Origin of the sequence: Streptomyces sp. NPDC059166, assembly GCF_042755185.1 — a bacterium.
Lineage (GTDB): Bacteria > Actinomycetota > Actinomycetes > Streptomycetales > Streptomycetaceae > Streptomyces.
The window spans coordinates 2,146-59,076 of the sequence record NZ_JBHZCI010000022.1 but is presented as its reverse complement, the minus strand read 5'-3'; the positions used below and the strand labels follow the sequence as shown (position 1 = coordinate 59,076).

Below are 56,931 nucleotides of genomic sequence, written 5' to 3'. Positions count from 1 at the left end.
CCGGGGCCGTCGGTGTTCCACCGATCGGCCCCGACCTGGAAGTATCCCGACATCCACACATATCGGTAACCCGCTCGGCCCGGTACTCGCCGGGGCCGGAGCAGGGGCCCGCGTCCCGTCCGCCCTCAACAAGTGCGAAGATGGGTTCTCGGCAGGACAGGGCCCCCACCACAGGGCCGAATAACGCAAGCGGCCGAACACCAGCCGACCGGCCGGTCACACCCCAGCGACGGGGCCCGGCGTACGGCGCACATGCATGGAGGACGTGACGTGGCGAACGACGCCAGCACCGTTTTCGACCTAGTGATCCTCGGCGGTGGCAGTGGCGGTTACGCCGCGGCCCTGCGCGGAGCTCAGCTGGGCCTGGACGTCGCACTGATCGAGAAGGGCAAGGTCGGCGGCACCTGCCTGCACAACGGCTGCATCCCCACGAAGGCGCTGCTGCACGCCGGCGAGATCGCCGACCAGGCCCGCGAGGCCGAGCAGTTCGGCGTGAAGGCCACCTTCGAGGGCATCGACATGGCGGCCGTCCACAAGTACAAGGACGACGTGATCTCGGGCCTCTACAAGGGTCTGCAGGGTCTCGTCGCCTCGCGCAAGGTGCACTACATCGAGGGTGAGGGCCGTCTCTCGTCGCCCACCTCGGTGGACGTGAACGGCCAGCGCGTCCAGGGCCGCCACGTGCTGCTCGCGACCGGCTCCGTGCCGAAGTCGCTGCCCGGCCTGGAGATCGACGGCAACCGCATCATCTCGTCGGACCACGCGCTGAAGCTGGACCGTGTGCCGAAGTCGGCGATCGTCCTCGGCGGCGGCGTCATCGGTGTCGAGTTCGCCTCGGCGTGGAAGTCCTTCGGCACCGACGTCACGATCGTCGAGGGCCTGAAGCACCTGGTCCCGGTCGAGGACGAGAACAGCTCCAAGCTTCTTGAGCGCGCGTTCCGCAAGCGCGGCATCAAGTTCAACCTCGGCACCTTCTTCGACAAGGCCGAGTACACGCAGGACGGCGTCAAGGTCACCCTCGCCGACGGCAAGACCTTCGAGGCGGAGGTGCTGCTGGTCGCGATCGGCCGCGGCCCGGTCTCGCAGGGTCTGGGCTACGAGGAGGCGGGTGTCGCGATGGACCGCGGCTACGTCCTCGTCGACGAGTACATGCAGACCAACGTCCCGACGGTCTCGGCCGTCGGTGACCTCGTGCCGACCCTCCAGCTCGCCCACGTCGGCTTCGCCGAGGGCATCCTGGTCGCCGAGCGCCTCGCGGGCCTCAAGACCGTGCCGGTCGACTACGACGGCGTGCCGAAGGTGACGTACTGCCACCCCGAGGTCGCCTCCGTCGGCATCACCGAGGCCAAGGCCAAGGAGATCTACGGCGCGGACAAGGTCGTGGCCCTCAAGTACAACCTCGCGGGCAACGGCAAGAGCAAGATCCTGAAGACCGCGGGCGAGATCAAGCTCGTCCAGGTCAAGGACGGTGCCGTGGTCGGCGTCCACATGGTCGGTGACCGTATGGGCGAGCAGGTCGGCGAAGCCCAGCTGATCTACAACTGGGAGGCGCTGCCGGCCGAGGTCGCGCAGCTCATCCACGCCCACCCGACGCAGAACGAGGCGATGGGCGAAGCCCACCTGGCCCTGGCGGGCAAGCCTCTCCACTCCCACGACTGATCCAGTCCCGGGGACGACCGACCACTTCCGCACTTTCGTAAGGAGCAACCGAAACCATGTCGGTTTCCGTAACCCTTCCGGCGCTCGGCGAGAGCGTCACCGAGGGCACCGTCACCCGCTGGCTGAAGGCCGAGGGCGAGCACGTCGAGGCCGATGAGCCGCTGCTCGAGGTCTCGACCGACAAGGTCGACACCGAGATCCCCGCGCCCGCCTCCGGCGTGCTCGCGTCCATCAAGGTCGCCGAGGACGAGACCGTCGAGGTCGGCGCCGAGCTGGCCGTCATCGACGACGGCTCGGGCGCACCTGCCGCCGAGGCCCCCGCCGCCGAGCCCGAGGCCGCCCCGGCCGAGGAGACCCCGGCACCCGCCGCCGAGGCCCCGGCCGCCGAGGCTCCCGCCGCCGCTCCGGCCGGTGGCGCGTCCGGCACGGACGTGACCCTCCCGGCGCTCGGTGAGAGCGTCACCGAGGGCACCGTCACCCGTTGGCTGAAGGAGGTCGGCGAGGAGGTCGCGGAGGACGAGCCCCTGCTCGAGGTCTCCACGGACAAGGTCGACACCGAGATCCCCGCCCCGGTCGCCGGCGTTCTGCTGGAGATCGTCGTGGGTGAGGACGAGACCGCCGAGGTCGGCGCCAAGCTGGCCGTCATCGGCGCACCGGGTGCCGCCCCCGCCGCGGCTCCGGCGCAGCCCGCCGCCCCCGCCCAGGAGGCTCCCAAGCAGGAAGCTCCCAAGCAGGAAGCTCCCAAGCAGGAGGCCCCCGCGGCTCCGGCCCCGGCCCCCGCGGCTCCGGCCGCTCCCGCCCCGGCGCCCGCCGCTCCGGCGCCCGCCGCTCCGGCTCAGGCTCCGGCCGCTCCGGCCGCGTCCGCCTCGGACGACGGCGCGTACGTCACGCCGCTGGTCCGTAAGCTCGCCGCCGAGAACGGCGTCGACCTGGGCTCGGTCAAGGGCACCGGTGTCGGTGGCCGCATCCGCAAGCAGGACGTCGTCGCCGCCGCGGAGGCCGCCAAGGCCGCGGCTGCCGCTCCGGCTCCGGCCGCCGCCGCTCCCGCGGCCAAGGCCGCGCCGAAGGTCGAGGCGTCCCCGCTGCGCGGTCAGACGGTCAAGATGACCCGCATGCGCAAGGTCATCGGCGACAACATGATGAAGGCGCTGCACTCGCAGGCCCAGCTGACCTCGGTCCTCGAGGTCGACATCACCAAGCTGATGAAGCTGCGCAACCAGGCGAAGGACTCCTTCGCCGCCCGTGAGGGCGTCAAGCTGTCCCCGATGCCGTTCTTCGTGAAGGCGGCGGCCCAGGCGCTGAAGGCCCACCCGGTCATCAACGCCCGGATCAACGAGGACGAGGGCACCATCACGTACTTCGACTCGGAGAACATCGGCATCGCCGTGGACGCCGAGAAGGGTCTGATGACCCCGGTCATCAAGGGTGCGGGCGACCTGAACATCGCCGGCATCGCGAAGAAGACCGCGGAGCTGGCCGGCAAGGCCCGCGGCGGCGGCCTCACCCCGGACGACATGTCGGGTGCCACCTTCACGGTCAGCAACACCGGTTCGCGCGGCGCGCTGTTCGACACGGTCATCGTGCCTCCGAACCAGGCCGCGATCCTGGGCATCGGCGCGACGGTCAAGCGCCCGGCGGTCATCGAGACCGCCGAGGGCACCGTCATCGGTATCCGCGACATGACCTACCTCTCGCTCTCCTACGACCACCGTCTGGTGGACGGCGCGGACGCCGCCCGTTACCTGACCACGGTCAAGGCGATCCTCGAGGCGGGCGAGTTCGAGGTCGAGCTCGGCCTCTGAGCCGGCCGGCTGTAACCAGCCTCACCAGCGGCGCCCCCGTCCGGAACTCCTCCGGGCGGGGGCGCCGCCGTATTGTCTAGTGCTGTGACCACCGGTCATCCCTGGCCGCCGTGTCGGCGCAAGGCACCGGTTCGCCGGTTCGCCCCCGAAGGAGCCCCCCATGACCCCGCCCGTCATCCACTCGCTGCGCGAACAGATCCGCGAGCACATCGTGGAAGGGATAGTCAGCGGGCGCTGGAAGCCGGGCGAACGGATCGTCGAGCGGCGTATCGCCACCGAACTCGAGGTCAGCCAGACACCCGTGCGCGAGGCGCTGCGGGAGCTGGAGACGCTGCGGCTGATCGAGTCCGCGCCGAACAAGGGGGTCCGGGTACGCAACCTCACCGCCGCCGACCTGGAGGAGAGCTACCCCGTGCGGGCCGGTCTGGAGCAGATCGCGGCGGAGCTGGCGGCTCCGGGGCTCGCCGAGGACTGTTCGGCCCTCACCCCTCACGTGGCCGCGCTGTACGAGGCCGACCGGCTGGCGGACGGCGAGGCGCAGGTGCGGCACACGGTGGCCTTCCACCGGGAGATGGTCAGGGCCGCCGGGAACGCCGTCCTGCTGCACACCTGGGAGGGGCTCGGGATCGAGGTCTTCACGGCGCTCTCGATCCGCTGGCTGGGCACCGTGCAGAAGTCGTACGCCGAGGAGCACGAAGCACTCATCGAGGCGTTCCAGCGACGGGACCCGCGGATCGCCGTGCTGGTGAAGGAACACGTCCTCGGGTGCGCCCCCCGGGCCTGACCCACCGGCGACGACCCACCCGCGACCGGTGCACATCTGCGTCCCTCCATGCCCACCCGTGCACCCCGGAGCCCGTTTCGCCCGTTTGATCCCGTCACTGCGTGCCCCGTTCTGCGGCACCGCATGCCACTTTTCTTCATATCGAGAAGTTTTGGCCTTCACCCTTTGATCGATCATCGATCGGCGACTTACAGTTCTGTTCGCGGGCCCACCGGCCCGATCGCCCTGTCCTGCCAGTCAGGGCCTTCTCCACCCCCCTCCACTCCGGAAGGCGGCGATCATGACCGACCCCGTAGCACAGCTTCCGAGCGAGCTCGACCAGCTCCCGGACCGCGACCCCGAGGAGACCGCCGAATGGGCGGCCTCCCTGGACGCCGTCACCAAGGCCGCGGGCCCGCACCGCGCCGCGTACCTGATGCGTCGTTCGCTCCAGCACGCTGAGGGCGCCGGCATCGCGCTGCCCAAGCTGCTGGAGAGCGACTACGTCAACACCATCCCCACCTCCGCCGAGCCCGCGTTCGACGGCGACCTGGAGATGGAATCGAAGATCACCGCGTGGAACCGCTGGAACGCGGCCGCGATGGTCACCCGAGGCGCCCGGTACGGCGTCGGCGGTCACATCGCCACGTTCGCCTCGGCGGCGTGGCTGTACGAGACCGGCTTCAACCACTTCTTCCGCGGCAAGGAAGGTGACGGCTCCGGCGACCAGCTCTACATCCAGGGCCACGCCTCGCCCGGCATCTACGCCCGCGCCTTCCTCGACGGCCGCCTCTCCGAGCAGCAGCTCGACAACTTCCGCCAGGAGTCCGGGGGCGACGGCCTGCCGTCCTACCCGCACCCGCGGCGGCTGCCCTGGCTGTGGGAGTTCCCCACCGTGTCGATGGGCCTCGGCCCGCTCTCGGCGATCTACCAGGCGCGCTTCAACCGCTATCTCACCAACCGCAAGATCAAGGACACGTCGAACTCGCACGTCTGGGCCTTCCTGGGCGACGGCGAGATGGACGAGCCCGAGTCGACGGCGGCCCTCGCCCTCGCGGCGCGTGAGCAGCTCGACAACCTGACCTTCGTCATCAACTGCAACCTGCAGCGCCTCGACGGCCCGGTCCGCGCCAACTTCCGCGTGGTCCAGGAGCTGGAGGGCGCCTTCCGCGGGGCGGGCTGGAACGTCATCAAGACGCTGTGGGGCAACGCCTGGGACGAGCTGTTCCAGCTGGACACCACCGGCGCGCTGATCCGCCGCCTCCGTGAGGTCCCGGACGCGCAGTTCCAGACGTACGCGACCCGCGACGTGGCCTACATCCGCGAGCACTTCTTCGGCTCCGAGCCCGCGCTCGTCGAGCTGGCGAAGCTGCTGAGCGACGCCAAGATCGCGGAGTGCTTCTACAGCTCCCGCGGCGGCCACGAGGCCCGCAAGGTCTACGCGGCCTACCGCGCGGCGCTGGAGCACAAGGGCGCGCCGACCGTGATCCTGGCCCAGACGGTCAAGGGCTACACGCTCGGCAAGGGCTTCGAGTCCAAGAACGCCAACCACCAGATGAAGAAGCTGTCGATCGACGAGTTCAAGGGCATGCGCGACCTGCTCGGCCTCCCGATCCCGGACAGCGCCTTCCAGGACGGGCTGGTGCCGTACGGCCACCCGGGCGCCGACTCCGCCGAGGTCCGCTACCTCCAGGAGCGCCGCGCCGCCCTCGGCGGTCCGGCCCCCGCCCGCCGGGTGCACGCCGCCGCCCTGCCCCAGCCCGAGGAGCGCGCGTTCAAGGCGCTGTACAAGGGCTCCGGCAAGCAGGAGATGGCGACCACCATGGCGTTCGTCCGCCTGGTGAAGGACCTGATGCGGGACAAGGAGACCGGCAGGCGCTGGGTCCCGATCGTCCCGGACGAGGCCCGTACCTTCGGTATGGAGTCGCTGTTCCCCTCCGCCGGCATCTACTCGCCGCTGGGCCAGACGTACGAGCCGGTCGACCGCGACCAGCTGATGTACTACAAGGAGGCCAAGGACGGCCAGATCCTCAACGAGGGGATCACCGAGGCCGGTGCCATGGCCGACTTCATCGCCGCCGCTTCGTCGTACGCGACGCACGGCGAGACGATGATCCCGTTCTACATCTTCTACTCGATGTTCGGCTGGCAGCGGACCGGCGACCAGATGTGGCAGCTCGCCGACCAGCTCGGCAAGGGCTTCATCGTGGGCGCCACGGCCGGCCGTACGACCCTGACGGGTGAGGGCCTCCAGCACGCGGACGGCCACTCGCACCTGATCGCGTCCACGAACCCGGCGTCGCTCAACTACGACCCGGCCTTCGCGTACGAGATCGCGGTGATCGTCAAGGACGGTCTGCGCCGGATGTACGGCCCCGACGCGGAGGACGTCTTCTACTACCTGACGGTCTACAACGAGCCCAAGCAGCAGCCCGCGATGCCCGAGGGCGTCGAGGAGGGCATCGTCAAGGGCCTGTACCGCTTCAAGGAGGGCACGCCCGCGTCCGCGGACGCGCCGCGTCTCCAGCTCATCGGTTCGGGTACGGCGATCCACTGGGCCCTGGAGGCCCAGGAGCTGCTCGCCGCCGACTGGGGTGTCACGGCCGACGTCTGGTCCGCCACCTCGTGGGGCGAGCTGCGCCGCGACGCGCTGGAGTGCGACGAGGCCCTGCTCCGCGGCGAGGAGCGCGTGCCGTACGTGACGCAGGCGCTCTCCGGCGCACCGGGCCCCGTCCTCGCGGTCAGCGACTGGATGCGCGCCGTGCCGGACCAGATCAGCCAGTGGGTCGAGCAGGACTGGTCCTCGCTGGGTACGGACGGCTTCGGCCTCTCCGACACTCGTGAGGGTGCCCGCCGCCACTTCGGCGTCGACGCGCAGTCGGTCGCGGTCGCCGCGCTGGCGCAGCTGGCCCGCCGTGGCGAGATCCCGGCCTCCAAGGTCAAGGAGGCCCGGGAGAAGTACGGGATGTGATCTACACGGAGGGGCGGGTACCGGGGTTCCCGGTACCCGCCCCTCCGTGTGCCCGGGCGGTCCGACAATGGGTGCATGCGTGCTGCCCGCCTCATCAAGATGGTGCTGCTCCTGCAGTCCCGGCCCTCCATGACCGGTGCCGAACTGGCCGCCGAGCTGGAGGTGTCGGAGCGCACCGTGACCCGGGACGCCCAGGCGCTCTCGGAGGCGGGCGTGCCCGTCCACGCCGGGCGCGGCCGGATCGGCGGCTACCGGCTGGTGGGCGGGTACCGGACACGCCTGACGGGGCTCGCGCGTGACGAGGCGGAGGCCCTCTTCCTGTCCGGGCTGCCCACCGCCCTGCGCGAGATGGGCCTCGACGACGCCGCGTCGGCGGCCCGTCTGAAGGTCTCGGCCGCCCTGCTGCCCTCGCTCAGGGACGCGGCGGACGGCACCGCGCGCCGTTTCCACCTGGACGCCCCCGGCTGGTTCCGGGATCCGGTCACCCCGGACCATCTGCCCGCTGTGGCGGAGGCGGTCAGGGGCGACCGGATGATGGTGGCCCGCTACCGCCGCCGGCCCTCCGACGAGGAGGTGGAGCGGGAGCTCGCCCCCTACGGGCTCGTGCTGAAGGCCGGGGTCTGGTACGTCTGTGCCCGTGCGGGTGACGACGTCCGGGTGTACCGGGCCGACCGCTTCACCTCGGTCACGGTGTCGGAGACCGGTTTCGTCAGGGACGCGGACTTCGACCTGGCCGGGTTCTGGGAGGAGCGTGCGGAGCGGTTCGCACGGTCGATCCTGCGCGCCGAGGTGACCGTACGGCTGTCACCGGCCGGTGCGCGGCGGCTCCCGCACGTCGTGGACCGGCCGGCGGCCGAGGAGGCGCTGGCCGCCGCCGAGGGTCCCGACGGGGCGGGGTGGCGCACGGTGGTCCTGCCGGTGGAGTCGCCCGAGGTGGCCTACGAGCAACTGCTCGTGCTGGGCGCGGAGGCCGAGGTCCTCTCCCCCGCATCCCTGCGCGAACGTTTTGCCGGGACAGCCGAACGGTTGCGCGATCTCTATCGGTGACAGGCCCTTGAATCCGCGCCGAAGGCTTCAATTCGGTGTCTGGGCGTGCGCCGCCCGCCGCCGGGGCAGATGCTGGACCCGTGATGGACGAGACGGAGTTCTGGGAGATCATCGACAGCACCCGCGAGGCCGCCGACGGCGACCCCGAGGAGCACGCCGATCTGCTCGTCGAACGGCTGGTGCGGCTCGATCCCGACTCGGTGCTGGACTACGCCAGGCACTTCGAGGCCCGCTACAACCGCGCCTACCGCTGGGACCTGTGGGGCGCCGCGGCCGTGCTGCTCGGCGGGGCGAGCGACGACGCCTTCGACTACTTCCGCTGCTGGCTGATCGCCCAGGGCCGGGAGGTCTTCGAGGGCGCGGTGCACGACCCGGACAGCCTGGCCGAGCTGCTGGACGGCTTCGACGAGGAACTGGACGGCGACGGCGAGGAGCTGGGGTACGCCGCCGACGAGGCGTACGAACAGCTCACCGGAGTGGTCTCCCCCGACCTCGGGGTGGATCCGCAGCCCTCGAAGCCGGAGGGCACCCCCTTCGGCCTGGAGGACGACGCGGCGCTCGCGGAGCGCTATCCGGCGCTGTGGGAGCGCTTCGGGCCCGTCTGAGGACCGCCTCCCCGGCGCGCGGTCAGAGGGAGAGCGAACGTCCCATCAGCACGTCGTCGACGTAGCGCCCGTGCAGGAAGAACTCCCCCGGCAGCACCCCCTCGACGACGAATCCCTCCGCCTCGTAGAGCGCCCTCGCCGGGCCGTTGTGGCCCAGTACGCGCAGGGTGAGACGGCTGGCCCCCTGGCGGCGGGCCTGCTCGGCGCAGGCGCGCAGCAGGGTTCGGCCGAGGCCGTGCCCCCTGGCCCAGCCGGCGACCGCGAGTCCCTGGATCTGGCGTACGTGGGCGTTGCAGGCGAGCGGGGTGGGCCGTCCCAGCCGGATGTAGCCGGCGAGGAGGGCTCCCTGATCGGTGACGGCCTCGGCGACCAGGTGGTCGCCGGGCGGCCGCCGGTCGCCGAAGAACGGCTCGTACGGTGGCGCCGGCCGCGGCTGGACGGAGTGCAGGGTCGACCAGGTGGCCCGGTCCAGCTCCCCCAGCCCGGTCTCGTCCCCGGGTACGGCGGTGCGGACGGGTCGGAGGGAGAGGATCTTCGGGGCATCCATGCGCGCCACTGTGCCACGCGGGTTCCCGCCCCGCGCCGGGTCCCGCTTGAGCCGTGGCTCATCGGGCAGGATGGCCGTCATGCTGCGCTCCCGTATCGCCGTGTCCGGATCGACCGGTCTCATCGGAGCGGCGCTCACGCGCTCGCTCCGGTCCGACGGGCACGAGGTGGTGCGCCTGGTCCGCCGCCCCGCCGCCTCCGGCGACGAGGTGGAGTGGGACCCGAAGCGCCAGTACGTCGACGCGGCGGGCCTGGCGGGCTGCGACGCGGTGGTCCACCTCGCGGGCGCCGGGGTCGGGGACCACCGGTGGACCGAGGCGTACAAGCGCGAGATCCGTGACAGCCGGGTGCTGGGCACGGCGGCCGTCGCGGAGGCGGTGGCCTCCCTGGACTCCCCGCCGAAGGTGCTGCTGTCCGGGTCGGCGATCGGCTTCTACGGAGACACCGGGGACCGCGCGGTCGACGAGAGCGCCTCTCCGGGCGACGGATTCCTGCCGTCCGTGTGCGTGGAGTGGGAGGAGGCGACCGCTCCGGCCGAGGAGGCGGGGATCCGCACGGTCCACGCCAGGACCGGTCTGGTCGTGTCCGCGGACGGAGGGGCCTGGGGCCGGCTGTTCCCGTTGTTCAGGGCGGGGCTCGGCGGACGCCTCGGGAACGGCAGGCAGTACTGGAGCTTCATCGCGCTGCACGACCACATCGCGGCGCTGCGGCACATCCTGGACACCGAGACGCTGTCCGGCGCGGTGAATCTGACGGGTCCCTCCCCCGTCACCAACGCCCAGGTCACCGCGGCGATGGGAAGGGTGCTGCGGCGCCCGACCCTGTTCACCGCCCCGGCCCCCGCCCTGAAGATCGCGCTCGGCGAGTTCTCCGGGGACGTCCTGGGCAGCCAGCGGGTCCTGCCCGCCCGGCTCCTCGAATCCGGCTTCTCCTTCGCCTTCCCGGGGATCGAGGACGCCGTCCGGGCCGCGCTGCGCTGACCGCCGCCGGGTCCTCCCCCCGCCGGCGACGGCGGGTCCCGTGCGACCCCGTGCATCCGTGCACGAGGTGCGCGCGACTGTCCCTGAATCGGCCATCCACCTAGCCTCGACCCGAACTCGGGCATTCCGGGGGCCTGTTGGGGGCAATAGCCCCCCAGCAGTCGCACCGACTCGGGGAGGGGCACGTGCTCAGGGCACACACATCGGACCACGCTGATGTGGTCATCATCGGGGCCGGGATCGCCGGCCTCTCGGCAGCCCACCGGCTGGTCAGCGCGGGAGTGGGCGTCAGCGTACTGGAGGCCGCCCCGCACGTGGGGGGCCGCATGGCCACCCGGGAGGTGGACGGGTTCCGTCTGGACCACCTGGGCCCCCTGCTCGGTTCCGCCTGTCCGGAGCTGGGCACCACCCCGGGGCTCGACGGCCTGGTCCTGCGGGACTTCGCTCCGGGTGCGCTCGTGCACAGCGGGGGCAGGCAGTACCTCGCCGGGGACGTACGGAGCGCACGCGGCGCACTCCGCGCAGTACGGTCGCGGTCGAGCGCCCCCCGTGCGCCTCTGGGCGGGGCGATCGAACAGGCGAGGCTGGGCGCCTGGCTGGCCAGGCTCGCCGCCACGGAGGAGTCCAGGATCCTGGCCCGTCCCGAACGGGCGGCCGTCGACGCCCTGTCGGCACGTGGACTGCCACCCCGGCTCGTAGGCGGCTTCCTGCGGCCGCTGCTGTCGGCGCTGCTCGGTGACCCGGAGCTGATCACATCGAGCCGTATCGCCGAACTGGCCCTACGGGAGTACGCGCGCGGGGCACTGTGCGTACCGTCGGGCGGTTCCTCGGCGCTGCCGGAGCTGCTCGCGGCCGCGCTGCCTCCGGGGACCGTGCGCACCGGGGTACATGTGACGGCCGCGGACATCACCTCCGTACGCACGAAGGAGCACGGCGAACTCGGCTGCCGGTCGCTCCTGGTGGCCACCGGGGCGGGCGCGGCGGCCGAACTGCTGCCGGGGCTGCGGGTGCCGCCCTTCCACCCCGTCACCGTGCTGCACCACACCGCTCCGGAGGCACCGGCCACGGGGCGCCGGCTGCTGCTGGACGCGGACCGTTCGGGGCCGGTGTCGCACTCGGCGGTGATGAGCGAGGTCGATCCGTCGCGCGCTCCGGAAGGCCGGGTTCTGGTCACCTCCACCGTGGCCGGTCCCCCGCCCCCGGACCTCGACCGCTCGGTCCGCGCCCACCTCGCCGAGCTGTACGGCGTGCCCACCGGCGACTGGGAGCTGCTGGCCTCCCACCACGACCCGGAGGCCGTGCCCGCGATGCCGCCGCCGCACGATCCGCGCCGGCCGGTACGTGTGCTGAGCGGGCTCTACGTGTGCGGCGACCACCGGGACACGAGCACCGTGCGGGGCGCCCTGCGCTCCGGCAGGCGCGCCGCGGCGGCGATCCTCGGCGATCTGGGGGTACGGGGAGGGGACGCGGGCGGGCCGGGACTGCCCGCGGCCGCCTGAGGACCGGCCCGGCCCGCCTCCTCAGCCCAGCGCGGCGACCTTGTCGCGGTACCCCCGCACGGCGGCCGCCTCGCGGTAGGGCTCCAGGCGGCGCTCGAAGTCGCTGACGTACTCGGTCGCGCGGACCGACCGCATCTCCGCCGCCTGCTGGGCCGCCTCGGCGCCCAGCAGGCAGGCCTGGTCCAGCTCGCCGAGCCCCAGCCGCGCCGTGGCGAGCACGACGCGGCAGAACAGCCGGCTGCGGGCGTACGCCGGCGCGCGCAGCTGGAGGGAACGCTCGGCGTGCTGGGCGGCCGCGCGGTACTGCCGCAGGTCGCGGTGGCAGTGGCCGAACTCGTCGGCCAGCTGGGCCTCGTCGAAGTAGCGCGCCCAGTACGGCACCTCGTCGCCGGGCCGCGAGCTCTCCAGGGCTCGCTCGGCCCGGGCGAGCGCGGCGACGCAGGATCTGGTCTCGCCGAGCACCCCGTGCCCCCGTGCCTCGACCGAGTGCAGCAGGGCCATGACGACGGGGGGCGCCGAGGAGCCGATGCCCTGCTGGGCTACGCGCGCCAGCTGGACCGCCTCCCTGCCGTGCCCGAGGTAGACGGCCTGCCGGCTCATCGTGATCAGGACGAAGGCGCCGTACGCCCGGTCCCCGGCCGCCTGGGCGAGCCGCAGCGCCTGGACGAAGTAGCGCTGGGCGAGCCCGTGCGCCGCGATGTCGTAGGAGGTCCAGCCCGCCAGCCGGGTCAGGTCGGCGGCCGCGGCGAACAGTCTGCGTCCCGTCGCCTCGCCGTAACTCCCGCGGAGCATCGGTTCGGCCTCGTGCTCCAGATACCTGACCAGGGCCTGCCGGGCGTGCCCGCCGCCGTAGGCGTTGTCGAGCGCGCGGAACAGCTCGCCCACCGAGCGCAGGGCGGCGACGTCACCGTTGCCCACCCGCTGCCCGGCCCCCCGGTCGGTCTGCCGCTGGCGCGGGACGCCCAGGGGCGGTGCGGCCGGCGCGGGCGGCCGGGTGGGGCCCGGGCCGCGGGTGGCTCCGCCCCGGACCGGTCCGGGGCTCCCGTGCCCGGCGGGGATCTGCAGGGTTCCGGCCGCACCGGGCTGCGGAGGCCCGTACTGGGCGCGGCCGCCGAGTACGTCGTTGACCGCGCGCGGGGCGGGCAGGCCGGCCGGCGCGTGGCCGCGGTCCTGCTGTTCGCCTCGCCCGTCCCACTCGTCGGGCCGTCCGATCAGCCAGTCCCTGCTGGGGACGACCAGTCCCGCCGGGGTGAAGGCGATCTTCCGCAGCTCCGTGTGACTGCCGGAGTCCTTGCGCCACAGACCGCTGACGATGTCGACGGCCTCGGCAGGTGTGGCCGCGAACTCCAGGCCGGCGTAGACGGGCGCGCAGGCGTCGAGTCCGAGGTCCTGCGCGGAGAGCCGTCGCCCGAGGCGCCGCGTGAAGACCTCGGCGATGAGCGCGGGGGTGGTGCCCCGGGGCTGCTGGCCGCGCAGCCAGCGGGTCACCGAGGTCTTGTCGTATCGCAGGTCGAGCCCGTGTTCGAGGCCGAGCTGATCCACCCGCCGAGCCAGGCCCGCGTGCGAGAACCCGGCCTCCGCGATGAGGGCAGCGAGCCGCCGGTTCGGGGTGCGCTGCGCAGGTCGTTCCGACATCAGCTGTAAGGTCTCCTGCCTTCGGCGCCGGGCGGGCAGCCCTCACGGGCTCCCCCCACGATGGGGAGCGGGCGAGCCCGTTATGGAACGGCGCGAATTTAACTGCCCCGACGGCGACCTCCGGCACCCTTCGCTCCACGTTCATCCGATCGTGTGAGGATTGCCGGATTGCTGACGTACACCCCTCCCCCGCAACCTGCCGGAAGCCGCGCTCCGCGGCGGTCGTACAGTGGATCGGGGCGCACAACAGTGCATGGTGCCGCGGCTCCGGGGACGACCCGACACCCCGCTGCCCTCCGGCACCACGAGTAGGGAGGCACCCGAGTGAGTGAGCTGCGATTCGTCCGTCTGGGATTCGGCGAGGAAGCGGTCGACTACCAGGAAGCCTGGCAGAAGCAGCGCGAGGTGCACGCCGCACGGTTCGAGGACACCGTCCCCGACACCTGCCTGCTGCTGGAGCACCCGCCGGTCTACACGGCGGGGCGGCGGACGCTGGACAGCGAACGCCCGCTGGACGGCACCCCGGTCATCGACGTCGACCGCGGCGGCAAGATCACCTGGCACGGCCCGGGGCAGCTCGTCGGTTACCCGATCCTGAAGCTCCCCCGCCCCGTCGACGTGGTCGCCCACGTCCGGCGCCTGGAGGACGCACTCATCCTGACCGCCGCGGAGTTCGGCGTGGAGGCCACCCGTGTCGAGGGCCGCAGCGGCGCCTGGGTGCTCGGCGACCCGGTCGAGGACCGGCCCGCCCTCGGAGGGCTCTCCCTGGACTTCGACCCGCGCCTGCACGACGAGGAGTTCGATCCACGGCTGAACGGCCCCGAGTACGCGCCGTCCAACGCGGGCCAGCGCCGCGAGGACCGCAAGCTCGCCGCGATCGGCATCCGGGTCGCCAAGGGCGTCACCATGCACGGCTTCTCGTTCAACGTGAACCCGGACAACACCTGGTTCGACCGGATCGTGCCGTGCGGCATCCGGGACGCGGGCGTGACCTCCCTCTCGAACGAACTGGGCCGCGAGGTCACGCTCGCCGAGGTCCTGCCCGTCGTCGAGAAGCACCTCAGGAGCGTCCTGGAGAGCGCACGGCCCGCCCCCCGGGTCATCGAGCGCGCCGAGCCCTCCGGGGCCCCGGCGCCCGCCTGAGGGCGCTTCCGAGGCCCGGAATAGGGCCCGGCGGCCACAGGTTGGCCATACGTAAGACCGTTCTAATCACGGGCGTACCCTGGTGTTCGCCGAAGAATCCAATGCAGCGAAAGCAAAGGGGTGCCGGAGTGTCCGGTGTCGCACCCGACGGGCGCAAGATGCTGCGCCTGGAGGTCCGAAACAGCCAGACCCCCATCGAGCGCAAGCCCGAGTGGATCAAAACCCGGGCGAAGATGGGCCCCGAGTACACGAAGATGCAGGCGCTCGTGAAGGGCGAGGGGCTGCACACCGTGTGCCAGGAGGCCGGGTGTCCGAACATCTACGAGTGCTGGGAGGACCGCGAGGCGACGTTCCTCATCGGCGGTGACCAGTGCACCCGGCGCTGCGACTTCTGCCAGATCGACACGGGCAAGCCGCAGGCGCTGGACCGCGACGAGCCCCGCCGCGTCGGCGAGTCCGTCGTCACCATGGACCTGAACTACGCCACGATCACCGGCGTCGCGCGCGACGACCTGGAGGACGGCGGAGCCTGGCTCTACGCGGAGACCGTGCGCCAGATCCACGCCCAGACCGCGGGCCGTGAGGGCGGGGCCACCAAGGTCGAGCTGCTCATCCCCGACTTCAACGCCGAGCCGGAGCAGCTGGCCGAGGTCTTCTCCTCGCGCCCGCAGGTGCTCGCGCACAACGTCGAGACGGTCCCGAGGATCTTCAAGCGGATCCGCCCCGGCTTCCGTTACGAGCGCTCCCTCGAGGTCATCACCCGGGCCCGCGAGGCCGGCCTGGTGACGAAGTCCAACCTGATCCTCGGCATGGGCGAGACCCGCGAGGAGGTCAGCGAGGCGCTCCAGGACCTCCACGACGCGGGTTGCGAGCTCATCACGATCACGCAGTACCTGCGCCCCTCCGCGCGGCACCACCCCGTCGAGCGCTGGGTGAAGCCGCACGAGTTCGTGGAGCTGAAGGACGAGGCCGACGCGATCGGCTACTCCGGTGTGATGTCGGGTCCGCTGGTGCGTTCCTCGTACCGCGCCGGGCGTCTCTTCCAGCAGGCGATGGAGCGCCGCGGCGCGACCGCGTCCACCGCCTCCGCGGTGTGAATCGGCGCACAAGGGACCACTGAACAGAAGTCGCCGCACCGACGCGGCCCGTACGCCCTCCGGCAGGTCCGGGGCCCGTATGGGCCGCGTCGGCGTGCGCGGCGCCGAAATCAGGGTTTCATTGGTGTTTGACCGACCGGTCATGCACTGGTAACACCGAGCAGTGACCCTAGGTACATACGCGGCGGCTCCCGCAGCCGCCGTCGTCATTGCTTCCCGCTACTCAGTGCGCGCCGGTCGCGCGCATCCGCTCCGAGGGGGAACACCCACGATGCACGCAGCACCGGTACGAGCCACCGCCATCCCGACCGTCGCCACCGCGCTCCGCGCGGTCGAGTCGCTGCTGATGTCCGGAGGCCAGCGCACCGCCCGCCAGAACGCCTGGACGGCCGTCCTCGAGGACCGCCGCAGGGCTCAGGACCGGGTCGAGGCCGAGCATGTGCTGAAGGCTGTGGCCGACCACCGTTCCTAGGTCACTCCGAGGCCACGTAAACTTCTGTACATGGCGAGGAAGGCAAACACTGAAGGCGCGGACAGCGCCGAGAACGCGGGGCGGCTCAAGCAGATCGCCCTGACCTACAAGATGACCAGGCGGTCGGACCCCAAGGTGGGTCTTGTCGTCGCGGGTGTGGGAATCATCACCTTCGGTGTCCTCCTCGCGATCGGTTTCCTGATCGGTCACCCGATCTACGCGGGCATCCTGGGCTTCGTGCTCGCCCTCCTCGCCATGGCGATCGTCTTCGGGCGCCGGGCCGAGCGGGCGGCCTTCGGGCAGATGGAAGGGCAGCCCGGCGCGGCCGCGGCGGTGCTGGACCGGGTGGGCCGCGGCTGGACCACGACCCCGGCCGTCGCCATGAACCGCAGCCAGGACGTCGTCCACCGAGCGGTGGGCAAGGCCGGCATCGTGCTGGTGGCCGAGGGCAACCCGAACCGGGTGAAGAGCCTGCTGGCCGCAGAGAAGAAGCGGATGGCGCGCATCGTCGTGGACGTGCCGGTGCACGACATCATCGTCGGTGACGGCGAGGGCCAGGTGCCGCTGAAGAAGGTGCGCACCACGATGCTGAAGCTTCCGCGGGTGCTGACCGGCCCCCAGGTGACCGCCGCCAACGACCGCCTCCGGGCGATGGGCGACCTGATGAGCAACATGCCGCTGCCGAAGGGCCCGATGCCCAAGGGCATGCGGATGCCGCGCGGCGGGAAGATGCGCTGACCTCGACACGTACATACGGCAGGGGCCCCCACGAGAGATCTCGTGGGGGCCCCTGCCGTATGTACGTGTGTGCCGCGGGACGGCCCGCGCCGGCCCGGCCGACCGGGAGTGCGGCCCGCGTGTGCCGCGGGGCCCCGACGGGCCTCAGGGGCTCCGCCGCCACCGGTCGGGAGCGATGCCCCGGGGCCGTGCGGCGCCCGGGTGGTCTCAGATACGGACCTGGACGGCGCGGGCCAGGCGGTCGTGGAGGCCGCGGCTGTCGCGGTCCCAGACGATGGCCGGGATCACCAGGACGAGGAGCACGCTGCGGAGCACGACCCGGACGGCGCCGAGCCGTCCGCCGTCCTCGGCGATGACCCGAAGGCCCAGGATCCGCTTGCCGGGGGTGGAACCCACGGTTCCGACGGTCAGCAGGCTCATGACGAGGAAGACGGCCAGGGCCCAGTTGCCCGCCGCCTGTTGGTCACCACCCGCGAGCAGCCCGTATGCGATCAGCATGCACAGGGCCCAGTCGATGAAGAGCGCCCCGAAGCGCCGGCCGAGCGGGGCGATCGACCCCGGGCCCTCCTTGGGCAGACCGAGGCGTTCGCCCCGGTGACCGAAGTCGGCGCCCATGTCCTCGGCGGCCGCGCGCGGCCCCGAGAGCCACGATCCGATTGCTTGCCTGTTGTCCACCCGTCCACGGTACTGCGCCCGCGTTTGCACCCGGCCGGGCGGGGCACGGAACACGTCGTTCAGGTGCCGCCCGCAACGGGGCTGGTTAACTTGTGCGAAACAAATGGGTCACGCTGGAGAAATCCCGTCTACCTAAGGTCGCATCCAGCGTGTGCCACCGCACTGGCCACACAGACGAGCTGCAACCCCGCCCTTTCCCGGGTCGGGAGTAGGAGGAGTTGGATGTTCCAGAACGCCGACGAAGTCCAGAAGTACATCGCCGACAACGACGTCAAGTTCGTCGACGTCCGGTTCTGCGACCTGCCGGGTGTGATGCAGCACTTCACGATCCCCGCGGCGTCCTTCGACCCGGCCGAGGAACTGGCATTCGACGGCTCGTCGATCCGCGGCTTCCAGGCCATCCACGAGTCGGACATGGCGCTCCGCGCCGACCTGTCGACGGCCCGGGTGGACCCGTTCCGCCGCGACAAGACCGTGAACATCAACTTCTTCATCCACGACCCGATCACCGGCGAGCAGTACAGCCGTGACCCGCGGAACGTGGCCAAGAAGGCCGAGGCGTACCTCGCCTCGACCGGCATCGCCGACACCGCGTACTTCGGCCCCGAGGCCGAGTTCTACGTCTTCGACAACGTCCGCTTCCAGACGTCGGCGAACGAGAGCTTCTACCACATCGACTCCGAGGCCGGCGCCTGGAACACCGGTGCGGTCGAGAACAACCGTGGTTACAAGGTCCGCTACAAGGGCGGCTACTTCCCGACGCCGCCGGTCGACCACTTCGCCGACCTGCGCGCCGAGATCTCCATGGAGCTGGACAAGAACGGCCTCCAGGTCGAGCGCCAGCACCACGAGGTCGGCACCGCCGGCCAGGCCGAGATCAACTACAAGTTCAACACGCTGCTCGCCGCGGCCGACGACCTGATGCTCTTCAAGTACATCGTGAAGAACGTCGCGTGGCGCAACGGCAAGACCGCGACCTTCATGCCGAAGCCGATCTTCGGTGACAACGGCTCGGGCATGCACGTCCACCAGTCGCTGTGGTCGGGCGGCTCGCCGCTCTTCTACGACGAGCAGGGCTACGCGGGCCTGTCGGACACCGCCCGCTACTACATCGGCGGCATCCTCAAGCACGCCCCGTCGCTGCTGGCGTTCACCAACCCGACGGTGAACTCCTACCACCGCCTGGTCCCCGGCTTCGAGGCCCCGGTCAACATGGTGTACTCGCAGCGCAACCGCTCCGCCGCGATGCGTATCCCGATCACCGGCTCGAACCCGAAGGCCAAGCGCGTCGAGTTCCGCGCGCCGGACCCGTCCTCCAACCCGTACCTGGCGTTCTCGGCCCTGCTGATGGCCGGCCTGGACGGTGTGAAGAACAAGATCGAGCCGCCGGAGCCGATCGACAAGGACCTCTACGAGCTGGCTCCCGAGGAGCACGCGAGCGTCCAGCAGGTCCCGACCTCGCTGCCCGCGGTCCTCGACGCCCTGGAGGCCGACCACGAGTACCTGCAGGCCGGCGGTGTCTTCACCCCCGACCTGATCGAGACGTGGATCGACTTCAAGCGCACCAACGAGATCGCCCCGATCCAGCTGCGCCCGCACCCGCACGAGTTCGAGCTGTACTTCGACCTCTAGGCCGCGGGGCCCGGTGACCCGGGCCGCCGTCCCGGAGCGGGAGGTGCCGGCGGAGACCCACTCGGGCTTCTCCGCCGGGACGCCCGGCCTCCGGGCGTGTGCGCGTCGGGCCCGGCCCGTATGCCGGAGCAACGCCGTGAGGGCTGTCCCCCGTTCGACGGGGACAGCCCTCACGGCGTTGCGGCGTCAACCGCCGGGGGAGCTCACACCCCTGACAGCTCCCGCTTGAGGATCTTGCCGGTGGGACCCTTGGGCAGGCTCTCCACCAGGCGGACGAGGCGCGGGTACTTGTACGGGGCGACGCGTGCCCTGACGTAGTCGCGCAGTTCGTCCGCGGTCGCCGCCGCGCCCGGTTCGAGTGCGACGACCGCGGTGATCTCCTCGCCGTGCAGTTCGTGCGGGACACCGACGACGGCGGCCTCGACGACCGCCGGGTGCGTGTAGAGGACCTCCTCGATCTCGCGCGGGTAGACGTTGTAGCCGCCGCGGATGATCAGGTCCTTCTTCCGGTCGACGATGAAGTAGTGCCCGTCCTCGTCCCGGCGGGCGAGGTCGCCGGTACGGAACCAGCCGTCGGTGAAGGCCGCGGCGTCGGCCTCGGGACGGTTCCAGTAGCCCGCCATGACGTTGGGGCCGCGCACCGCGATCTCGCCGATCCCGTCCTCGGCGGTGTCCTCGCCCTCGTCGTCGATCAGGCGGACCTCGACGCCGTCCACCGGGGTGCCGATCGAGCCGGGCTTGCGGACGCCGTGGAGTGCGCCGAGCGTGACCACCGGGGCCGTCTCGGACAGGCCGTAGCCCTCGACGACCGGACAGCCGAACGCGGCCTCGAAGCGGTGCAGCACCTCGACGGGCATCGCCGAACCGCCGCTCGCCGCGAGCCGTACGGTGTCCGCCCGGGCCCCGCCGGCCGCCTCGGCCGCCGCCAGCAGCGCCACGAACATGGTCGGCACCCCCTCCATGACCGTGACCCGGTCGCGGACCAGGACGCTCAGCGCCTTCGCCGCGTCGAAGCGCGGCAGGAGCGTCACACAGGCGCCGGTCAGCACGGCGGCGTTGAGACCGCAGGTCTGGCCGAAGACATGGAAGAAGGGCAGGCCGCCGAAGACGGTGTCGTCCCCCGTGATGCCGAGCAGCCGGACGACGGTCTCGGTGTTGCTGTGCAGGTTGCCGTGGGTGAGGACGGCTCCCTTGGGGCGGCCCGTGGTGCCCGAGGTGTAGAGGAGCACGGCCGGGTCGTCGTCGGCCCGCTCGACGAGCGTGGTGGACGGGCGGGTGGCGGCGAGGACGTCCGCGAACCCGGCCGCGGTGACGTCGGTGCAGGAGATGCCCAGTCGTGCCGCGGCCGCCGATGCCTCGGGCAGGGACATCGCCCCGGTGAGAATGGTGCGGGCGCCGCAGTCCCCGGCACTGTAGGCGATCTCCGGTGCCTTCAGCAGCGGGTTCATCGGTACGACGACGGCTCCGGCGCGGAGTACCGCGTAGTAGACGACCGCGAACTGCGGGATGTTGGGCAGCATGACCGCGACCCGGTCGCCCGGCTCGATGCCCTCGGCGGTGAGCCAGGCGGCGGCCCGGGCACTGCTCTCGTCCAGGGTGCGGTAGTCGAGCACCTGGTCGTCGAGGCGGAGGGCGGGCCGGCCGGGGTGGGTCCCGGCGGTGTGGACCAGGTTGCGGGCGAGATGGGGCACCGGCTGACTCTTTCCTGCGGGACGTTCCGGACGGGCAGGGCGTACGTTGCCGGACCGCTTCCCGCGGAGTCTTGACCTCGCGCGACAAAGTCCTGGCACGACGCGTCACCGGGGTGCCCGCCGGGGCGGGACCGGGTGTGCCGCGGGTCCTGCCACTCCGGCGGCCGGGAGCGGGAGCGCCGGGCCGGACACCGGGCAGCCCCGCCGGCGCCGGCCGCCCCGGTCTCCCGTCCGGCACGTCTCTTGTCACAGGGCGACACCGACTTGACGTCGCACGACAAGGCCGGAGCGGGCGGTGGGCGCGATCGTGTGCCGCAGCACACTCCCAGGGCCCCCGCGGCCCTCGCCGAAGGACGGTCCACACATGATCAACTCTCGGCCGCTGAGCACCCGCCGGATGGCCGGCTGGGGTGCCGGTGCCTTCGCGTCGAACGCCTTCAACACGCTGCCCGGCCTGCTCCTGCTGATGTACATGACGGATGCCCTCGGTGTCCCCGCCGCGCTCGCCGGTGTCGTCGTCGCCCTGCCGAAACTGTTCGACCTGGTCGCGAGCCCCTGGTTCGGCGCCGTCAGCGACCGTGAGGCGGCGCGCACCGGGCAGCGCCGGCGGCTGATGACGTCGGGCGCGCTGATCCTGCCGTTCGCCTTCGTGGCCACCTTCAGCTCGCCGGTGCGCGGGGACGCCGCGGCGCTGTGGGTGTTCGCGGCGTTCCTCGCCGCGTCGGCCTCCTACCTCTGCTTCCAGGTGCCGTTCACCGCGCTGCCCGTGGAGATGTCCGACTCCCCGCAGGAGCGGACCCGGATGATGACGTGGCGGACCCTGTTCTTCACGCTCGGCATGCTCGTCGGCGGGGTCGCCGGGCCGCTGCTGACGGAGGAGGGCACCCCGGCGGCGTACCGGACCATGTCGGTGATCATCGGTGTGGTGCTGCTCGTGGTGCTGCTGGTGCCGGTGGTGTCCACCCGCGCGGTGCGCTCGCGGCCCGCCGCCGGGACCCCCTCACTGCGCACGGCGTTCCGCACGGCCCGCGGCAACCGGCCGTTCGTGCTGCTGTCGGCCGTGCTGTTCCTGTACTACGTCTTCACGGTGATGGTGCTGACCGGACTGCCGTACGTCGCCACCTACTTCCTGGGGGGAAAGAAGGAACAGGCGGTCGTCTTCCTGGTGTTCGCGCTGAGTTCCACCTTTGCCGTACCCGGCGCCGGCCTGCTCGCCCGCCGGTACGGCAACGTCCCACTCCTCCTGACCGGCCTGGCACTGTGGACGGTGGGCGGCGTCGTCCTGTACGTCGCCGCGGGCGTGGGCACCGCGGCGACCGCGGCCGCCGGCGTCCTGGTCGCCCTGGGGCAGGCCGCCGGGCTCGTGGCGATGTACGCCCTGCTCACCGACTGCATCCGGCTGCAGGCCGAGCGGACCGGGCACGACAGCGCCGGTGTCCTGTCCGGTGTGTGGACGGCGGTCGACACGGCCGGGCACGCGCTGGGCCCGGTCGCCTACACCCTCGTCCTGTCGCTGACCGGCTACGCGTCCTCGACCCTCGACCATCCGGTCACCCAGTCCTCGACGGCGCTCGAAGGCATCCGGCTGGCCTTCTCCGTCCTGCCCGGGCTGCTCCTGCTGACCACCTTCCCCCTGGTGCTGCGCTTCCGCCGCGCCTTCTCCGCCCAGCCCGTCGCGGCCACCGCGGCCGTCGGCCCGGCCGATGTCTGACCCCCGTCCGCCAACCGCACCACCCGCACATCCGCACCATCCCGAAAGGACCACCCCCGTGGTGAATCCGGCCTACCGCGCCACCCTTCCGATCCAGCAGCCGAAGCGCCCGCACGCCACCCCGGTGGACGTCCGCGACGCGGCGCAGCCCGCGCCGATCGAGCGCGTGCGCCCTCCGGCGGGCGCCCCCAACGTGCTGATGATCCTCGTCGACGACATGGGGTTCGGCGCCTCCTCCTCGTACGGCGGTCCGTGCTCGATGCCGACCGCGGAGCGGCTCGCGGAGGGTGGCCTGCGCCTGAGCCGCTTCCACACCACGGCGATCTGCTCGCCCACCCGCGCCTCGCTGCTGACGGGCCGCAACCACCACACCGTCGGGGCGGCGGGCATCACCGAGCTGGCCACCAGCCATGACGGCTACACCTCCTCGCGGCCCGACTCGTGCGCCCCGATACCGGAGATCCTGCGGCGCAACGGCTACAACACCTTCGCCTTCGGCAAGTGGCACCAGACGCCCACCTGGGAGACCTCGCGCTCCGGCCCGTACGACCGCTGGCCGACGGGTGAGGGGTTCGAGCGGTTCTACGGGTTCATGGGCGCGGAGACCGACCAGTGGTACCCGAACCTGTACGAGGGCACCACGCCGATCCCGACGCCGACCGAGCCCGGCTACCACCTCAGCGAGGACCTCGCCGACCGGGCGATCGCCGACATCCGGGAGCAGCAGGCCGTCACGCCCGACCAGCCCTTCTTCGGCTATCTCGCGTTCGGTGCCTGCCACTCCCCCTTCCACGCTCCCGAGGAGTACGTGAACGCGTACCGCGGGCAGTTCGACCACGGCTGGGACGAGCAGCGTGAGCGGACCCTGGCCAAGCAGAAGGAGCTCGGTCTGGCGCCCGAGGACGCCGAACTCAGCGCCCGCCCGGACGAGATAGGTGCCTGGGCCGACCAGCCCGAGGACGCCCGGCGCCTCTACTCGCGGATGATGGAGACGTACGCCGGCATGGCGACGCACACCGACGAGCAGGTGGGCCGGGTCGTGGACGCCCTGGAGGAGATGGGCATCCTCGAGGACACCCTGATCCTCTACATCATGGGCGACAACGGCGCGAGCGCCGAGGCGGGTCCCGACGGCTGCGTCAACGAGTACGCCACCTACAACATCGTCCCCGCCTCGGTGGAGTCGATGCTGGAGCGCATCGACGAGCTCGGCGGGCCCACGCTGTACAACCACTACCCGGTGGGCTGGGCGCACGCGATGAACACCCCGTTCCAGTGGACCAAGCAGATGGCCTCGCACTGGGGCGGCACGCGGGTGGGCACGATCGTGCACTGGCCGGCCGGAATCGACTCCCCCGGTGGCATCCGCGAGCAGTTCACGCACGTCAACGACGTGGCGCCGACCCTCCTCGACCTCGCGGGCATCCCCGAGCCGACGTCGGTCAACGGTGTGGCCCAGAAGCCTTTCGAGGGCGTCTCGTTCGCCTACGCGCTGAACGACGCCGACGCGGCCGAGCGCCACACCACCCAGTACTTCGAGATCTTCGGCAACCGCGGGATCTACCACGAGGGCTGGTCGGCGTGCACCAAGCACGCGGTGCCGTGGGAACTCAACGGTGAGCAGCTGCCGTTCTCCGAGGACACGTGGGAGCTGTACGCGCCGGACGACCACGCCCAGGCGAACGACCTGGCGGCCGCGCGGCCGGACAAGCTGGAGCGGCTGAAGGAGCTGTTCCTCATCGAGGGCGCCAAGTACAACGTCTTCCCGCTCGACGACCGCAAGGCGGTGCGCGCCAACAGCGACGCGGTGGGCCGGCCGACGATCGGCAGCCCGGACTCGGTCAGCCTCTACCCGGGCATGCGGTCCCTGCACGACTCGGTCCTGCCCTCGACGCGCAACCGTTCCTGGTCGCTCACCGCGGACGTCGAGGTGAAGGAGGCACCGGCTCGCGGCGTGATCGCCGCCCAGGGCAGCCGGTTCGCGGGCTGGGCGCTGTATCTGCGCGAGGGCGTCCCGGTGTTCCACTACAACTGGGTCGACGTGGAGCGCTACGAGATCGCGGCGCCGGAGCGGCTCGCCCCGGGCAGGTACCGGTTGGCGTACCGCTTCACCTACGACGGCGGGGGCGTCGGAAAGGGCGGCCTCGGGGAGCTGTTCGTCGACGGCGAGCCCGTCGGCTCCGCGCGGATCGCGCACACGGTGCCGTTCATCTACCACATGACCGACGGCCTGGACATCGGCGAGGACAACGGCAACCCGGTCACCGACGACTACGGGACGGTGCGCGGGGTCTTCTCCGGCGGACGGATCCACAAGGTCGTCCTGGCCTCCGGTGACGACGCGCACACCGACCTGATGGGCGAGGCGAAGGCGAAGGCGTCCCTGCAGTGACGCGGCGCTGAGACACGGAGAGCCCCCGGCCGCCTTGAGTTCTAGTGGCCGGGGGCTTCTGCGTGTGCCGGGCTCAGGCCTCCTTGGCGGGCTGGGCGGCGTAGCGGGCGGCGCCGCCCGTCAGGTAGTTGACGTCCAGGCCCTGCGCGGCGGCGAGCTGCTGGGTCAGGCCCTGGATGGTGACCGCGTCGAGCACCGAGTGGAACTGGCCCTCGTCGGTGAAGTTGATGTTGGCTCCGTAGACGACGTACAGGACGACGGTGTCCTCGGTGTTGGTCTCCGGCACGAACAGCTTGTGCACGGAGGCGCCGGGCTCGTACAGGTACGAGCCCTCGGTCTGCGGCTGGTCCGGGTACTCCCGGTACGCCCAGGAGCCCTTCAGGGTGTACGCGTGCACGGCACCCGTGTGCAGGTGGACCGGCAGTTCGGCGCCCGGTGCGAAGTGGGCGAGCACCACCCAGACGCCGACCTCGGGGTCGAGGAAGAGCGGCTGGTAGTGGATGCCGGGTCCGAGCGAGTCCTTGATGACCGGGATGTCCTTGACGTTGAGCGTCAGCAGTTCACCCTGCGGGAGGGACATCACGGGAAGCTTGGCTGCGGAGTACTGGTCGGCCATCTTCTGTCTCCTTGTTGGTCGGTTGTGCGGGTACGGCTCTGCGCGGCGGGGCGTCAGAGGGCGGGGACGATGAGGACCTTGGCGTCCTTCTCCGGGTCGGCGAGGCCCCGGCAGGCGTCCGCGACCCCGTCGAGGCCGACCCGGCCGGTGATGAGGGGATCCGCGCGCAGCTCGCCGGCGGCGAGGTGCCCGAGGGTCCGGGCGAACTCCTCGACGGTGTAGTAGAGGGAGAAGACCAGGTCGATCTCCTTGAGCACGCCGAAGGTGGGCAGGAAGGTGTCCTCGGCCATGCACAGTCCGGCGACGACCACCCGCGAGCAGGCGGGGGCGCCCGCCAGGACCTGCTGGATGACTCCGGGCACGCCGACGCACTCGAAGACCACGGACGGGCGGTAGGGCAGCTCGGGGAAGAGCGCCGTCTGGCGTCCGTGGCGGGCCGGGTCGTCCACGGCGGCGACCTCGTGCCAGGAGTCGTACGGGGACGTCTCCCGCGGGTCGACGACGATGTCGGCGCCCATCTCGGCGGCGAGGGCGCGCCGGGCGGGTGAGAAGTCGGCGGCGATGACCGGGCCGACGCCGCGCATCTTCAGGACGGCGATCACGGCGAGGCCGATGGGACCGCAGCCGATCACGACCGGTACGTCGTCGGAGCCGAGCGCGCCGCGGTTGACGGCGTGCAGGGCGACGGCCAGCGGTTCGGTCAGCGAGGCCACCTCGCTCGACAGGTGGTCGGGCACCGGCATCAGCAGCACCTCGGACAGCACCATGTACTCGGCGAAGCCGCCGGGCGCGTCGACGCCGCCGAAGCCCAGGTTCACCGGCACCGGCCGGGCGAGCATGGGAGGCGACACGACACGGGTGCCGGGGGCGAAGGTGCCCTGGGTGTCCGGGCCGTTGCGGACGACCTCGGCACAGAACTCGTGGCCGAGCACGACCGGGCGGTCCGGGTCGAGCATGTCGGCCCCGGTCACCGCCTTCACTCCGGCGGCGAGCGCGTGGCTGTGCGCCACGCAGTGAAGGTCGGTACCGCAGATGCCGTTGGCCAGGGTCCTGACCAGGACCTCGCCCGGTCCGGGCTCGGGCAGTGGCACATCGGTGAGCTCAAGAGATCCGTTGTGCAGGACCACCGCTTGCATCGTCTGCGTCGTCATAGGGGTTCCTCACGGGACAGAGCTGGTGGGAGGGAGGCGGGTGGTGCTCAGCCGGCGCTGTATCCGCCGTCGACGGGGATGGTCACGCCGGTGATCAGGCGGGCGGCCGGGGATGCCAGGAACAGCGCGGTTCCGGCGAGGTCCTCCGGCTCGCTGAGTTCGCCGCCGGGGATGCGGCTGGTGATCGACTCCGTCGCCCCGGGAAGGTCGGCGAGGGGCGCCGTCAGCGCGGTGCGGATCCAGCCCGGCGCGATGGCGTTCACTCGGATGCCCTCGGCCGCCCATGCGAGGGCGAGGGTCTTGGTGAGCTGGACGATGGCCGCCTTCGCGGCGCCGTAGGCGGGCACCAGCGGGGAGCCGAAGTAGCTGTACATCGATCCGACGTTGATGACGCTGCCGCTGGACGCCGCGAGCAGGGGCTGCAGCGCGGTCGCCATCGAGAACGTACCGGTGAGGTGGATGCCGATGATCTCCTCGAAGGTGGACAGTTCGTACTCCGCCATGGGTGCGGCGCGGCCCGCGCACTGCACCAGTACGTCGAGGCGGTCCAGGTCGTCGGCGAGTGCGCGGACCGCGTCGGCGTCCCGCACGTCGAGCACGCGGTCGTCGACGCCCTTGCGGGGCTCGGCCGGGACCGGCGAGAGGTCGGTGGCGATCACCTGCGCCCCGGCTTCGACGAAGGCGGCGGCGATCGCGCCGCCGATACCTCCGCGGCCACCTGTGACGAGGACGTGCTTGCCTGATACATCGAAGTCGACGGGCATCCGAGGGCTCCCTTGCTCCGGATCCGGAATGATGAACGGCCCCCAGCTTGCGACTCCGAGCCCGTCAAGTCTTGACTTCGGACGACAAGAATTTGACACTTGGCGACATGAGTTCGCTGATCCGTTCCGGTTGCCTCACCGGGTTCTCCGCGCTGGTGTCCTCGCTCGGCGGGGAGCCGGAACCGCTGCTGAGGCAGGCCGGCATCCGGCCCGAGGCGATCGAGGACCCGGACGAGTACATCCCGTACCGCGCGCTCGTGACGGCCCTCGACCTCGCCGCCGCGCGGCACGACTGCCCGGACTTCGGGCTGCGGCTCTCCACCCACCAGGGCCTCGACATCCTCGGCCCGGTCGGGGTGATCGGACGGCACGCCACATCGGTGGGCGACGCGATCGACGCCATCGGCCGGTTCATGTACCAGTACAGCCCGGCGATCGAGATCGCCGTGGAGCGGGCGGGCGAGGTCGCCGACTACCACTTCCGTATCCGGCCCCGGGTGCAGCGCACCCTCGTCGACGTGGCCCAGATCGGCGAACTGTCCCTGGGCGCCTCCCTGCAGATCTTCCGGATGCTGATCGGAGCGGACTTCGTCCCGCTCTCCGTCTCGCTCCCCCACCGCCCGGCGGCGCCCCTCGCCACGTACGAGGCCCATTTCGGCTGCCATGTGACGACTCGTCAGGACCACCTGGGCTTCCGGTTCGCGTCGGACACCCTCGACCGCCCGGTCGAGGGCAGCGACCCGGCCGTCCGCAAGCTGGTCCTGGAGTACCTGAGCGGTGTGGTCGGCGGCGCAGTGGGCAGCGGCCTGCCCGCCGAGGTGCGCAGCACGGTCAAGCGCGCACTGCCCACCCGGCGGTTCGGCCTGGAGGACGTCGCGGAGAGCTTCTCCCTCCATCCCCGCACCCTGCAGAGGCAGTTGGCGACCCACGGCACCACCTACCAGGAGATCGTCGACGAGGTGCGCCACGAGCTGGCCGACCGGTACCTGCGTACGACGGCCATGCCGCTCGCGCAGCTCGCCGATGTCCTCGGCTACAGCGAGCAGAGCAGTTTCAGCCGCTCGTGCCGCCGCTGGTTCGGCTGCTCGCCGCAGGCGCACCGGGCGGCCACGGCTCAGACGCCCCTCAGCCCTTGAGCACCGCGGGCGGCGCCCAGGTGCCGTCGAGCACGGCGTCGCCCGGCCAGTAGGCGCGCAGGAAGAGGGAGAAATCGCCCTCGGGGGCGGGCAGCCAGTTCGCCGCGCGCCCGGGATCGGCGGGGCGGGCGGCGGCGACCGTGACGGTGAGGGAGCCGTCCGGGTCCACCCGCAGATCATGGTTCTTGGTGCCCACGGAGTGACGGCCGAGTTCGTTCGGGTGGAAGAAGTGGTGGGTGTCGTAGAGGGTCAGCGACCAGAAGCCGCGGACCGGGGGCAGCGCGCCGGGGCCGAAGGTCACGGTGTACGGGTCCGCGCCGTTCAGCCGCGCCCCGTCGGCGTCCACGTCCAGGTAGAAGTACGCGGTCTCCTCCACGGGGTTGACGAAGATGTTCGACCTGGCGATGGCCGTCCGGGTCAGGTAGTCGGTGCCGAAGCGGGCACCGTTGCGCTGGGTGGTCCAGCCGTGTGCCGCCGGCAGCCCGACGTTCCTGAAGTCCACCAGTTCGGCGACGAGTTCGGCCTCCGCGGAGCGTGCGGCCTCGCGCAGGACGCGGGCCGCCGCGGGGTCGGCCCCGGCGGCGGTCAGCAGCGACCGGAACAGCGCGTACAGGGATTCCTCGCCGGGCAGCGGCGGCACCTCGTCCATGACCGTGCCGAGCTGGTCGAAGAAGGCGTCCGGGTCCACCTGGCGCTGCTCCCCCTGCCCGGCGGCCGACTCGTCCGATCGGACGGGCCCGACGGTCTCCAGCGCCGTCCAGTCCACCTCCCGCACGGACCCGTCGTAGTCGGCGAGCGGGTACACGCTGATCCCTCGCACGAGGCTCAGCAGCTCGGCGCGGTCCTCGGCGGTGTCGTCCATGAAGATCCGGGGCACCACGACACCGGTCCGGGTGTCGTGGCGGAAGACCGCCTCGATACCGGGCGGCACCTCGCCGTCCCAGTCGTGCGGTGCGAGCAGGTAGTGGCCGGGCTTGCTGCCGTACGGGGAGCCGAGCCTGCCGAACGACTCGGTGCGCTGGTCGACGAGCTGGATCACCCAGAACCGGTCGCCCAGGTCCGGGACCTGGACGACGCACGGGCCGGCTTCCGCGTCCAGCATGCCGAAGCCGTAGACGACGTCCTGGTTGGGACAGGCGACCAGGCGCTGACCCGGCAGGACGTAGTCGTGCAGCATGCCGATCGTGCCGGGCGGACCGGCCGGGACCACTCCGGCGAGCAGTGCGGGGGCCGGCAGGAGGGACATGGCCCTCAGCCGGTTGTGCAGGTTCACCAGCGGCCAGCCCCACAGGTAGGCGATCCGGCCGACCGCCGAGAGGTAGGCGTCGCTCATCAGGGTGCCGGGCAACGGCCCCGGGACGTCGGCCGGGGCGAGGGTGCGGACGTGCGGGTGGCTGCGGTGCCTGGGCTCGGGCGGCTGGGCGGGGCGTCCTCGCTCCTCGTCCGGCACGTGGTGGGAACGGGACATGCTGCCTCCAGGACCGGGGATCGTGGATGCCCACCCTCGCGCTTCCCGCGCCGGAATGTCTTGACCGCGCACGACGCGTCCTTGTCATGTCGCGACGTCTCGCTCCGGTTGTCGTGTCGCGACGCGACGCTCCGGTTGTCATGTCGCGACGCGACGCTCCGGTTGTGATGTCGCGACGTGTCTCGCTCCGGGCAGCCGGGCGGCCGTGGAGGGCGGCCGCCCGGTGCGCCGTGGGTCGCTCAGCCGGTCGCTCAGCCGGTCAGCAGGGCGCGCAGCTCGGCGACCGCCTCGCGCAGGCGGTCCGCGAAGTCGTGCATCTGGCCGGCGACCGCGCTCGGGGTGCTGAGGTAGAGGTTGAACCGGTCCGGCAGCAGGACGTAGGCGATGCCGATGCAGCGGCTGCTGGTGGAGCCGAAGCCGAAGTACTGGATGTTCTCGGACGGCGCGGAACTGGTGCTGAGGTAGTCGTCCCGCATCACGAGCCAGCCCGGGGAGCGGTAGAGGGCGGGCTGTTCGCCGACGCCGAGCTCGGCTCCGCGGCGGCGCTGGATGAGTTCCAGCTCCCAGAGGTGCTGCTCGGGGGCTTCGCCCGCCTGGCACTCCCTGGCCCGGGCGACATGGGCGGCCGCGGCGGCGAGGAACGCGGCGCGGCGGGTGGCCCGGTCCGCCTCCGGGTCCTCCATCGCGGCGACGAACTCCGGCATCTGCGGGGTGACGACGCGCATGGCCTCGGTGCGGCCGTGGCGGTACTGGCGGGTGGCGATCGACTCGTAGGTGGCCCCCAGGTGGCCCTTGGCCCGCTGGTGGGCCAGCTGGTAGGCGGCCTGGACGAAGGCGTCCGGCGAGACCCCGAGCGCCTTGGCGGCCTTGCTGCCGAAGTCCTCGAAGGACAGGGTGCGGGTGGCGGTCGCCTCGCCGTACGCGGCGAACTCCGTTGCTGCCGTACGGACTCGGGATCGCAGCGCTTCGTCCAGTTCGAAGGCGAGGGGCCGCGGAGCCGGTTCGCCCTGGGAGCGCGCCCCGGAGAGGCGGGAGTGCTCGCCGGGCGGGGTGCCGAGCAGGGCGTCGGTGAAGCTCAGGATCGTCGTGCCGTCGAGCTCGCAGTGCTCGACGTTGATCCCGGCCCGGCCGTCCGCGAAGACGACGAAGGAGACGGCCTTGTCGAACCAGCGGTTGCCCCGGTCGCCGTGCAGGAGTTCGTCGCAGGCGGCCTGGACGTCCCGCGGCGCGAAGTCCTCCAGGCAGACGCAGAACAGGGCGGTCTCGATGTCGTCGAGCGCCTGGGCGTTGCCGGGGTGGTGGGCGGCGAGGGCCTCCCTGGTGGCGGCCCATTCGGCGCGGGCCATGGTGGTGAGGTGCCCGGCCCTGTCCTCCTCCGCCGTGCGGACGTCGGCCTTGGTCACGGCGCGCAGCCCGGCCTCGATCTCGTCGAGGGTGTGCGGGACCCCGTCGGGTCCGATCACGTCCAGCCGGAACATGGTGCCCCGGAAGAAGACCACGATGTGCCGGGCGGTGGACGGTCCGGGCGACTGCTCACCGTACGGGGCGCGGACGGTGTCCAGCGGTACGCCGGGGATGCGGGTGGTGCCGAAGAGGTAGCGGTTCTGGACCATCGACTGGGGCACACCGCGCTGCTCGACCGGCTCGATCAGCCCTTCGTCGAGCTGCCGCTTGAAGTGGAGGGCGCCGGCGACGAGTCCGGTGGCCCGTACGAGCTGGTCCCGGCCGTCGTCCTGGAACAGGAAGAAGAAGTTGGCGTTGAGCGCGATGCGGTCCCGGCGTCCGAGGTAGCGGTAGGGCCAGAAGGTGTCGAGCCAGCTGTGGACTCCCTCGGTGGCGTCGTACTCCTCCAGTGCGGCGTGCAGCGCCCGGCCAGGGCCGCCGGGGCGCAGGAAGGCGGCCACCTCGGCCTCGGTCTCGGCCCGCTCCTCGGCGGTCAGCAGCGGGGCGCTCCAGGCGAGGAACCTCTCGCAGCTCGCCTCCAGGGTGGGCAGCGGCACCCGCGGGAGGGTGCCCTCACGGTCGGAGGTCGCTTCTGCGGCTGTCCGGCTGACGTTCAATGCGGCTCTCTTCTCGATGAGTTGTGCGGATCGGAAATCGGGGGCCGGTGGATCGGAGACCGGCGGCCCGGACGGACCGGAGACCGGTGGCCGGGCGACTCGGGGACGGGCGGGCCCCGCGGATCGCAGGCCCCGGTGGGTCAACGGTTCTCCGGCCGGGACAGGTACAGCTGGGCGTGGAGCCAGCCGTCCTCCTCCAGGCCGCTCGCGTCCACGCCGGCCGCCGCCATGGAGTCCAGGACGCCGCGCCGCTCCTCCGAGCCGGCGAACCTGCGCTGCTTGAACACCCCGTCGACGCGGACGGTGCGGTAGCCGAGTCCGGTCAGGGCGTCCTCGACCGGGCCGAAGGGGAACATGCGCAGGACGAAGTGCGCCATCCAGGGCAGGCGTCCGTCCTGCGCCCGCACGACCCGGGTGAGGGTGCGTTCGGTGACGTATCCGACGCATCCCGTGGAGATGACCAGGTCGGTGCCGGCGAGCACGTCCCGCTGCCCGGGGGTGGGGTCGCCGGCCTCCAGGTCGGCATGGACGGTGTCGTCGAGGAAGCCGGCCTCACGCGCGTACGCGAGGGCGCTGACGGAGGCGTCCAGACCGGTGAAGCGCAGACCGCGGGCGGGGCTGCGCGAGCGGGAGAGGTCCCGGTCCCGCTCCAGCAGCGCGGCACGCGAGGCGGGCCCGGTGCCGTCGTAGCGCGCGTACAGCTCGTCCATGGTGAGGTCGTACTTGAGCAGGGCGGCGTTGATGCCGTAGGAGCAGCCTATGTCCAGCACCCTCGGGACGGCGGTCCGTTCCGTCTCCCGGTACTCCCTGATGAGCTTGTCGAAGTAGGGCTTGGCCAGCTGGGGGACGCGGTAGCCGAGCGGGCGCAGTGCCTGGAAGTACGCGCGCGGGTCGGGTGCGGTGTAGATGTGGTCCAGCGAGACTTTTCCTGACGCGTCGAGACGCAAGGGGCTTCTCCTCGGTGGGGCGCGTGGCGGTGCCGGGACCGTGCGCGGGGTCCGGGGCCGGGCCCGGACCCCTTTCTCAGTCGAGCAACCGGTCGCCCCGGACGCTCCCGCCTTCCGCGGCGAGGTGCGGGGGCAGTACCCGGCCGAAGAGCTGTCGGGTGCGGGCGACGCTCCCGATGACCCCGGGCCGCTCGCTGTAGGCGAAGATCGCGCTGTGGCGTGCGCGGCCGCCCCGGACGGGGCTGACCCGGTGGAGCGAGTAGCGGCCCTTGAACAGCTGGAGGTCCCCCGGCCTGAGCGGGAGCCTCTCGGGCTGCCGGCCGCGTCCGTCGAGGACGTCCCGCACGTCGTCGAAGCGCTCGTCCTCGGCGGACCGGATGCCGGGGCAGTACTCGAAGGCGCCGCCCTCCTCGGCCGCCTGGGTCAGCATGCTGACCGTGTACTCGTTGGTGTCGAAGTGCCAGGGGTGCTCCATGCCCGGCCGTACGACGTTGAGCACGAGCCCGGAGAGCGGATCGGCGAGCTCGTGCAGCCGGGGCAGTGCGAAGCAGTCGGCGACGAACCGCTGGAACGAGGGATGGGTGTACAGCCGGCTGATGAGGGCGTCACCGGGGATGCGGTCGCGGGCGACGAACGCGTTGCCGCGCTCGAAGGTGCGGCGGCCGGGGTGGTGTTCGGGCAGCTCCCGCTCGACGTCGATGTTGTAGACGTTGACCGTCTCGACGTCGTAGTACGCCTGGGGGGCCAGGGCCGCGCACTCCTGCCTCAGCACCTCGTGGAGCGAGGGGCGGACGAAGTCGGGCAGCACGGTGCAGCCCGTTTCGGCGAGTTCACGTCTCGCCCGGGAGACCACTGCCTGGATCTCGGGGCTCAGAGGCGCCGACAAGGGGTACCGGTCCGTGTCGACCACCTGGTCGAGCGTGATGGCTTGCAGAGTGCTCATACGACCCTCTCCACGCGCGCGTCGGTAACTCAACTCATGGGTAACGGAGTTGAAGCTCCCACAGCGGCACCCGTGTTGTCTGTGACACGCCGCACTCCGCCGCGCAGGTCCGGCCCCCGCCCGGACCTGACGCCGCCCGCGCCCCAGGGTTTCCGGGGCGCGGGCGGACGGGCGGGCGTGGGCGGACGGGTCAGCGGGCGTCGCGGAGCAGGGCGCGGACCATGCGGCAGGTGGTGTCGGACGGCGGGTGGATGGCGAGACGGTCGGCGGCCGTGCGTATCCGGGCGTTGCGGGCGCTCGACGGCGCGTACACGCCGGTGTCGAGCAGGGCGATCGCCAGGCGCATGGCCTTCAGGCGTCGGTTGTGGGCGATGTACCACTCACGGGGACGCCCCGCGGGGAGCGCCTTCTTCCGCGGGAGTGTGGGGACCGGTTCGGTCGTGACTGCGGCGACGGCCATCGGCAACCTCCTGGCGTGGTGGTGGAACCCTCACGAACTGACTCCATTCTACGACCCGCCACTGACAATCGCCCCTGGCCAGAGGGGGTTTGGCTGGTCCCTCGCGTACCCTGGGCCCCATGGAGATCTGGATCAACCCGGCCTGTTCGAAATGCCGCGGCGCGCTGAGTCTGCTCGATGCGGAGGGTGCGGACTACACCGTCCGCCGCTACCTGGAGGACGTGCCGTCCGAGGAGGAGATCGCGGCGGTGCTCGGCAGGCTGGGGCTGGAGCCGTGGGACATCACCCGGACCCAGGAGCCGGAGGCGAAGGAACTCGGCCTGCGCGACTGGCCGCGTGACGCCGGCTCCCGTGAGCGCTGGATCGCGGCCCTGGCCGCCCACCCGAAGCTGATCCAGCGTCCGATCATCACCGCGCAGGACGGTTCGGCCGTGGTGGCACGCACGGACGAGGCGGTCCGGGACGCGATGGGGCGCTGAGAGGCCGCGCCGCGCGGGGCCGCCCCGCGCTTGCCCTCAGCCGCGGCCGGACTTCTTCGCCAGCGCCGTGCGCCTCTTGCGCAGACGCGCCTGACGCCGGCGGCTCGCCGCGCGCGCCTTGGCCTCGGGGCTGTTGTTCTTCCTGGGGCCGATCCGGAACATCATCCAGACGACCGATCCCAGCGCCGCGAAGATCATGATGCCGAGTGTCAGGGCCAGCCAGTCCGGCAGACCGCTCGCGTCGTAGTGCTGGTACCTCACTCCGCCCCCTCATTTCTCCCTGCCGCCGCGCGGCCACCTTGGTGGTCCCCCGCGCGGCCGGGCGGTCAGGACCGCCCGAGCTGTGCCTCCGCCTCGGCCAGGACCTCGGTGAGCCTCAGGCCGAACCGTACGTCACACGGGTGCGGTGTCCCGGTGCGGGCCGCCTCGGCGAGCGCGTCCACGGCCGTGCGGAACGCCCCGATCGCGTCGCCTCCCCCGGCGGGAAGGGCGGTCACCCCGTGCTCCCCGCGGAACTCGACCTCCGTTCCGGTCGCGGCGGCGGGGGCGTCCAGGGCGAGGGTCACGGTGCTGGAAGCCCCGGAGGTGTGCCGCAGCAGGAAATGCGCGGCGTCGGCCGGACCCGGGGCGGCGACCACCTGGGTCACGTCGCCCAGGACCGGGATCAGCACGGACAGGGCGTGCGGGCCCACGTCCCACAGGCCGCCCTTCTCACGGCGCCAGGGCGAGGCACCGAACTCGCTCTGCGCTCCGGGCGCGAAGAGCGCGCCGATCCACTGGGCGCGAGCCGTGAACCAGCCGCCCGCCGCCGCCTGTTCGGCCACCCATCCCGCGGTTCCCTCGGCGAAGCGCAGGGTGCAGAAGACCACGGAGGCCACACCGGCACCCTCGGCCGCCTCGGCGGCCTCGCGCGCACCCTCCACGGTGGTGGCGACGGGCTTGTCCAGCAGCAGATGGCGTCCGGCCCCGGCGGCGCGGGCGGCCAGCGGCGCCTGGACGTCCGGCGGCACGGCGAAGGCCACCGCGTCGCTCGTCTCCAGCAGCGCGTCGAAGCCGGAGTCTCCCGTGCGGGCCTCGGTTCCGTGGGCCGAGGCCAGCTCCCGCGCCGCCTCCGGCCGGCGGCCCCACACGCCGCTCAGCACCACGTCGGGGTGGGAGGCGAGTGCCGGGGCGTGGGTCATGCGCGCCCAGGGGCCCGCGCCCACGAGGCCGATCCTCAGCGGTGCGGGGTGGCGAGCGTGTTTCGTCATGCGGTCAGTCTGCCTGTCGGCCAGGAGGTGGGGAACCCGGGGGTGACGGGGCCCGGGGGCGGCACCGGAGGTCCCGCCCGGCTCGCCGGGCACGGTGGACCGTATCCAGTACGACACGGGATGAGACGGCCCGCGGGGCCCGCACCTGGCGTCCGGCTTTTGCCGGAAACCTCGGTAACACGTGGTTCACATTCGGGCAATGGCCGGGAAATCGCACCTTGCGAAGCTGCGCGTCATAGACCCGCAGCACCCGCAAAGGATGGCGTCCGTGACGTTCAAGGCTGAGTACATCTGGATCGACGGCACCGAGCCGACCGCGAAGCTTCGCTCCAAGACGAAGATCATGGCCGGCAGCCCCTCGCAGGACGTGGCGGATCTGCCCATCTGGGGCTTCGACGGTTCGAGCACCAACCAGGCCGAGGGCCACGCGTCGGACCGCGTCCTGAAGCCGGTCTTCGTGTGCCCGGACCCGATCCGCGGCGGTGACGACGTCCTCGTCCTGTGCGAGGTCTTCAACATCGACATGACCCCGCACGAGTCGAACACGCGCGCCTCGCTGCGCCCGGTCGCCGAGCAGTTCGCCGGCCAGGAGCCGATCTTCGGCATCGAGCAGGAGTACACCTTCTTCGACGGGCACCGCCCGCTCGGCTTCCCCGAGGGCGGCTTCCCGGCCGCGCAGGGCGGCTACTACTGCGGCGTCGGCTCCGACGAGATCTTCGGCCGCGAGATCGTCGAGAAGCACCTCGACAACTGCCTGAAGGCCGGTCTCGGCATCTCCGGCATCAACGCCGAGGTCATGCCCGGCCAGTGGGAGTTCCAGGTCGGTCCGCTGTCCCCGCTGGAGGTCTCCGACCAGCTGTGGGTCGCCCGCTGGCTGCTCTACCGCACCGCCGAGGACTTCGACGTCTCCGCGACGCTGGACCCGAAGCCCGTCAAGGGCGACTGGAACGGCGCCGGCGCGCACACCAACTTCTCCACCAAGGCGATGCGCGAGGGCTACGACGCCATCATCACCGCGTGCGAGTCGCTCGGCGAGGGTTCGAAGCCGCTGGACCACGTGAAGAACTACGGCGCGGGCATCGACGACCGCCTGACCGGCCTGCACGAGACCGCCCCGTGGAACGAGTACAGCTACGGCGTCTCCAACCGCGGCGCCTCGGTCCGCATCCCGTGGCAGGTCGAGCAGGACCAGAAGGGCTACATCGAGGACCGTCGCCCGAACGCCAACGTCGACCCGTACGTCGTCACGCGGCTGATCGTCGACACCTGCTGCACCGCGCTGGAGAAGGCCGACCAGGTCTGATCCGCCACCGCACGCTTCGAAGGGCACCCGCCGACGACGGGTGCCCTTCGGCGTGTGCGGGGGTCCCGGCCGGTCGGGACCGGACGGGGGGCCGTGACGACCACGGCCGCGGGGTGCTCGCACGGGCGCCCGTACCAACAGGTGGAAGAGGCCTGCTGCACCGCCTCGTTCTCTGGTCTAATGGGAGCATGGCCGGCTTCCAGTACACCTCATCGGGGCGCAGTGACCTCGAGCCGTTCTGGCCTTCCCGTCAGCATCACGACTTCGACCGGGTGTGTTGCCGCGCGAGGAACGCGCAGGCCCTCTAAAGCCGCTCACCCCGGTCTTCGGTCCGCGCGCACGACGCAAGTCCGTCCCTCGACGACTCCTCGCGCGAAAGAGCTGACCCTCATGGCGAACACCCGTACCTTCTCCACCGCAGCCGCGGCGCCCACGGCGACCGCCGCTGCCACACCGACCGCCCGCCCCCTGTCACCCGGCCGCCACCGGCTGCGTGCCGTCGACCGCGACGAGGTCGTCGAACTCCCCGACGTGGCGGGCTTCCTCCCGCCCGGGGCGACCTGGCTGCCCGCTCCCGCGCACACGCTGCCGGCCCTGCCGGGAAGTCCGCCCATGGTCGGCTACCTGCTGCTCGTCCCCGCCGACCAGCGGTCCGGGCCGGCGGGGCCCGCTGCCTCCGCCCAGCGCCCCGGGGCGGAGGCGGGCCCCGCCGGCGCACCGGCCGCGGGGCCCGTGCACATCGACTCCACCCGGCGCACGGCCGCGGTCGACGGTGTCACCCTCGATCTCACCTATCTCGAGTTCGAGTTGCTGGCACACCTGGTGGCGCACCCCCACCGGGTGCACACCCGGGACCAGTTGGTGACGACGGTCTGGGGTTACGGGCATGTGGGCGACGGCCGCACCGTCGATGTCCATGTGGCCCGGCTGCGCCGCAAGCTGGGACCCGAGCACCGCCGTTCGATCCAGACCGTGCGGCGGGTGGGCTACAAGTACACGCCCTGACCGCGCCGGCACCGGGGCGTGCCCGGGGGTCTCCCCCGCGTCCCTGGGTGGTGCCAGGTGTACCCCCGCCGGGTGGCGGACCGGCTACCGGCGGGGGCCGCGCCCGGGCCAGACTGGTCGCCGAACGGGATCCCGACGTGGGGCCCGGAGCAGGGGGGACACCGCCATGGGATCGGCGCGGGGCAGGATCCGGAGCAAGTTCCGGGCCGGGGGGCGGGCTTTCGTGCTCTCCTTCGAGAGCATCGCCGGATCGGCCACCCTGTTCGTCCTGTGGGTGCTCTCCGTCTCCTTCGTGCCGCTGGGCGTCGGGCTGGTCAGCACCCCGTGGGTCACGCGTCTGGTGCGCCGGCACGCGGACCGGCGGCGCGGCCTCGCGGACGCCTGGTCGGGCATCCGCATACCCGTCCCCTACCGGCCCTTCCCGCGGGACGCCCGCCCGGGCCTCCTCGGGCAGGCCGAGCGGACGCTGCTGATCCTGAGGGATCCGGCGACCTGGCGGGACCTGCGGTGGCTGTTCCTCGACATGACGGCGGGCTACGTCCTTCTCGTCCTCGCCTTCGGTCTGCTCCTCTACCCGGTGGAGGGGCTGGTGCTTGCGGCGGGGCTGTGGCGGGTCTTCGAGGACGACGCCTACTGGTACGCCTTCGTGCCGGTGGACAGCCAGACGACCGGGCTGATGGCGGCGGCGCTCGGGGTCGCGCTCTTCCATCTCGGGCTGTGGGCGAGCCGGCCCCTGCTGCGGCTGCACTTCGTGCTCGCGCGGGCGTCGCTGGCCCCCGCACCTGGGGAGCTGTCCCGGCGTATCGACCACCTCACCGAGACCCGGCACGAGGCCGTGGACAGCGCGGCGTCCGAACTGCGGCGCATCGAGCGGGATCTGCACGACGGGGCCCAGGCCCGGCTGGTCGCGATGGGGATGAACCTCGGGGCCATCGAGGCGCTCGTCGAGAAGGACCCCGCCCGGGCGAAGCAGATGCTGGCGACGGCGCGTACGTCCTCCGCGGAGGCGTTGACCGAACTGCGCGACCTGGTCCGGGGCATCCATCCGCCGGTGCTCGCCGAGCGCGGCCTCGGGGACGCGGTGCGGGCCCTCGCCCTGCGGATGCCGGTGGCGTCCGAGGTGACGGTCGAGCTGCCGGGCCGGGCGGACGCCCCGGTGGAGGCCGCGGCGTACTTCGCGGTGAGTGAGGCGCTGACGAACGCCGTGAAGCACTCGGGCGCCGACCGCGTCTGGGTGGACCTGCACCATCAGGAGGGCAGGCTGCGGATCTCGGTGACGGACAACGGCCGGGGCGGCGCCCTGGCCGGAACCGGATCGGGGCTGAGCGGGGTCGAACGCCGGCTGGGTACATTCGACGGCGTCCTGGCCGTCAGCAGCCCCGTGGGCGGCCCCACCATGGTGACGATGGAGATCCCTTGCGCGTTGTCCTAGCCGAAGATCTCTTCCTGCTCCGTGACGGGCTGGTGCGGCTCCTGGAGGCCTACGACTTCGAGATCGTGGCGGCGGTCGAGTCCGGCCCCGAACTCACCAGGGCCCTGGCCGAGTCGGAGCCGGACGTCGCCGTCGTCGACGTCCGGCTCCCGCCGTCGCACACCGACGAGGGCCTGCAGTGCGCCCTCGAGGCCCGCCGGCGCAGACCGGGGCTGCCGGTACTCGTCCTGTCGCAGCACGTGGAGCAGTTGTACGCCCGCGAACTGCTGGCGGACGGCCGCGGCGGCGTCGGCTACCTGCTCAAGGACCGGGTATTCGACGCGGACCAGTTCGTCGACGCGGTACGCCGGGTCGCTGCGGGCGGCACGGCCATGGATCCGCAGGTGATCTCGCAGCTGCTGTCCCGGCGTTCGGCCGACCCGCCGATGGGCGGTCTGACGCCCAGGGAGCGCGAGGTCATGGAGCTGATGGCGCAGGGCCGTTCCAACGGGGCGATCGCCGCGCAGATGGTGATCACGGAGCGGGCGGTCGCCAAGCACACCTCGAACATCTTCGGCAAGCTCGGCCTGCCGGTGTCGGACGACGACAACCGGCGCGTGCTCGCGGTGCTGGCGTACCTCGACCGGGGGTGAGCGGCCGGCCACGGGCCGGCCTCAGCCGGCGAACCAGCCCTCCGCGTCCAGACGGTACGCGCTCGGGGGCGTGATCGTGCGCAGGTCGGCCTCCAGGGCACGCACTCGCTCCGCCCCGAGCACCGCCACCCACTCGGCCCGGATGCGGTCGAAGCCCTGAGCGGATCTGGCCAAGACGTCGATGCCCCGAGTGGTGAGCCGGACCAGTTTGCGGCGGCCGTCGTCGGGGTCGTCGACCCGTTCCACGTATCCGAGGCGCTCCAGCTTGTCGACGGTCTTCCCTGCCGCCTGTTTGGAGACGCCCAGCCGCCTACCGACCTCGCTGGCGCTCGCACCTTGTGCCCCGACTGCCTGGAGCGCGAAGCCGTGAGCCGGGCGGAACTCCCCGTCCCCTTGCGCTGCCAAATCCCGGTGCAGCTCGTCGATGATCGAGCGGAAGCCCGCGAACAGCAGCAGGGGCAGCTCGAACCCCGCCCCTCCCTCCGTGCTCCCGCCCTCAGCCATTGCAAAACTCGACAACCTTGTTTACCTTTTCGTCAATCACGTTGTCGAGTTTAACGCGAGGAGCCTGCCATGCCCGCTTGGAACTTCCCCGATCACACCCTCGAATCGGCGCCGCCCGCCGCCCGCCGCACCATGGAAGCCATGGCTCGGAAGCAGGACGGCCGCGTGCCGTCCGGGGTGGCTCGGCTGGCCTCGTCGCCGGAGACGCTCGACGGCTTCCTCCGGGCGAGCGCCGCCTTCGAATCCACCACCCTGGACCCCCTGGCGCGCGAGGTCGTCATCATGACCATGGCCACCCGTAACGCCTGCCACATATGCGTGGAGCTGCACACCACGAAGCTGGCCGCGCTCGGCGCGGCTCCGGAGCTCGTCGAGGCTCTGCGATCCCCGGCAGGCAGGCCCCTTCCGGACGAACGACTGGAAGGCGTGCGCCGGTTCACCCTGGAGGTCCTCGACACCTCCGGCGCGGTCACGGAGGAAGCCCTCAAGCAATTCATGTCGCTGGGTCATACCCGGCGCAACGCCCTGGAAGTGGTGCTCGGTATCGGCACCTACACCATCTCGACGCTCGCCAACCGCATGACGGGAGCGCCGGTCGGCACCGTGGCCGTGTGACGGCCGTACCCGGACGTGGAACCGTCGCTGCTCGCACCGTGCGGCCGTCACGGCGTGTTCCGGGGCGGTGTCGGGGAATCCCGCATCCCGCCCCGGAGCGCACGCCGGAGTGACCATCGCACCATTCGCTCGTTCAGCTGAACATGCCCCCACTGCGCGCAGTACCGCCGTCCGCCGGCCGCCCGTACGTGGAACGGCCCGGCGGGGAGTGGCCGGATGCCACGCCCGCCGAGCACTACGCGCGGTTCGCGCGCATCGCCTACCTGGTGCTGGCCCCCTCGCTCGGGCGCAACCGGCGTGTGCTTTCGGCGCACTGGCTGACGCAGCGGGCGCTGGCGGGGGAACCGGGCCGGGATCCGGGGCAGGCGTACGCGCGGGTGCGTCTGCGGGTGGTGCGCTCCGCGCTGGAGGCGGGGTTGCCGCTGTTCCGGTTCGCCCGGCCCCGGCGTGCCCAGTTCCCCTCCCTGGTGCCGCAGGTGTGGGGGCTGCGGCTGTTCCCGCACTCCTGCGGTGCGGAAGAACTGGCGCTGGAGCAGGCGCTGGGCTCGGTGTCGGCCGCCTGCCGGGCGGCCCATGTGCTGCGGGGGCTGGAAGGGCTGGACGACGCGGAGGTCTGCCGGGTCCTCGACGAGGCGGGGGTGGCCGACCCGAGGGCGGCGCTGCTGGAGGCGGACGCGCTCACCGCGCCTCACGCGCTGCTGTCGTCACCGGAGTTCGATCCGTGCTCCCTCCAGGCCAGGCCGTCGGACGCCGCCCGGCGCGGGCGGCGCGGGCGGGCCCTGCTGGCCGGTGTGGGCGCGCTCCTGCTGTGCGGGACGCTGATGGTGATGCCCGGGGACGGGCTCGGTGGCCCGGACGCCGCGTCCGCGCCGCTGTACGCGCGTAACCGGACCGCCCAACAGGCCCTGGACCCGGCCGCGTTGCGCCGGGTGCACCCGGGCCTCTGGAGGGCTTCGTCCCGCAGGGACTTCACCGTCTGGCCCACGCGCGGCGACCGGACCGGGGACACCGGGCTGCTGGGCCGGGCGCTCGCCGTGTGGGCGCGGCCGGGAGAGGGGGTCGCCGTGTCGGCGACGCCGGGCACGCCCGACGGTCCGCCGATGGGACCGCCGCAGCTGCTGTACGCGGGCGAGGTCGGGGCGGCGGCGGTGGTGCTGTTCCATGACGGCCTGCGGGTGGTGCGTTACGCCGAACCGCGCAACGCGGACCCGTCGGGCGGTGCCGCGCTGGACTTCGCGCGGGTGGACGGCGCGGACGCGGTCGCGGCGAGCGCGCTGGTGGTGCAGCGCCGTTCGGGTTCGCTGCGCTACCTGACCGCGCCATGGGTGCGGGAGACCGGTGTACGGGATCTGCTCGCGCCGTACGGTTCGGCGCGGCCGCTGTCCCGGGACCGGCACGGGGTGACGGGGCCGCTGGCGGACCCGGCCTCGCAGCAGGGCGGCTGCGGCTCCTGGCAGGCCCTGGAGGTGCGGGACGGCACCGCGGCGCGGCTGATGACGGATCTCGGGGAACTGACGCCCGTACGCCTGACGTCGGGGGCGCCGTCCGCCCCGCACGACGTGTCGGGCCCGGCGGAGCGGGCGGGCTGGGCGCGTACCGCCTGCCTCCTGCCGGCGGTGCGGTCGCACGGGGTGCGGTCGGTGAACTCGTGGCCGTACGCGAGGCAGCGGCTGCCGGAGGGCGCGGGCGAGGCGCTCTGGTTCTGCACCAGGGCGGAGACCTGGCGGGGTACGGGCAGCAGGGTCATGGCGCAGTTCCAGGCGCCTCCGGAGGTCTCCGGCGGCCCGGTCTCCCCGGGCGCGGTCGCGGCCCGCGCGCAGGACACCCCGGACTGCTCGACGCGCAGACCGCGGGTGCTGGCGGGTGTGCTCTGGAGGTCGGACGGCGGCCGGTGGTACGTACTGGCGGCGGGTTCCCGGCAGTTCTCGTCCCTGGCGGCCTCGGGCGGGGCACGCGGCCGGTCCGAGGGTCGGCTGCTGGCCCTGCCGACCCGGGAGGGCGACCGGCCACGGCTGGACGGGGTCCTCACCGACGGCAGCCGGGTGGGGTCGCTGCGCTGAGCGGGGGCCGCCGCGGCCCGGAGTGCTGCCGGAAGGCCTCCGGGGCCGTCCCGTTAGGCTGTTCGCCATGACGACCGGGGTGCGGCGCAGGATGGGCGTCGAGGAACGCAGGGCCCAGTTGATCGATGTCGCGCTGGAGTTGTTCAGCAGCCGTTCCCCCGACGAGGTGTCGGTCGACGAGATCGCGGCGGCGGCCGGCATCTCGCGTCCGCTCGTCTACCACTACTTCCCGGGGAAGCGCAGCCTCTACGAGGCGGCGCTGCGGCGGGCGGCCCACGATCTGGCGGGCCGGTTCGCGCAGGCGCACGAAGGTCCGCTCGGGGCGCGGCTGCTGCGGGTGATGCGCCGGTACTTCGACTTCGTGGAGGAGCACGGCCCCGGTTTCTCCGCGCTGATGCGGGGCGGCCCACGGGGCGGGTCGTCGACGGCGGACGTCCTGGCCGACGAGGTGCGTCAGGTGGCGTACGGGCAGATCCTCGCGCACCTGGGTGTGGCGTCCCCGCCCGCCAGGCTCGAACTGGTCGTGCGGTCATGGGTGTCGCTGGCGGAGTCCACGGCGCTGCTGTGGCTGGACGGGAAGCGTGTGCCGCGCCGCGAGCTGGAGTTGCAGCTGGTCCACGACTTCGCGGCGCTCGCCTCGGTGAGCGCCGCGTACGACCAGGAGATGGCGGGCATCATGCTCCGGGTGTTCGCCCAGGAGCCGGCGGACGGCCCGTTCGGCGAGCTGCTGTCCAGGCTCTCCGCCCTGGCTCCCGCCGCGCCGGCCGTCCCGCCGCAACGGCTGCCTCAGTCCTTGCGGTAGGAGGCGTCCAGGTCCCGGACCTCGGCGGAGCCGTGGACGGTCAGGCCCTCGACGGGCTTCAGGTGCCCCGCCAGCAGCTCCAGCACGGCTTCGGTGAGCCGTGCCTTGGTCTCGGGTGTGCGGCCGGGCAGCATCGCGATGGAGACGTTGACGATCGCGTCGCCCGCCGGGGCGTCACCGACGACGGACTCCTGCGCCCTGCGGAAGCGGGTCTTGCAGGCGGGCACCTTGGTGGACACGGTCTCGGCGACGAGCGGGTGCAGGGCCAGCGCGAATCCGCGGCGGTCGAAGCTGTCGTCGAGTTCGGCCGAGTAGTCGACGGTGATCTGCGGCATCGGGGCTCCCGTTGTCGAGTCGGTTGAGTACATGGACGGCGTACACGGTTGTGTACACCGTCAGCTTCGCGGGATCTCGCCGCCCGCACAAGGGAGTTCCGCGTGCCGGACACGGGACGGCCGGCCTCCGGCTCGCGGTCCCTGGGGGAACCGGAGCCGGAGGCCGGCCGGTGGTGCGGGGCGTCAGCGCGCGGAGAACACGGCGACCGTGCGCCCCGGCACCGTGAAGGCGCCCGAAGTCCTGTCGTACGAGGACTTCTTGACCACGGTGTCCGCGCCGGCGGCCTGGACGCGGTGCAGCGCGTACGCCTTCCCGGACAGCGCGGGGATCGTCTGCACCTGTGCGGTGGGGGTGGCGTTGAGGACCACGACGAGCCCGCCCAGGCGCATCGTGATCACCCCCGGTGTCTCGTCCTTGCCGGAGAGCGGGAAGGTCAGCGTGTCCTGGACCTGGGCGGCGGTGGCCAGACCGAAGTCCTTCTCACCGGTCCGGATGGTGAGCAGGTCCTGGTAGGCGTCGGAGGCGCCGCTGATCTCGGCGCACCCCGGGGTGAGCGCCGCGGAGGTGAGCAGGGGCTTGGCGTAGGACCACTTGGCCTCGTTGTCGGCGGCGGGCGGGAGCCCCCGGCCGAAGCCGTTGCCCTTGCGGCAGTCCCAGTGCAGCGCGTTGAACCAGTCGCCGCTGTCGTAGGAGTTGCGGTCCAGCGACTTGGAGCGCAGCAGGTCGGTGCCTGCCTGGGAGAGTGCCGGCCCCTGGGAGAGGACCGCTGTCGCCATGGCGACCACCTGCATACGGGCCCGTTCGGCGGGGGTGGTGTCCGCCGGGAGCTTGAAGGCGAGCGCGTCGTAGAGGGTCTCGTTGTCGTGGGCGTCGGCGTAGGCGAGGGCGTCACCGGGGGCGGCCGCGTATCCGGCGGGGGCCCCGTTGTAGTCGACGCCGGAGCCCTTGACCGTGCGGCCCTGGGTGTCGGTGAAGGTGTAGTCGGCGAGGTTGCCGGTGAGGCCGACCTTGATCAGGTCCTGGTAGTGGAGCAGCCGGGCCCTCTGTTCGGCCTGGGTGCCGTTGGCGGCGGAGGTGTTGGGGTCGGTGTAGAGGCCGGAGGCGAAGCCCTGGACGCCGGGGTCCTCGTCGAAGGGGCCGCCGCCGCGGACGGCGTCGCGGGCCCGGTCGGAGAAGGTGGCGATCCCGGTGCCGGCCATGTTCTTCTGGGTGGCCTGGACGAAGCGGGCGTCGTCGGCGATCTCGCCGAAGTTCCAGCCCTCGCCGTAGAGGATGATCTTCTTCCCGTCGACCCCGTCCTTGGCGACGGTCAGGGCGTCGAGTGCCTTGCGGACGGCCAGGATGTTGGCCTTGGGGTGGTGCCCCATGAGGTCGAAGCGGAAGCCGTCGACCTTGTACTCCTTGGCCCAGGTGACGACCGAGTCGACGACGAGCTTGCCCATCATGGTGTTCTCGGGCGCGGTGTTGGCGCAGCAGGTGGAGGTGGCGACGGTGCCGTCCTCCAGGAGCCGCTGGTAGTAGCCGGGGACGATCCGGTCGAGGACCGACTTGTCGTCCTGCCCCGAGGCGACGGTGTGGTTGTAGACGACGTCCATGACGGTCCGCAGCCCGGCGCCGTTGAGGCCCTGGACCATCTGCCGGAACTCGGTGGTGCGCTTCGTGCCGTCCGGATCGGAGGCGTAGGAGCCCTCCGGCACGGTGTAGTGCAGCGGGTCGTAGCCCCAGTTGAAGGCATCCTTCGCGGCGGCCTTCGTGACGCAGGCCTGCTGCTCCTCGGAGTCGGGGGCGTAGACCGACAGGTCGCAGGCCGGCTTCTGCTGGTCCTTCTTCTTCTCGGGGATCGTCCCGATGTCGAAGGCGGGCAGCAGGTGCACGTAGCCGGCCCCGGCGTCCGCGAGCTCCTTGAGGTGCTTCATCCCGTCGGAGCGGGTGTCGGTGAAGGCGAGGTACTGACCGGGGTGCTGGGAGGTGCTGTCGGCGATCGAGAAGTCGCGGATGTGCAGCTCCTGGATCTGGGCGTCCCGCAGCGGGACGGCCGCGGGCTTCTTCAGCGAGGACCAGCCCTTCGGGGCGAGCTTCGGGTCGTCGAGGTCGGTGACGAGGCTGCGGGCGGAGTTCGCGGTGAGGGCGGTGGAGTAGGGGTCGGTGACCTTGTTGGTGACCATCTTCTGGACGGAGGGCGCCCAGACGTCGACGGCGTAGCGGTAGGGCTTGCCGGTCCAGCTCTTCGGTCCGGTGACCGACCAGACGCCGGTGCGGTCGTCGCGGCGCATCTTCACGGTGCGGCCGTCGAGTTCGAGTGCGACGGTGCGTGCGGTGGGCGCCCAGACGGACAGCGTCGGGCTGCCCGAGCGGAAGACGGGCCCGAGGGCGGCTCCGCTCGCGGCCCTGCCGTAGAGCGCGTCCAGGACACCCGCGGTCTGCACGCCGGTGGCGGCGAGCAGGGCGCCGTTGGCGGCGCGCTGGGTGGCGATCAGCTGGCCGCGCAGGGATTCCCGGACCCTGTCCCGGTCGCGCGGGTCGACGGTGAACGCCGGGTAGTCCTTGAGGTGCGGGTACTTCGCCTTCTGCGCGTCGGTGAGCTGGGTGGTGCCGAGCCGGAGCCAGTGCCCCTCGTCGGAGAGAGCACCGTCGACGACGGAGATTCCGCCGTCCTTCGCGTAGACGAGCTGCTGGCTGGTGGCGTCGGTGGCCTTCACCTTCCAGACGACGGTGTCGGCGTCGATCCACTGGGCCTCGGCCTTGGTGAGGTCGGGCGCGGGCGCGCCGCCGGTCTGCGGCAGCAGGTAGCCGGGCTTGCCGCCGAGCATCCACACCTCGTGCCCGTAGGTGGCGATGTCGAGGGACTGGTCGCTGGGGAGGTCCTTCTCGTCACCCTTGTGCAGGATGTAGCTGAGCGAGGTGGCGCCGTCGGTGAGGGGGACCTCGAAGGTGGCCCCGTAGGCGTCGGTCCGCACGGGCTGCAGCGGCTTCGCCCAGTCGGTGGGGGAAGCGGCACCCGTCCAGGTGTGCAGCCCCCAGCCGGTGTAGTCGCCGTCGGCGCGGTGGTAGTGCAGGACGGCCTTCGAGGTGTCCTGGGGCGGGGCTTCGGGGGCTTCGGCGCTCTGGCCGTCCTTGCCCTGCTCGATCCAGACCTGCCCGGTGCGTGCGAGGTCGATCGTGCGCTCGGGTCCGTCGGCGGTGCCGTCCTTCTCGACGGTGTACGGGACGGAGGAGGCGCCCTCTTCCAGGTCGATCCAGGCGAAGGCGCCGTAGGCGTCGCGGCCGATGAAGTCGGCGGTGGCGTCCCCGGACTTCAGCTGCCAGCCCTCGTAGTCGCCGTCGGCGCGCTTGTAGTGGACGATCGCCTGGTCACGGTCGACGGCCACGGGCTTCGGCGCCGGGGGCGCCTGGCCCGCGGTCGTCGAGGCGAGGGCGCTGCCGGTGCGTCCGGCGCGGTCGACGACGACGGCCTTGTAGCGCAGCGGGGTTCCGGCCTTCACCGAGGCGTCGATGTGCTGGGTGACCTTGTACGGGGCGTGGTCGGCGGTGCCGAGGGTGACCCACTTGCCGTTGCCGGTCTGGGCGGCGAACACGACACGGTTCAGGTCTCCGCCGTCGACATCGGCGGTGACCTCGACGGTGCCGGTGGCTCCGGCGGCCGGTGCCTTCAGGGCGACCGCGGCCTTGGAGGGGGCTCCGAGCGGCTTGTCGGCGCGGAGCACCACGCTGGAGAGCGCGGGCACCGTGATCTTCACCGTGCGGTCGGACGCACTGCGGACCGCACCGGAACCGCCGTACAAGGTACGGAAGTTCATCCCCGCGGATGCGGTGGGGACCTGCACGGTCCGCGCCTCGGTGGAGCTGTTCGTGGCGACGACGTACTCGTAGGGCTTCCTGGCGTCCGTGCGCGAGTAGGCGTACACGGAGTCCTCGGAGAGGCGCTCGGTCTGGGTGCCGTCGCGCAGGGCGGGGTGCTCCCTGGTCAGCTTCGAGAGGGCGGCTATGGACCGGTAGATCGGGTGGGTGGTGTCGTAGGCGTCGGAGGCGTGCGTGCGGTCGGTCCCGATCTGGTCGTCGTCGAGGTAGTCGGCCGTCTTCGAGGCGAAGAGCGTCTGGCGTGCGTCCTTGTCGCCGCCGGCGCCGGTGTAGCCCTGCTCGTCGCCGTAGTAGACCACCGGGTTGCCGCGGCCGAGGAACATCAGCTCGTTGGCGAGGCGGGCCCGGTCGAGGAGTTCGGCGTCGGAGGCCTTCGGGTTGTCCTGCTTCAGGAAGGTCCCGATGCGGCCCATGTCGTGGTTGCCGAGGAAGGTGACCTGCTCGTAGGCGTTGGCCTTGTCGGTGGTGTAGCGGTAGTCGTCCGCGTAGAGCGAGGCGAGCTTCGAGGCCGGGGCGCCCTGGGAGGCGTACTGCCGGGCGGCTTCCTGGAAGGGGAAGTCGAGGGTCGCGTCGAGCCTGCCCCGCGTCACGTACGGGGAGGTGATGGCGGTGTCGGCGGAGTAGACCTCGCCGAACATGAAGAAGTCGTCCCGGCCGCGCTTCGCCGCGTATCCGTCGAGCGCGGTGGCCCACTGGGTCCAGAAGTCCAGGTCGACGTGCTTGACGGTGTCGATGCGGAAGCCGTCGATGTCGAAGTCGCGGACCCACTTCTCGTAGATCTTCTCCATGCCGGAGACGACCTCGGGGCGCTCGGTCCACAGGTCGTCGAGGCCGGAGAAGTCGCCGTACTCGGTGGACTCGCCGGCGTAGGTGGAGTCACCGCGGTTGTGGTACATCGTGGGGTCGTTCAGCCAGGCGGGGACCTTCTTCCCGGTGTTCACGGGGGTGTACGGGAAGGAGTCGGCGTCCACCTCCGCCACGCCCCGGGTGTCGTCGAAGGGACGGCCGTCCTCGTCGAGGTAGGGGAAGGCGCCCTTGGGCTTGTAGCCGTACTTCTTCTCGGCGTAGTCGACGGTGTCGGCGGTGTGGTTGGTGATGACGTCGAAGAAGACCTTCATGCCCTTGCCGTGGGCCTTGTCGATCAGCTTCTCGAGGTCGGCGTTGGTGCCGAAGTGCGGGTCGACCTGGGTGAAGTCGGTGATCCAGTACCCGTGGTATCCGGCCGACGCGTTCTCCCCGGTCCCCTGCACTGGCCGGTTCTTGAAGATCGGCGCGAGCCAGATCGCGGTGGTGCCGAGTCCCTTGATGTAGTCGAGCCGCTGGGTGAGCCCCTTCAGGTCACCACCCTGGTAGAAGCCCTTGTCGGTGGGGTCGTACCCGGTCTCCAGGCGTGTACCGGTCAGCCCGCCCCGGTCGTTGGAGGTGTCGCCGTTGGCGAAACGGTCCGGCAGCACGAAGTAGAACTGCTCCCGGGTCAGGTCGTGCCTGGCCGGCTCCTTCGCGAGCTTCGCGTCCGAAGGCGGTGCGGGCGGTCTGGGAGCGGCGGACGCGGAGGCCGCCGGCACGACGGGCAGCAGCGCCGCGCACAGGGCGGCGACGGCTCCCCGCCGCAGAGTGGTTCGGGACACGGGCGGGTACTCCTCGGCGTTCGGGGATCGGGCGGGTGGAGCGGTGCGGGCCGGGGAGTCCACCGTGGTGTCCCCGGCCCGCACGGGACGTGATCAGCTGCGCCAGACGTCGGCGGTGAGCGTGACCTTTCCGGAGGACGGGACGGTGGCGGTGCGGTTGGCGCCGCTCTCCCAGGTGACGTTGCCGTTCGCGTCCTTGCGGAGGTACTTGTACTCGAACGCGGTGCCGGCGGGCAGGGCCACGTCGAGCTTCCAGACGGGGTACGTCGCCGGGTCGAGCTTGAGCGCGGAGGCCGGGGCCCAGTTGCCGAGCGCGGCCTGGTTGCCGGTGACGTAGATGTTCTGGCCCAGCTGGGTCGTGGCGTTCACCCCGAAGGAGGCTCCTGACTGCCCGGTACCGGGGTCCGGGTCGGGGGTGGTGCCGCCACCCGCGCAGGTGCGGGCGTTCACATGGAGCGCGACGGCGGTGTTCGAACCGAGGGTGGCGGTGAACTGCCCGGAGCCGTTGACGGTGACCCCCTTGCCGGACTGCACGTCGCAGTAGTCACCCGCGGGCAGTGAGGTCTGGAAGGTGCGGGTCAGCGAGGAACCCTCGTGGTTGATCGCCACGTACGCCTTGGCGCCGCGCCCGAAGGCGATCTGGTCGCCGCCGTTGTCCCACCAGTTCGTGACGCCCTGCCCCCGGGCGGTGTTGCGGAAGCCCACCATGGAGGAGATCTCCCGCCAGGCGTGCTGGCACTTCCAGCCGTCGCTGTAGCAGGCGTTCACCTGGCCGCCGTTGGGCGGGCCTGCGTCCTTGTCGGACCACTCGTAGCCGGAGTGGACGTCCGGTGAGCCGTAGGGGTAGGCCAGCATGAAGACGCTCGCCAGGGTGTAGTTGGCGCCGTCCTTGTAGGTGAGGGTGTCGCCGCCGCGCTCGGTGTCGTGGTTGTCGACGAAGACCGCCGACTTCCCCGACTCCATGAAGCCCCAGCCCTCCCCGAAGTTCTTCAGGTCGGCGAGGTTCTGGCTGTTGAAGACCTGCTTGAGGCTGCGCGCGTACCGGAACTCCTGGACGTCCCCGGTGCCGAGGTACTCGGAGGGCGAGACGGCCTCGCCGCCCCCGTAGATCGCCTCCTGCTTCCAGTAGACGTTCGGGTCGGTGAGCCGGGACTTGATGTTCGCGAGGTCGCCGGCGGGCATGTGCTTGGCCGCGTCGATCCGGAAGCCGTCCACACCGAGCGAAAGGAGGTCGTTGAGGTACCCGGCTATCTTGCCGCGTACGTAGTCCTCGCCGGTGTCGAGGTCGGCGAGGCCGACGAGTTCGCAGTTCTGGACGTTGGCCCGGTCGCCGTAGTTGGTGATCTGCGACTGGCAGTCGTTCATGTCGTTGACGGAGTAGAGGCCCGGGTAGTCGTACTTGCCGTACGAGGACCCGCCGGTGCCGGTGCCGGACCCGGCGGACATGTGGTTGATCACCGAGTCGGCGACGACCTTCACCCCGGCCGCATGGCAGGTGCTCACCATGTTCGCGAAGGCCGTACGGTCCCCGAGGCGGCCTGCGATCTTGTAGCTGACCGGCTGGTACGAGGTCCACCACTGGGAGCCCTGGATGTGCTCCTGGGGCGGCGAGACCTGGACGTAGCCGTATCCGGCCGGGCCGAGGCTGTCGGTGCACGCCTTGGCGACCGAGCTGAACTTCCACTCGAACATGACGGCGGTGACGTCCTTGGTGCCGGGCGGGGCCGCCTGCGCGGTGGTGGCGGCGCCGAGGCCGGTGGGGACGGCGAGGGCGGCGGCTCCCAGGGCGAGCGCGAGCGCGCCGGACAAGGGACTGCGTGCCATGACTTTCCTCCTGCGGTGGGGGAAACACGGGGATGGCGGAGCAGCCTCACATGGCAACGCGCCGTGCCCTCAAGGCTCTTTGAAGGTTCTTGCAGCAAGGATGCAAACCCTGTGCGCAGCAGACCGTACGAGCCCACTCCGCCTCGGTCAAGCCCCTGGACACAATGCGATTACGTCCCGCTCACATCGCCGAAATCCTGGAGATTCCTGACTGCAAGGTCTTACGCAAGATATTGCGGGCCTGTTAAGTTCGTCCCGACTCCGGACCGGTCGGCCGGGGGGCCGGCACGCCGGGCCCCACGCGCCCGGCCGACCGGTCCGGTCACGACGTGGAGAGGCCCCGGAGTCGCTTCCCCGCCGGCCCACCCTGGGCCGACTCCGAGGCCTCTCCCGCGCGTCGCCCCGCCCCGACCCGCCCGCAAGGGCGGTGAATCGCAGGTCTCACGCGCCTCGGGCGTGGGAGCATGCGGTCGGCCGACGAGGGGGAAGCATGGGACTCACCTACAGCTATGCCACCTATCTGCGTCCCCGCCGGGTCGCGAGACTGCTCGGGCAACTGGCCGGCCTGGCGCCACCCGAGTACGGCGCTCAGCCGACCGAGATCATCCTCCCGGGCGGGGAGCGGCTCGTCGTCCCGTTCCGGTCCCAGGCGGCCCCTGGCGAGCCGGTCGACGCATCCGACGGCAGCGCGTTCGAGCTCGACACCTCGCTCATGTTCGAACCGGACGAGGCGCTGGTCGAGTACGCCAGGGACTACGGCCCCGCCGCCGAGCCGGACGGCCGTGTCCAGATCGGGTACGTCTACGCATCGGTGCGGTTCTCCTCGCACCTGCATCCCGGCTACGCGGAGGTGGACTGCTGGGCCGCGACGTCGGGGATGAGCCGGCTCTTCGCACGCTCGCCCAGCATCAGGAGGACCTTCACCGGCATCGCGGCGTCATCCGGCGGGGTGTGCTGCCTGTTCGACACCGGCGACGGCGGCCCGGCGCAGGTGTGCTGGATGGCCGACGAGGCGATCCGCGGGACGGTGCCGGACCCGTGGTACCCCGACCGGGACGCTCTCGTGGCGGGTTGGCCCGACCCCGGGTGACGGCTCCCGCCCGGGAGCCTTCCACCACGTCACGTGACGGGCGCATGCGTCGGCGACACCCGCACCCCCTCGTTCTCGCGCACGCCGGGCGTCGGGGCAGGCGGGTCACCGATCGCCGAGGGGTTCCTCGTCGAAGATCTCCTCGGAGAGCGGGAGGTGTGGAAGGAGAGGTCCGCAGCCACCGGGTTTCCGTTCGGATTCAGGCGACTGTCGCCAGGTCGTTACGGCAGTCGCCGCAGTGGCCGGGGTGGCGCGAACGGAAGGCCCGGTCGCAGCGGTCGCAGTTCTGGAGCGGGATGACGATGGCCCTGGGACGGGCCGCTTCCAGTTCGCGGGCGCCCGGCAGCGGGGGCGGCAGGAGCGCGGTGATCCGGTGCCGCAGGAGCTTGGCCGGGTGCTTCAGCGGTACGGGGAGGTCGGCCGTGAGGGCCTGCCTCACGGTGTCGGGATGCGCCTGGCGTTCGAGCCAGGTGGCCACCCCGGGTGCCAGCGCGCTGACATCCGCCTCGGACAGCACCAGTTGAGGAGCGAGGCGCCGGAGATCGGCGAGCAGCGCTGCGGCGGCGTCCCTCAACTCCGGAGTGAGCACCTGCGGCTGCGGCAGCGGCGGGGGCGGTGCCGTACGTGCGGTGGGGGCCGGGCCGAAGACGGGGGCGGGATCCGGCGTGGGGGCGGGGTCCGGCGTCGTGGGGGCGGGGTCCGGCGTGGGGGCGGGGTCCGGCTGCTGCGGGGGCCCGGTCCGCGTCGACTGCGGCTCCGGCGACGCGGGGCGCGTCGGCTGCGGCTCCGGCTGGGGTGCGGGCTCGGGAGGCAGCGGCGGCGGGGCGGGGGCCCGTGGCGGCAGTGGCCGTGCGGGCCTGGCCGGAGGCACCGGCTCGGCGGTGCCACGAGCGGGGCGAGGCGCGGACGCCACAACGGTGGCCTTAGCGGCGCCTGGCCGGTTGTACGACACCGTGCGTGTCACCACCCGGCCGTCGGCGAGGCGGACCCGGCTTCGGTGCAGATAGCCGGACGCCTCCAACTCCCGCAGGGCGGCGGCGATACGGGTCTCGCTCTCCGGGAAGCGTTCGGCGAGACGCTTGATTCCGATCTTCGCCCCGGCCGGCAGCGACTGGATGTGCACGGCCAGGCCGACCGCGACGAGCGACAGGCCTCGGTGCTGGGCGAGGTGGTTGCCGATGACGGTGAAGCCTGCGGTGTGCCGGACGTTGACGTGGATCACGCCCGCGGCGACGGGCCGGGCGCACGGGGGCGCGGTAACCTGCTGGGTATCCATCGGGAAGCTCCGTACTTCCTCGGTGGTCAGGCCCTCGATCAGGATGCCAGTCCAGTCGGGGGCCGTCTCATGTCTGCTTGGTCGGAGTGAGCATATGCCCGACAACGCCACCCAAATCCAGCTCAGTTGCGTCATGTCACCCGAGCGAGTGACGGAGCACGCATGCGGGACGGGTCGGGTGGGGATGGGTGATTTCCCCAGTCCTTTCAAAGCCATTTGATGTCGTGGGCGACCGGGTCGCGGCTCACCGGGTCGCGGGAATCCGCGCCCCGGTGAGCCGGGACGCGGCGCTCACCCGGCGAGATCGACCTCGGCCCAGACCGTCTTGCAGGGGAGCGGCCCGGCGTCGACACCCCACCGGTCCGCCAGAGCATCGACGATGAGCAGACCCCGCCCCGATTCCGCATCCGGAGCGGGCCGTTCCACACAACCAGGCGCGGGCGGAAGCCGGTCACCCCGGGTGTCGGTCACCTCGATCCGGAGCAGCGATCCACCGTGGATCGCGACGCTCATCCTGAAATCCCTCCCCTGCACACGCCCGTGCGAAGCAGCGTTCGCGGCCAGCTCGGCCACCAGGTGCGCAGCCGGCTCGACGGGAAGCCCCCAGTCCCCCAGGTGCGCCGTGGTCAGCAGGCGGGCGAGCCTGGCACCCCGGGGCGTGGGCGAGAGCAGCACGCTGAACTGCCTGGTGGGAGCGGAATGTTCGGTTCGAGTGATTTCTTGGGTCACACCGGTCAGCGTGAGCCTCTCGACCTACCGCGAGACGTGAAATCATGGTTACGTACAGTGACTGTCCACTCCTTGTCCAGCGCTGTCCCGGCTGTCCGGGGTGACTCATGGGGGACGACAGGCATTGAGGCAGAACGGGCAGCGCGTCTGAAGTGAGGCACGGATGAGCGTGGACGAGGCGAGCGCGGCGCAGGTGGGTAACCGCGCGGACGAGCCGGGATGGGAAGTGGACCCCGACGACGAGTCAGGGGTCGCGATGGCGGCCACGGTGGGTCGGCAGATCAAGGCATGGCGAGAGGCGGCGGGCCTGCGAGCGGGCGAGTTCGGGGCCGCGATCGGGTACGGCGAGGACCTTGTCTACAAGGTGGAGGGAGGAAGACGCATCCCCCGGCCGGAGTTCCTGGACAGGGCGGACGAGGTGCTGGGGGCGGGCGGGAAGATCGCGCTGCTCAAACGGGAATTGGCGGAGGTCCGATACCCGAAGAAGGTCAGGGACCTCGCGAAGCTGGAGGCCAGGGCCGTCGAGTTGGAGGCGTACCACCACCACAACGTCAATGGTCTACTGCAGACCGAGGAGCACATGAGAGCCCTGTTCGCCTCGTGGCTGCCGGCCTACACCCAGGACGAGACGGACCGGGCAGTCGCGGCACGACTCGCCCGGCAGTCCATCTTCGATCGGGCTTCGGCACCTTCCTTGAGCTTCGTACAGGAGGAGGTGACGCTTCGTCGTCCGGTCGGTGGCACAATAGCTCTACGTCACCAACTCGAACGCCTGCTGGAGCTTGGGCGCCTGCGCAACGTGGCCATCCAGGTGATGCCGACGCACAGGGAGGAGCATCCCGGCACAGGCGGATTGATCGAAGTCCTGAGATTCCCCGACGGCAGCGCCGTGGGGCGTTCGGAGGGGGCATTCGGCGGCCGCCCGGTTTCCGACCCCAAGCAACTCAGGATCCTCGGACTGCGCTATGGCATGATCCGGGCGCAGGCTCTTACGCCACGTGAGTCGCTGGCCTTCATTGAGCAACTGCTGGGAGAGACATGATCCAAAAGCCTTCCGCGGACGACGCCACGGAGCTGCACTGGCTCAGGAGCAGCTACAGCAGCAGTGGTGACGGCAACGACTGCGTCGAAGTCGCGACCACCCGAAACACCGTCCACGTCCGCGACTCCAAGAACATTCCCGGCCCCCGCCTCGGCTTCACTCCACGCACGTGGGGTGCGTTCCTCGCATACGCCTCCGGACGCTGACCAGCACTCCCGGGACCGCACACCGCGGCGCCTCTCCAGCCGCCGGGCAGGAGCCCGGCCTGCTGAAGCGTCCACGCGGCGCCGCGTGGGTCCGGCCGCCGAGCGGGCCGGCCCTGAGGGCGCGGGCGCGCCTCTGGGCGGGAGCGGTGTGCCGGCAGGCGGCAGGCGGCAGGCGGCAGGCGGCAGGCGGCAGGCGGCAGGCGGCAGGCGGCAGGCGGCAGGCGGCAGGCGGCAGGCGGCAGGCGGCAGGCGGCAGG

Annotated in this window: 47 protein-coding genes; 27 read left to right on the top strand and 20 right to left on the bottom strand. The window is 71.7% G+C overall.

The window, feature by feature from the left end:
* The first annotated feature begins 270 nt into the window (after positions 1–270).
* The 6 genes from lpdA to ACFXOA_RS18250 all read left to right on the top strand — a co-directional run bounded on the left by lpdA (position 271) and on the right by ACFXOA_RS18250 (position 8,847).
* A complete protein-coding gene (gene lpdA, locus ACFXOA_RS18275) occupies positions 271–1,659 on the top strand; it encodes a dihydrolipoyl dehydrogenase (RefSeq protein WP_385028968.1) in 1,389 nt (462 codons plus the stop codon).
* 56 nt (positions 1,660–1,715) lie between these two features.
* Entirely contained in the window at positions 1,716–3,461 is a 1,746-nt protein-coding gene (sucB, locus tag ACFXOA_RS18270; RefSeq protein ID WP_385028966.1) for a 2-oxoglutarate dehydrogenase, E2 component, dihydrolipoamide succinyltransferase, read from the top strand.
* 160 nt (positions 3,462–3,621) lie between these two features.
* Positions 3,622–4,245: a GntR family transcriptional regulator gene (locus ACFXOA_RS18265; RefSeq protein WP_385028964.1), complete on the top strand. Its 624-nt coding sequence runs from the start codon at positions 3,622–3,624 to the stop codon at positions 4,243–4,245.
* A 280-nt stretch (positions 4,246–4,525) separates the two neighbouring features.
* Positions 4,526–7,195 carry a pyruvate dehydrogenase (acetyl-transferring), homodimeric type gene (gene aceE, locus ACFXOA_RS18260; RefSeq protein WP_385028961.1) on the top strand — a complete coding sequence of 890 codons (2,670 nt, stop codon included), beginning with the start codon at positions 4,526–4,528 and terminating at the stop codon, positions 7,193–7,195.
* Between the two features lie 75 nt (positions 7,196–7,270).
* A complete protein-coding gene (locus ACFXOA_RS18255) occupies positions 7,271–8,242 on the top strand; it encodes a helix-turn-helix transcriptional regulator (RefSeq protein ID WP_385028958.1) in 972 nt (323 codons plus the stop codon).
* Positions 8,243–8,325: 83 nt separating this feature from the next.
* A complete protein-coding gene (locus ACFXOA_RS18250) occupies positions 8,326–8,847 on the top strand; it encodes a DUF4240 domain-containing protein (RefSeq protein WP_385029145.1) in 522 nt (173 codons plus the stop codon).
* Between the two features lie 22 nt (positions 8,848–8,869).
* Here ACFXOA_RS18250 and ACFXOA_RS18245 read toward each other — a convergent pair whose 3' ends face one another.
* A complete protein-coding gene (locus tag ACFXOA_RS18245) occupies positions 8,870–9,394 on the bottom strand; it encodes a GNAT family N-acetyltransferase (protein WP_385028955.1) in 525 nt (174 codons plus the stop codon).
* A gap of 79 nt (positions 9,395–9,473) precedes the next feature.
* On the opposite strand from ACFXOA_RS18245, the gene ACFXOA_RS18240 reads away from it, so the two are divergent.
* Complete coding sequence (locus ACFXOA_RS18240; RefSeq protein ID WP_385028952.1) at positions 9,474–10,373, top strand: TIGR01777 family oxidoreductase; 900 nt, start codon at positions 9,474–9,476, stop codon at positions 10,371–10,373.
* 185 nt (positions 10,374–10,558) lie between these two features.
* Positions 10,559–11,872: an NAD(P)/FAD-dependent oxidoreductase gene (locus ACFXOA_RS18235; RefSeq protein WP_385028949.1), complete on the top strand. Its 1,314-nt coding sequence runs from the start codon at positions 10,559–10,561 to the stop codon at positions 11,870–11,872.
* Positions 11,873–11,893: 21 nt separating this feature from the next.
* On the opposite strand, the gene ACFXOA_RS18230 is transcribed toward ACFXOA_RS18235, so the two are convergent.
* Positions 11,894–13,507, bottom strand: a complete 1,614-nt coding sequence (locus ACFXOA_RS18230) for a regulator (RefSeq protein ID WP_385028947.1) — start codon at positions 13,505–13,507, stop codon at positions 11,894–11,896.
* 324 nt (positions 13,508–13,831) lie between these two features.
* On the opposite strand from ACFXOA_RS18230, the gene lipB reads away from it, so the two are divergent.
* The 4 genes from lipB (at position 13,832) to ACFXOA_RS18210 (ending at position 16,957) form a co-directional block, all read left to right on the top strand.
* Positions 13,832–14,650, top strand: coding sequence for a lipoyl(octanoyl) transferase LipB (gene lipB, locus ACFXOA_RS18225; RefSeq protein ID WP_385028944.1), 819 nt, complete (start codon positions 13,832–13,834; stop codon positions 14,648–14,650).
* 128 nt (positions 14,651–14,778) lie between these two features.
* Positions 14,779–15,747: a lipoyl synthase gene (gene lipA / locus ACFXOA_RS18220; RefSeq protein ID WP_385028941.1), complete on the top strand. Its 969-nt coding sequence runs from the start codon at positions 14,779–14,781 to the stop codon at positions 15,745–15,747.
* Between the two features lie 271 nt (positions 15,748–16,018).
* A complete protein-coding gene (locus tag ACFXOA_RS18215; RefSeq protein ID WP_385028938.1) occupies positions 16,019–16,219 on the top strand; it encodes a hypothetical protein in 201 nt (66 codons plus the stop codon).
* A 30-nt stretch (positions 16,220–16,249) separates the two neighbouring features.
* Positions 16,250–16,957 (top strand): DUF4191 domain-containing protein, encoded by a 708-nt coding sequence (locus ACFXOA_RS18210; protein ID WP_385028935.1) that lies wholly within the window; start codon positions 16,250–16,252, stop codon positions 16,955–16,957.
* A 207-nt stretch (positions 16,958–17,164) separates the two neighbouring features.
* On the opposite strand, the gene ACFXOA_RS18205 is transcribed toward ACFXOA_RS18210, so the two are convergent.
* The gene (locus tag ACFXOA_RS18205) at positions 17,165–17,632 is read right to left on the bottom strand and encodes an RDD family protein (RefSeq protein WP_385028932.1); all 468 of its coding nucleotides are present in this window, start codon (positions 17,630–17,632) and stop codon (positions 17,165–17,167) included.
* Between the two features lie 222 nt (positions 17,633–17,854).
* Here ACFXOA_RS18205 and glnA point away from each other — a divergent pair, with 222 nt between their 5' ends.
* On the top strand, positions 17,855–19,264 hold the full coding sequence (glnA, locus tag ACFXOA_RS18200; RefSeq protein ID WP_385028929.1) for a type I glutamate--ammonia ligase: 1,410 nt from the start codon (positions 17,855–17,857) through the stop codon (positions 19,262–19,264).
* Positions 19,265–19,467: 203 nt separating this feature from the next.
* Here glnA and ACFXOA_RS18195 read toward each other — a convergent pair whose 3' ends face one another.
* Positions 19,468–20,955 (bottom strand): long-chain fatty acid--CoA ligase, encoded by a 1,488-nt coding sequence (locus tag ACFXOA_RS18195; protein ID WP_385028926.1) that lies wholly within the window; start codon positions 20,953–20,955, stop codon positions 19,468–19,470.
* 364 nt (positions 20,956–21,319) lie between these two features.
* Here ACFXOA_RS18195 and ACFXOA_RS18190 point away from each other — a divergent pair, with 364 nt between their 5' ends.
* Positions 21,320–22,666, top strand: coding sequence for an MFS transporter (locus ACFXOA_RS18190; protein WP_385028923.1), 1,347 nt, complete (start codon positions 21,320–21,322; stop codon positions 22,664–22,666).
* A 58-nt stretch (positions 22,667–22,724) separates the two neighbouring features.
* A complete protein-coding gene (locus tag ACFXOA_RS18185; RefSeq protein ID WP_385028920.1) occupies positions 22,725–25,058 on the top strand; it encodes an arylsulfatase in 2,334 nt (777 codons plus the stop codon).
* A 73-nt stretch (positions 25,059–25,131) separates the two neighbouring features.
* Here the strand turns inward: ACFXOA_RS18185 and ACFXOA_RS18180 are convergent, their stop codons facing one another.
* From ACFXOA_RS18180 to ACFXOA_RS18170, 3 genes are read right to left on the bottom strand one after another with little or no spacing between them, the layout of a single operon-like run.
* Positions 25,132–25,674 carry a 2,4'-dihydroxyacetophenone dioxygenase family protein gene (locus ACFXOA_RS18180; RefSeq protein ID WP_385028917.1) on the bottom strand — a complete coding sequence of 181 codons (543 nt, stop codon included), beginning with the start codon at positions 25,672–25,674 and terminating at the stop codon, positions 25,132–25,134.
* A gap of 53 nt (positions 25,675–25,727) precedes the next feature.
* Positions 25,728–26,825, bottom strand: a complete 1,098-nt coding sequence (locus ACFXOA_RS18175; RefSeq protein ID WP_385028914.1) for a zinc-binding dehydrogenase — start codon at positions 26,823–26,825, stop codon at positions 25,728–25,730.
* A gap of 47 nt (positions 26,826–26,872) precedes the next feature.
* Complete coding sequence (locus ACFXOA_RS18170; RefSeq protein WP_385028911.1) at positions 26,873–27,589, bottom strand: SDR family NAD(P)-dependent oxidoreductase; 717 nt, start codon at positions 27,587–27,589, stop codon at positions 26,873–26,875.
* A 107-nt stretch (positions 27,590–27,696) separates the two neighbouring features.
* On the opposite strand from ACFXOA_RS18170, the gene ACFXOA_RS18165 reads away from it, so the two are divergent.
* Positions 27,697–28,725, top strand: coding sequence for an AraC family transcriptional regulator (locus ACFXOA_RS18165; protein ID WP_385028908.1), 1,029 nt, complete (start codon positions 27,697–27,699; stop codon positions 28,723–28,725).
* Here the strand turns inward: ACFXOA_RS18165 and ACFXOA_RS18160 are convergent.
* The 5 genes from ACFXOA_RS18160 to ACFXOA_RS18140 all read right to left on the bottom strand — a co-directional run bounded on the left by ACFXOA_RS18160 (position 28,715) and on the right by ACFXOA_RS18140 (position 34,603).
* Positions 28,715–30,193: a DUF1254 domain-containing protein gene (locus ACFXOA_RS18160; protein ID WP_385028905.1), complete on the bottom strand. Its 1,479-nt coding sequence runs from the start codon at positions 30,191–30,193 to the stop codon at positions 28,715–28,717. The genes ACFXOA_RS18165 and ACFXOA_RS18160 overlap by 11 nt on opposite strands.
* A gap of 251 nt (positions 30,194–30,444) precedes the next feature.
* Positions 30,445–32,193, bottom strand: a complete 1,749-nt coding sequence (locus ACFXOA_RS18155; RefSeq protein ID WP_385028902.1) for a choline/carnitine O-acyltransferase — start codon at positions 32,191–32,193, stop codon at positions 30,445–30,447.
* 200 nt (positions 32,194–32,393) lie between these two features.
* A complete protein-coding gene (locus tag ACFXOA_RS18150) occupies positions 32,394–33,200 on the bottom strand; it encodes a class I SAM-dependent methyltransferase (protein ID WP_385028899.1) in 807 nt (268 codons plus the stop codon).
* A gap of 76 nt (positions 33,201–33,276) precedes the next feature.
* Positions 33,277–34,143 (bottom strand): arpA protein, encoded by an 867-nt coding sequence (locus ACFXOA_RS18145; protein ID WP_385028896.1) that lies wholly within the window; start codon positions 34,141–34,143, stop codon positions 33,277–33,279.
* A gap of 190 nt (positions 34,144–34,333) precedes the next feature.
* Entirely contained in the window at positions 34,334–34,603 is a 270-nt protein-coding gene (locus ACFXOA_RS18140; RefSeq protein WP_385028893.1) for a hypothetical protein, read from the bottom strand.
* Positions 34,604–34,722: 119 nt separating this feature from the next.
* On the opposite strand from ACFXOA_RS18140, the gene ACFXOA_RS18135 reads away from it, so the two are divergent.
* Positions 34,723–35,082: an arsenate reductase family protein gene (locus tag ACFXOA_RS18135; RefSeq protein WP_385028890.1), complete on the top strand. Its 360-nt coding sequence runs from the start codon at positions 34,723–34,725 to the stop codon at positions 35,080–35,082.
* Positions 35,083–35,118: 36 nt separating this feature from the next.
* Here the strand turns inward: ACFXOA_RS18135 and ACFXOA_RS18130 are convergent, their stop codons facing one another.
* Together ACFXOA_RS18130 and ACFXOA_RS18125 are read right to left on the bottom strand one after the other, a co-directional pair.
* On the bottom strand, positions 35,119–35,343 hold the full coding sequence (locus tag ACFXOA_RS18130; RefSeq protein WP_385028887.1) for a hypothetical protein: 225 nt from the start codon (positions 35,341–35,343) through the stop codon (positions 35,119–35,121).
* Between the two features lie 65 nt (positions 35,344–35,408).
* Positions 35,409–36,332, bottom strand: a complete 924-nt coding sequence (locus ACFXOA_RS18125) for a Gfo/Idh/MocA family protein (protein WP_385028884.1) — start codon at positions 36,330–36,332, stop codon at positions 35,409–35,411.
* Between the two features lie 268 nt (positions 36,333–36,600).
* Between ACFXOA_RS18125 and glnII the strand changes: the two genes are divergently transcribed.
* From glnII to ACFXOA_RS18105, 4 genes are all read left to right on the top strand, one after another.
* A complete protein-coding gene (gene glnII, locus ACFXOA_RS18120) occupies positions 36,601–37,635 on the top strand; it encodes a glutamine synthetase (protein WP_385028881.1) in 1,035 nt (344 codons plus the stop codon).
* 390 nt (positions 37,636–38,025) lie between these two features.
* Positions 38,026–38,640 carry a winged helix-turn-helix domain-containing protein gene (locus ACFXOA_RS18115; protein WP_385028878.1) on the top strand — a complete coding sequence of 205 codons (615 nt, stop codon included), beginning with the start codon at positions 38,026–38,028 and terminating at the stop codon, positions 38,638–38,640.
* Positions 38,641–38,806: 166 nt separating this feature from the next.
* A complete protein-coding gene (locus ACFXOA_RS18110; RefSeq protein ID WP_385028875.1) occupies positions 38,807–40,072 on the top strand; it encodes a sensor histidine kinase in 1,266 nt (421 codons plus the stop codon).
* Positions 40,057–40,704 (top strand): LuxR C-terminal-related transcriptional regulator, encoded by a 648-nt coding sequence (locus ACFXOA_RS18105; protein ID WP_385028873.1) that lies wholly within the window; start codon positions 40,057–40,059, stop codon positions 40,702–40,704. Before ACFXOA_RS18110 ends, ACFXOA_RS18105 begins: the two co-directional genes overlap by 16 nt.
* Positions 40,705–40,725: 21 nt before the next feature.
* Here the strand turns inward: ACFXOA_RS18105 and ACFXOA_RS18100 are convergent, their stop codons facing one another.
* Positions 40,726–41,208, bottom strand: coding sequence for a MarR family winged helix-turn-helix transcriptional regulator (locus ACFXOA_RS18100; protein WP_385028870.1), 483 nt, complete (start codon positions 41,206–41,208; stop codon positions 40,726–40,728).
* Positions 41,209–41,277: 69 nt separating this feature from the next.
* Here ACFXOA_RS18100 and ACFXOA_RS18095 point away from each other — a divergent pair, with 69 nt between their 5' ends.
* From ACFXOA_RS18095 to ACFXOA_RS18085, 3 genes are all read left to right on the top strand, one after another.
* Entirely contained in the window at positions 41,278–41,823 is a 546-nt protein-coding gene (locus tag ACFXOA_RS18095) for a carboxymuconolactone decarboxylase family protein (protein ID WP_385028868.1), read from the top strand.
* A gap of 143 nt (positions 41,824–41,966) precedes the next feature.
* A complete protein-coding gene (locus ACFXOA_RS18090) occupies positions 41,967–43,883 on the top strand; it encodes a hypothetical protein (protein WP_385028865.1) in 1,917 nt (638 codons plus the stop codon).
* 67 nt (positions 43,884–43,950) lie between these two features.
* A complete protein-coding gene (locus ACFXOA_RS18085) occupies positions 43,951–44,685 on the top strand; it encodes a TetR/AcrR family transcriptional regulator (protein ID WP_385028862.1) in 735 nt (244 codons plus the stop codon).
* On the opposite strand, the gene ACFXOA_RS18080 is transcribed toward ACFXOA_RS18085, so the two are convergent.
* From ACFXOA_RS18080 to ACFXOA_RS18070, 3 genes are all read right to left on the bottom strand, one after another.
* Positions 44,670–45,020 carry a 5-carboxymethyl-2-hydroxymuconate Delta-isomerase gene (locus ACFXOA_RS18080; RefSeq protein WP_385028859.1) on the bottom strand — a complete coding sequence of 117 codons (351 nt, stop codon included), beginning with the start codon at positions 45,018–45,020 and terminating at the stop codon, positions 44,670–44,672. The two genes, ACFXOA_RS18085 and ACFXOA_RS18080, sit on opposite strands and share 16 nt — an antisense overlap.
* 183 nt (positions 45,021–45,203) lie before the next feature.
* Positions 45,204–50,507: a pullulanase-type alpha-1,6-glucosidase gene (gene pulA / locus ACFXOA_RS18075; RefSeq protein WP_385028856.1), complete on the bottom strand. Its 5,304-nt coding sequence runs from the start codon at positions 50,505–50,507 to the stop codon at positions 45,204–45,206.
* Between the two features lie 93 nt (positions 50,508–50,600).
* On the bottom strand, positions 50,601–52,331 hold the full coding sequence (locus ACFXOA_RS18070) for a carbohydrate-binding module family 20 domain-containing protein (RefSeq protein ID WP_385028853.1): 1,731 nt from the start codon (positions 52,329–52,331) through the stop codon (positions 50,601–50,603).
* A gap of 490 nt (positions 52,332–52,821) precedes the next feature.
* On the opposite strand from ACFXOA_RS18070, the gene ACFXOA_RS18065 reads away from it, so the two are divergent.
* Positions 52,822–53,421, top strand: a complete 600-nt coding sequence (locus tag ACFXOA_RS18065) for a hypothetical protein (RefSeq protein ID WP_385028850.1) — start codon at positions 52,822–52,824, stop codon at positions 53,419–53,421.
* A 199-nt stretch (positions 53,422–53,620) separates the two neighbouring features.
* Here the strand turns inward: ACFXOA_RS18065 and ACFXOA_RS18060 are convergent, their stop codons facing one another.
* Complete coding sequence (locus tag ACFXOA_RS18060; protein WP_385028847.1) at positions 53,621–54,697, bottom strand: helix-turn-helix domain-containing protein; 1,077 nt, start codon at positions 54,695–54,697, stop codon at positions 53,621–53,623.
* 291 nt (positions 54,698–54,988) lie between these two features.
* Complete coding sequence (locus ACFXOA_RS18055) at positions 54,989–55,426, bottom strand: ATP-binding protein (RefSeq protein ID WP_385028844.1); 438 nt, start codon at positions 55,424–55,426, stop codon at positions 54,989–54,991.
* Between the two features lie 163 nt (positions 55,427–55,589).
* On the opposite strand from ACFXOA_RS18055, the gene ACFXOA_RS18050 reads away from it, so the two are divergent.
* On the top strand, positions 55,590–56,468 hold the full coding sequence (locus ACFXOA_RS18050; protein ID WP_385028841.1) for a helix-turn-helix domain-containing protein: 879 nt from the start codon (positions 55,590–55,592) through the stop codon (positions 56,466–56,468).
* Positions 56,465–56,674, top strand: coding sequence for a DUF397 domain-containing protein (locus ACFXOA_RS18045; protein WP_385028838.1), 210 nt, complete (start codon positions 56,465–56,467; stop codon positions 56,672–56,674). Before ACFXOA_RS18050 ends, ACFXOA_RS18045 begins: the two co-directional genes overlap by 4 nt.
* Positions 56,675–56,931: the final 257 nt, after the last annotated feature.

Coding starts and splice junctions, on each gene's coding strand:
- ACFXOA_RS18170 (WP_385028911.1), bottom strand. CDS start 27,589: ATGCCCGTCGACTTCGATGTATCAGGCAAGCACGTCCTCGTCACAGGT.
- sucB (WP_385028966.1), top strand. CDS start 1,716: ATGTCGGTTTCCGTAACCCTTCCGGCGCTCGGCGAGAGCGTCACCGAG.
- ACFXOA_RS18065 (WP_385028850.1), top strand. CDS start 52,822: ATGGGACTCACCTACAGCTATGCCACCTATCTGCGTCCCCGCCGGGTC.
- ACFXOA_RS18265 (WP_385028964.1), top strand. CDS start 3,622: ATGACCCCGCCCGTCATCCACTCGCTGCGCGAACAGATCCGCGAGCAC.
- ACFXOA_RS18110 (WP_385028875.1), top strand. CDS start 38,807: ATGGGATCGGCGCGGGGCAGGATCCGGAGCAAGTTCCGGGCCGGGGGG.
- ACFXOA_RS18145 (WP_385028896.1), bottom strand. CDS start 34,143: ATGAGCACTCTGCAAGCCATCACGCTCGACCAGGTGGTCGACACGGAC.
- ACFXOA_RS18115 (WP_385028878.1), top strand. CDS start 38,026: ATGGCGAACACCCGTACCTTCTCCACCGCAGCCGCGGCGCCCACGGCG.
- ACFXOA_RS18215 (WP_385028938.1), top strand. CDS start 16,019: ATGCACGCAGCACCGGTACGAGCCACCGCCATCCCGACCGTCGCCACC.
- ACFXOA_RS18090 (WP_385028865.1), top strand. CDS start 41,967: ATGCCCCCACTGCGCGCAGTACCGCCGTCCGCCGGCCGCCCGTACGTG.
- ACFXOA_RS18180 (WP_385028917.1), bottom strand. CDS start 25,674: ATGGCCGACCAGTACTCCGCAGCCAAGCTTCCCGTGATGTCCCTCCCG.
- ACFXOA_RS18085 (WP_385028862.1), top strand. CDS start 43,951: ATGACGACCGGGGTGCGGCGCAGGATGGGCGTCGAGGAACGCAGGGCC.
- ACFXOA_RS18245 (WP_385028955.1), bottom strand. CDS start 9,394: ATGGATGCCCCGAAGATCCTCTCCCTCCGACCCGTCCGCACCGCCGTA.
- ACFXOA_RS18100 (WP_385028870.1), bottom strand. CDS start 41,208: ATGGCTGAGGGCGGGAGCACGGAGGGAGGGGCGGGGTTCGAGCTGCCC.
- ACFXOA_RS18080 (WP_385028859.1), bottom strand. CDS start 45,020: ATGCCGCAGATCACCGTCGACTACTCGGCCGAACTCGACGACAGCTTC.
- ACFXOA_RS18255 (WP_385028958.1), top strand. CDS start 7,271: ATGCGTGCTGCCCGCCTCATCAAGATGGTGCTGCTCCTGCAGTCCCGG.
- ACFXOA_RS18125 (WP_385028884.1), bottom strand. CDS start 36,332: ATGACGAAACACGCTCGCCACCCCGCACCGCTGAGGATCGGCCTCGTG.
- ACFXOA_RS18050 (WP_385028841.1), top strand. CDS start 55,590: ATGAGCGTGGACGAGGCGAGCGCGGCGCAGGTGGGTAACCGCGCGGAC.
- ACFXOA_RS18165 (WP_385028908.1), top strand. CDS start 27,697: ATGAGTTCGCTGATCCGTTCCGGTTGCCTCACCGGGTTCTCCGCGCTG.
- glnA (WP_385028929.1), top strand. CDS start 17,855: ATGTTCCAGAACGCCGACGAAGTCCAGAAGTACATCGCCGACAACGAC.
- ACFXOA_RS18095 (WP_385028868.1), top strand. CDS start 41,278: ATGCCCGCTTGGAACTTCCCCGATCACACCCTCGAATCGGCGCCGCCC.
- ACFXOA_RS18160 (WP_385028905.1), bottom strand. CDS start 30,193: ATGTCCCGTTCCCACCACGTGCCGGACGAGGAGCGAGGACGCCCCGCC.
- ACFXOA_RS18250 (WP_385029145.1), top strand. CDS start 8,326: ATGGACGAGACGGAGTTCTGGGAGATCATCGACAGCACCCGCGAGGCC.
- ACFXOA_RS18140 (WP_385028893.1), bottom strand. CDS start 34,603: ATGGCCGTCGCCGCAGTCACGACCGAACCGGTCCCCACACTCCCGCGG.
- ACFXOA_RS18175 (WP_385028914.1), bottom strand. CDS start 26,825: ATGACGACGCAGACGATGCAAGCGGTGGTCCTGCACAACGGATCTCTT.
- ACFXOA_RS18230 (WP_385028947.1), bottom strand. CDS start 13,507: ATGTCGGAACGACCTGCGCAGCGCACCCCGAACCGGCGGCTCGCTGCC.
- ACFXOA_RS18060 (WP_385028847.1), bottom strand. CDS start 54,697: ATGGATACCCAGCAGGTTACCGCGCCCCCGTGCGCCCGGCCCGTCGCC.
- ACFXOA_RS18210 (WP_385028935.1), top strand. CDS start 16,250: ATGGCGAGGAAGGCAAACACTGAAGGCGCGGACAGCGCCGAGAACGCG.
- ACFXOA_RS18190 (WP_385028923.1), top strand. CDS start 21,320: ATGATCAACTCTCGGCCGCTGAGCACCCGCCGGATGGCCGGCTGGGGT.
- ACFXOA_RS18135 (WP_385028890.1), top strand. CDS start 34,723: ATGGAGATCTGGATCAACCCGGCCTGTTCGAAATGCCGCGGCGCGCTG.
- ACFXOA_RS18070 (WP_385028853.1), bottom strand. CDS start 52,331: ATGGCACGCAGTCCCTTGTCCGGCGCGCTCGCGCTCGCCCTGGGAGCC.
- ACFXOA_RS18045 (WP_385028838.1), top strand. CDS start 56,465: ATGATCCAAAAGCCTTCCGCGGACGACGCCACGGAGCTGCACTGGCTC.
- ACFXOA_RS18240 (WP_385028952.1), top strand. CDS start 9,474: ATGCTGCGCTCCCGTATCGCCGTGTCCGGATCGACCGGTCTCATCGGA.
- aceE (WP_385028961.1), top strand. CDS start 4,526: ATGACCGACCCCGTAGCACAGCTTCCGAGCGAGCTCGACCAGCTCCCG.